Origin of the sequence: Enterocloster citroniae (assembly GCF_040545455.1) — a bacterium.
Taxonomy (GTDB): Bacteria; Bacillota; Clostridia; order Lachnospirales; family Lachnospiraceae; genus Enterocloster; species Enterocloster citroniae.
This window is the reverse complement of sequence record NZ_JBEPLZ010000009.1, coordinates 1-57,671: the sequence shown is the minus strand read 5'-3', so window position 1 is coordinate 57,671 and position 57,671 is coordinate 1. Positions and strand designations below refer to the sequence as shown.

The 57,671-nt window shown below is 50.9% G+C and carries 50 protein-coding genes and 1 riboswitch (1 of these 51 running past the window's edge); of the genes, 37 read left to right on the top strand and 13 right to left on the bottom strand.

The window, feature by feature from the left end:
• The 3 genes in view from ABID13_RS13905 to ABID13_RS13895 are tightly spaced (at most 4 nt apart) and all read left to right on the top strand, a layout consistent with a single transcriptional unit that may run on beyond the window.
• On the top strand, positions 1-926 hold the 3' portion of the coding sequence (locus tag ABID13_RS13905; protein WP_045093499.1) for an ABC transporter ATP-binding protein. 82 nt of this gene lie to the left of the window's left edge; only the last 926 of its 1,008 coding nucleotides appear in the window; its start codon lies beyond the left edge, outside the window; the stop codon is at positions 924-926.
• Positions 927-930: 4 nt separating this feature from the next.
• Positions 931-1,980, top strand: coding sequence for an ABC transporter ATP-binding protein (locus ABID13_RS13900; RefSeq protein WP_007866410.1), 1,050 nt, complete (start codon positions 931-933; stop codon positions 1,978-1,980).
• Positions 1,973-2,896 carry a dihydrodipicolinate synthase family protein gene (locus tag ABID13_RS13895; RefSeq protein WP_007866407.1) on the top strand — a complete coding sequence of 308 codons (924 nt, stop codon included), beginning with the start codon at positions 1,973-1,975 and terminating at the stop codon, positions 2,894-2,896. The genes ABID13_RS13900 and ABID13_RS13895 overlap by 8 nt, the downstream gene beginning before the upstream one ends.
• A gap of 86 nt (positions 2,897-2,982) precedes the next feature.
• On the opposite strand, the gene ABID13_RS13890 is transcribed toward ABID13_RS13895, so the two are convergent.
• Entirely contained in the window at positions 2,983-3,531 is a 549-nt protein-coding gene (locus ABID13_RS13890; protein ID WP_048929931.1) for a CDP-alcohol phosphatidyltransferase family protein, read from the bottom strand.
• Between the two features lie 255 nt (positions 3,532-3,786).
• On the opposite strand from ABID13_RS13890, the gene ABID13_RS13885 reads away from it, so the two are divergent.
• Positions 3,787-4,641, top strand: a complete 855-nt coding sequence (locus ABID13_RS13885) for a MurR/RpiR family transcriptional regulator (RefSeq protein WP_007866402.1) — start codon at positions 3,787-3,789, stop codon at positions 4,639-4,641.
• Here the strand turns inward: ABID13_RS13885 and ABID13_RS13880 are convergent.
• Entirely contained in the window at positions 4,622-5,548 is a 927-nt protein-coding gene (locus tag ABID13_RS13880; protein WP_007866392.1) for a LysR family transcriptional regulator, read from the bottom strand. The two genes, ABID13_RS13885 and ABID13_RS13880, sit on opposite strands and share 20 nt — an antisense overlap.
• A gap of 284 nt (positions 5,549-5,832) precedes the next feature.
• Between ABID13_RS13880 and ilvD the strand changes: the two genes are divergently transcribed.
• Complete coding sequence (gene ilvD / locus ABID13_RS13875; protein WP_082173882.1) at positions 5,833-7,572, top strand: dihydroxy-acid dehydratase; 1,740 nt, start codon at positions 5,833-5,835, stop codon at positions 7,570-7,572.
• Between the two features lie 183 nt (positions 7,573-7,755).
• Here the strand turns inward: ilvD and ABID13_RS13870 are convergent, their stop codons facing one another.
• Complete coding sequence (locus tag ABID13_RS13870) at positions 7,756-8,481, bottom strand: DUF975 family protein (RefSeq protein ID WP_007866387.1); 726 nt, start codon at positions 8,479-8,481, stop codon at positions 7,756-7,758.
• 231 nt (positions 8,482-8,712) lie between these two features.
• On the opposite strand from ABID13_RS13870, the gene ABID13_RS13865 reads away from it, so the two are divergent.
• From ABID13_RS13865 to ABID13_RS13835, 7 genes are all read left to right on the top strand, one after another.
• Positions 8,713-10,431, top strand: a complete 1,719-nt coding sequence (locus tag ABID13_RS13865; RefSeq protein ID WP_007866383.1) for a DUF5722 domain-containing protein — start codon at positions 8,713-8,715, stop codon at positions 10,429-10,431.
• Between the two features lie 146 nt (positions 10,432-10,577).
• Positions 10,578-11,792, top strand: a complete 1,215-nt coding sequence (locus ABID13_RS13860; protein WP_048930112.1) for an aspartate kinase — start codon at positions 10,578-10,580, stop codon at positions 11,790-11,792.
• Between the two features lie 270 nt (positions 11,793-12,062).
• A complete protein-coding gene (locus ABID13_RS13855; RefSeq protein ID WP_045093494.1) occupies positions 12,063-13,514 on the top strand; it encodes an acyl-CoA carboxylase subunit beta in 1,452 nt (483 codons plus the stop codon).
• Between the two features lie 17 nt (positions 13,515-13,531).
• Positions 13,532-14,335, top strand: coding sequence for an OadG family transporter subunit (locus ABID13_RS13850; RefSeq protein ID WP_007866377.1), 804 nt, complete (start codon positions 13,532-13,534; stop codon positions 14,333-14,335).
• A gap of 47 nt (positions 14,336-14,382) precedes the next feature.
• A complete protein-coding gene (locus tag ABID13_RS13845) occupies positions 14,383-14,766 on the top strand; it encodes a biotin/lipoyl-containing protein (RefSeq protein WP_045093493.1) in 384 nt (127 codons plus the stop codon).
• 50 nt (positions 14,767-14,816) lie between these two features.
• Entirely contained in the window at positions 14,817-15,962 is a 1,146-nt protein-coding gene (locus tag ABID13_RS13840; RefSeq protein ID WP_007866374.1) for a sodium ion-translocating decarboxylase subunit beta, read from the top strand.
• A gap of 133 nt (positions 15,963-16,095) precedes the next feature.
• The gene (locus ABID13_RS13835; RefSeq protein ID WP_045093491.1) at positions 16,096-17,508 is read left to right on the top strand and encodes an oxaloacetate decarboxylase subunit alpha; all 1,413 of its coding nucleotides are present in this window, start codon (positions 16,096-16,098) and stop codon (positions 17,506-17,508) included.
• 221 nt (positions 17,509-17,729) lie between these two features.
• On the opposite strand, the gene ABID13_RS13830 is transcribed toward ABID13_RS13835, so the two are convergent.
• Positions 17,730-19,022: a S8 family peptidase gene (locus ABID13_RS13830; protein ID WP_048929930.1), complete on the bottom strand. Its 1,293-nt coding sequence runs from the start codon at positions 19,020-19,022 to the stop codon at positions 17,730-17,732.
• Between the two features lie 154 nt (positions 19,023-19,176).
• Positions 19,177-21,456: a glycogen/starch/alpha-glucan phosphorylase gene (locus ABID13_RS13825; RefSeq protein ID WP_045093489.1), complete on the bottom strand. Its 2,280-nt coding sequence runs from the start codon at positions 21,454-21,456 to the stop codon at positions 19,177-19,179.
• A 172-nt stretch (positions 21,457-21,628) separates the two neighbouring features.
• On the opposite strand from ABID13_RS13825, the gene ABID13_RS13820 reads away from it, so the two are divergent.
• The 3 genes from ABID13_RS13820 to malQ all read left to right on the top strand — a co-directional run bounded on the left by ABID13_RS13820 (position 21,629) and on the right by malQ (position 24,979).
• Positions 21,629-22,513 (top strand): AraC family transcriptional regulator, encoded by an 885-nt coding sequence (locus ABID13_RS13820; protein WP_048929929.1) that lies wholly within the window; start codon positions 21,629-21,631, stop codon positions 22,511-22,513.
• Between the two features lie 94 nt (positions 22,514-22,607).
• Positions 22,608-23,375 carry an EFR1 family ferrodoxin gene (locus ABID13_RS13815; RefSeq protein ID WP_048929928.1) on the top strand — a complete coding sequence of 256 codons (768 nt, stop codon included), beginning with the start codon at positions 22,608-22,610 and terminating at the stop codon, positions 23,373-23,375.
• Between the two features lie 107 nt (positions 23,376-23,482).
• Positions 23,483-24,979: a 4-alpha-glucanotransferase gene (malQ, locus tag ABID13_RS13810; RefSeq protein WP_007866344.1), complete on the top strand. Its 1,497-nt coding sequence runs from the start codon at positions 23,483-23,485 to the stop codon at positions 24,977-24,979.
• 46 nt (positions 24,980-25,025) lie between these two features.
• On the opposite strand, the gene ABID13_RS13805 is transcribed toward malQ, so the two are convergent.
• Entirely contained in the window at positions 25,026-25,571 is a 546-nt protein-coding gene (locus ABID13_RS13805) for a GNAT family N-acetyltransferase (protein ID WP_048929927.1), read from the bottom strand.
• Between the two features lie 219 nt (positions 25,572-25,790).
• Positions 25,791-25,864, top strand: a riboswitch (Fluoride riboswitch).
• 46 nt (positions 25,865-25,910) lie between these two features.
• On the opposite strand from ABID13_RS13805, the gene ABID13_RS13800 reads away from it, so the two are divergent.
• From ABID13_RS13800 to ABID13_RS13780, 5 genes are all read left to right on the top strand, one after another.
• Positions 25,911-27,092 carry a cation:proton antiporter gene (locus ABID13_RS13800; RefSeq protein WP_048929926.1) on the top strand — a complete coding sequence of 394 codons (1,182 nt, stop codon included), beginning with the start codon at positions 25,911-25,913 and terminating at the stop codon, positions 27,090-27,092.
• Between the two features lie 129 nt (positions 27,093-27,221).
• Positions 27,222-28,802, top strand: a complete 1,581-nt coding sequence (locus ABID13_RS13795; RefSeq protein ID WP_007866330.1) for an N-acetylmuramoyl-L-alanine amidase family protein — start codon at positions 27,222-27,224, stop codon at positions 28,800-28,802.
• A gap of 502 nt (positions 28,803-29,304) precedes the next feature.
• The gene (locus ABID13_RS13790; protein ID WP_007866329.1) at positions 29,305-30,975 is read left to right on the top strand and encodes a putative manganese-dependent inorganic diphosphatase; all 1,671 of its coding nucleotides are present in this window, start codon (positions 29,305-29,307) and stop codon (positions 30,973-30,975) included.
• A 10-nt stretch (positions 30,976-30,985) separates the two neighbouring features.
• Positions 30,986-31,612, top strand: coding sequence for a flavin reductase family protein (locus ABID13_RS13785; protein ID WP_007866326.1), 627 nt, complete (start codon positions 30,986-30,988; stop codon positions 31,610-31,612).
• A gap of 17 nt (positions 31,613-31,629) precedes the next feature.
• Positions 31,630-32,262 carry a shikimate kinase gene (locus ABID13_RS13780; protein ID WP_007866324.1) on the top strand — a complete coding sequence of 211 codons (633 nt, stop codon included), beginning with the start codon at positions 31,630-31,632 and terminating at the stop codon, positions 32,260-32,262.
• Positions 32,263-32,364: 102 nt separating this feature from the next.
• Here the strand turns inward: ABID13_RS13780 and ABID13_RS13775 are convergent, their stop codons facing one another.
• From ABID13_RS13775 to ABID13_RS13765, 3 genes are all read right to left on the bottom strand, one after another.
• Positions 32,365-32,685, bottom strand: a complete 321-nt coding sequence (locus ABID13_RS13775; RefSeq protein WP_082173881.1) for a hypothetical protein — start codon at positions 32,683-32,685, stop codon at positions 32,365-32,367.
• Positions 32,675-35,494 (bottom strand): transglycosylase domain-containing protein, encoded by a 2,820-nt coding sequence (locus ABID13_RS13770; protein ID WP_007866318.1) that lies wholly within the window; start codon positions 35,492-35,494, stop codon positions 32,675-32,677. The genes ABID13_RS13775 and ABID13_RS13770 overlap by 11 nt, the downstream gene beginning before the upstream one ends.
• 183 nt (positions 35,495-35,677) lie before the next feature.
• Positions 35,678-36,295 (bottom strand): TetR/AcrR family transcriptional regulator, encoded by a 618-nt coding sequence (locus tag ABID13_RS13765; protein ID WP_007866316.1) that lies wholly within the window; start codon positions 36,293-36,295, stop codon positions 35,678-35,680.
• A 161-nt stretch (positions 36,296-36,456) separates the two neighbouring features.
• Between ABID13_RS13765 and ABID13_RS13760 the strand changes: the two genes are divergently transcribed.
• The 11 genes from ABID13_RS13760 (at position 36,457) to ABID13_RS13710 (ending at position 46,852) form a co-directional block, all read left to right on the top strand.
• Positions 36,457-36,774: an SCP2 sterol-binding domain-containing protein gene (locus ABID13_RS13760; RefSeq protein WP_007866314.1), complete on the top strand. Its 318-nt coding sequence runs from the start codon at positions 36,457-36,459 to the stop codon at positions 36,772-36,774.
• A 19-nt stretch (positions 36,775-36,793) separates the two neighbouring features.
• Positions 36,794-37,738, top strand: a complete 945-nt coding sequence (locus ABID13_RS13755; RefSeq protein WP_007866313.1) for an alpha/beta hydrolase — start codon at positions 36,794-36,796, stop codon at positions 37,736-37,738.
• 20 nt (positions 37,739-37,758) lie between these two features.
• Entirely contained in the window at positions 37,759-39,165 is a 1,407-nt protein-coding gene (locus ABID13_RS13750; RefSeq protein WP_048929925.1) for a condensation domain-containing protein, read from the top strand.
• Positions 39,166-39,193: 28 nt separating this feature from the next.
• Positions 39,194-39,421, top strand: coding sequence for an acyl carrier protein (locus ABID13_RS13745; protein WP_048929924.1), 228 nt, complete (start codon positions 39,194-39,196; stop codon positions 39,419-39,421).
• A gap of 25 nt (positions 39,422-39,446) precedes the next feature.
• The gene (locus tag ABID13_RS13740) at positions 39,447-40,955 is read left to right on the top strand and encodes an AMP-binding protein (RefSeq protein ID WP_048929923.1); all 1,509 of its coding nucleotides are present in this window, start codon (positions 39,447-39,449) and stop codon (positions 40,953-40,955) included.
• A 273-nt stretch (positions 40,956-41,228) separates the two neighbouring features.
• Complete coding sequence (locus ABID13_RS13735; protein WP_045093479.1) at positions 41,229-41,924, top strand: N-acetylmannosamine-6-phosphate 2-epimerase; 696 nt, start codon at positions 41,229-41,231, stop codon at positions 41,922-41,924.
• Between the two features lie 42 nt (positions 41,925-41,966).
• Entirely contained in the window at positions 41,967-42,884 is a 918-nt protein-coding gene (locus tag ABID13_RS13730) for a dihydrodipicolinate synthase family protein (RefSeq protein ID WP_048929922.1), read from the top strand.
• A gap of 95 nt (positions 42,885-42,979) precedes the next feature.
• On the top strand, positions 42,980-44,482 hold the full coding sequence (locus ABID13_RS13725) for a sodium:solute symporter family protein (RefSeq protein WP_048929921.1): 1,503 nt from the start codon (positions 42,980-42,982) through the stop codon (positions 44,480-44,482).
• A gap of 42 nt (positions 44,483-44,524) precedes the next feature.
• On the top strand, positions 44,525-44,980 hold the full coding sequence (locus ABID13_RS13720; protein ID WP_007866294.1) for a NanQ anomerase/TabA/YiaL family protein: 456 nt from the start codon (positions 44,525-44,527) through the stop codon (positions 44,978-44,980).
• Between the two features lie 149 nt (positions 44,981-45,129).
• On the top strand, positions 45,130-46,014 hold the full coding sequence (locus ABID13_RS13715; protein WP_048929920.1) for an ROK family protein: 885 nt from the start codon (positions 45,130-45,132) through the stop codon (positions 46,012-46,014).
• Between the two features lie 4 nt (positions 46,015-46,018).
• A complete protein-coding gene (locus ABID13_RS13710; RefSeq protein ID WP_007866284.1) occupies positions 46,019-46,852 on the top strand; it encodes a MurR/RpiR family transcriptional regulator in 834 nt (277 codons plus the stop codon).
• Positions 46,853-46,908: 56 nt separating this feature from the next.
• On the opposite strand, the gene ABID13_RS13705 is transcribed toward ABID13_RS13710, so the two are convergent.
• The 4 genes from ABID13_RS13705 to ABID13_RS13690 all read right to left on the bottom strand — a co-directional run bounded on the left by ABID13_RS13705 (position 46,909) and on the right by ABID13_RS13690 (position 50,022).
• A complete protein-coding gene (locus ABID13_RS13705; protein WP_048929919.1) occupies positions 46,909-47,736 on the bottom strand; it encodes a M28 family peptidase in 828 nt (275 codons plus the stop codon).
• Positions 47,737-47,746: 10 nt separating this feature from the next.
• Positions 47,747-48,262 carry a NanQ anomerase/TabA/YiaL family protein gene (locus ABID13_RS13700; RefSeq protein ID WP_045093474.1) on the bottom strand — a complete coding sequence of 172 codons (516 nt, stop codon included), beginning with the start codon at positions 48,260-48,262 and terminating at the stop codon, positions 47,747-47,749.
• Between the two features lie 50 nt (positions 48,263-48,312).
• Positions 48,313-49,092 (bottom strand): SDR family NAD(P)-dependent oxidoreductase, encoded by a 780-nt coding sequence (locus ABID13_RS13695; protein WP_045093473.1) that lies wholly within the window; start codon positions 49,090-49,092, stop codon positions 48,313-48,315.
• Positions 49,093-49,284: 192 nt separating this feature from the next.
• Positions 49,285-50,022, bottom strand: a complete 738-nt coding sequence (locus ABID13_RS13690) for a GntR family transcriptional regulator (RefSeq protein WP_048929918.1) — start codon at positions 50,020-50,022, stop codon at positions 49,285-49,287.
• Between the two features lie 466 nt (positions 50,023-50,488).
• Between ABID13_RS13690 and ABID13_RS13685 the strand changes: the two genes are divergently transcribed.
• From ABID13_RS13685 to ABID13_RS13660, 6 genes are all read left to right on the top strand, one after another.
• The gene (locus tag ABID13_RS13685; RefSeq protein WP_048929917.1) at positions 50,489-51,223 is read left to right on the top strand and encodes a GntR family transcriptional regulator; all 735 of its coding nucleotides are present in this window, start codon (positions 50,489-50,491) and stop codon (positions 51,221-51,223) included.
• Between the two features lie 163 nt (positions 51,224-51,386).
• A complete protein-coding gene (locus ABID13_RS13680; RefSeq protein ID WP_007866271.1) occupies positions 51,387-52,781 on the top strand; it encodes a hypothetical protein in 1,395 nt (464 codons plus the stop codon).
• A gap of 218 nt (positions 52,782-52,999) precedes the next feature.
• Positions 53,000-55,138 carry a hydantoinase/oxoprolinase family protein gene (locus ABID13_RS13675; protein ID WP_007866270.1) on the top strand — a complete coding sequence of 713 codons (2,139 nt, stop codon included), beginning with the start codon at positions 53,000-53,002 and terminating at the stop codon, positions 55,136-55,138.
• Positions 55,139-55,144: 6 nt separating this feature from the next.
• Positions 55,145-55,942, top strand: coding sequence for a hypothetical protein (locus ABID13_RS13670; RefSeq protein ID WP_007866269.1), 798 nt, complete (start codon positions 55,145-55,147; stop codon positions 55,940-55,942).
• A 64-nt stretch (positions 55,943-56,006) separates the two neighbouring features.
• Positions 56,007-57,056, top strand: coding sequence for a 3-dehydro-L-gulonate 2-dehydrogenase (yiaK, locus tag ABID13_RS13665; protein ID WP_007866268.1), 1,050 nt, complete (start codon positions 56,007-56,009; stop codon positions 57,054-57,056).
• 32 nt (positions 57,057-57,088) lie between these two features.
• Complete coding sequence (locus ABID13_RS13660; RefSeq protein WP_007866267.1) at positions 57,089-57,541, top strand: NanQ anomerase/TabA/YiaL family protein; 453 nt, start codon at positions 57,089-57,091, stop codon at positions 57,539-57,541.
• Positions 57,542-57,671: the final 130 nt, after the last annotated feature.

Here is a 57,671-nt window from a genome sequence, read left to right as displayed (position 1 = left end):
GCGTGTCCTTCCAGCTGGAGAAGGGGAAGATCATGTGTATCGTGGGAGAGAGCGGGTGCGGCAAATCCGTGACCGCCAATTCCATTATGGGCCTGCTGCCTGATCTTTCCAGGATTGAGAAGGGGGAGATACATTTTTACGACAAGGGTAAGGATATAAGGATCGACCGGTTAAAGCGAAAGGGAAAAGAGATGCGTGAGATCCGCGGAGATGGGATCGCCATGATATTCCAGGACCCTATGACGGCCCTGAATCCGGTCTTTACAGTGGGATACCAGATCAACGAATCCCTTCTCTATCATAACAGGGCAAAGAGCAAGAGCGATGCAAAGGAGAAGGCGGTCAGCCTGTTAAAGGACATGGGGATCCCCCTTCCTGAGAAGCGGGTGGATGAATACCCTTACCAGTTTTCAGGGGGCATGTGCCAGAGAGCCATGATCGCCATGGCCATGAGCTGCCAGCCCAGGGTGCTCATAGCGGATGAGCCCACCACGGCCCTGGATGTGACGATCCAGGCGCAGATATTTGAGCTGATGCTGGCCCTTAAGAATAATCATGATGCGGCTATCCTGCTCATCACCCATGATATGGGTGTGGTTGCCGAGCTGGCCGACAATGTGGCTGTAATGTACATGGGCAATATTGTGGAGAGCGGGGATGCCAGAGCTGTGCTGACCCATTCGGCCCATCCCTATACAAGAGCCCTTCTTAAGTCCATACCTGTGCTGGGACGGGGCAAGAAGCAGGAGCTGGAACCCATCAAAGGCTCTACACCCGATCCATATAACCGTCCCAAAGGCTGCCAGTTTGCGCCAAGGTGTGAATTCGCCGCCGACCGGTGTATGGAGGAAATGCCCCCCGAGGTCCAGTTGGAGCCGGGCCATTACTGCAGATGCTTTCATGACCTGATGGGAAAGGAGGGGTGAGATAATGGCAGACAAAAAGGATGTGCTCATTAAGGTAAACGGCCTGAAGACGTATTACCCTGTGAAACAGGGGGTATTTAAGCGGACCGTGGGGTATGTGAAGGCAGTGGATGATGTGAACCTTGACATATACAAGGGGGAAATACTGGGTGTGGTAGGAGAAAGCGGCTGCGGCAAGACCACCCTGGGGAAAAGTATCCTTCAGCTGATCAAACCCACGGAGGGCAGTATCCGATATTCCTTTGAGACAGGGGAGAGGGAGCTGATCGGTATGAATAAGAGGGAGCTGGATGAAGCTCGGTGCAAGATGCAGATCGTGTTCCAGGATCCATATTCCTCCCTGAATCCGTCCTTTACCATATTCGGTTCCATGCAGGAACCCCTGATCCGGTTTGGGGAGAGGAGCAAAAAGGTCAGGAAGGAAAAGATAGCAAAGCTTCTGGAAGCAGTTAACCTGCCTCCGGAGTACATGGAGCGGTATCCCAATGAGTTTTCAGGCGGCCAGAGGCAGAGGATCGGTATAGCCAGAGCCTTGTCCGTATCCCCTGAATTTATTGTGTGCGATGAGGCTGTGTCGGCCCTGGACGTATCCATTCAGGCCCAGGTGCTGCAGCTTCTGAAAAAGCTCCAGGTGGAGCGCGGCCTCACTTACATGTTTATCACCCATGACCTGTCCGTGGTGGAATACATCAGTGACCGGATCGTGGTCATGTACCTGGGGCGGGTGGTGGAGATGGCGGATACGGAAGAGCTATTTGAACATACGCTCCATCCTTACACAAAGGCGCTGCTCAGCGCGATTCCCATTGCGGATATAGATAAGAGGCGCAAGAGGATCCCGCTTCAGGGCGATGTACCCAGCCCGGTGAACCCGCCGTCCGGCTGCACCTTCCACCCAAGGTGCCCGGAGTGTATGGAAAAATGCAGGACCGAGATACCCCATCCCACCATTATCATGCAGGAAGGGAGGGAACATATGGTATGCTGCCACCGCGTCAGCGAGCAGGCAGCTGCAAAGAAAGAGGTTCAAACAACAGGAGGCAATCATGAGTAAATTTAAAATGACACAGATCAAGGGAGTCATCCCGGCAATGATGACATTTTTTGACAAAGAGGAAAATGTTGATATCCAGTGCACCAGACGTATGGTGGATTTTATGCTGGACCATGGAGCAGACGGATTTTATCTCACCGGCAGTACGGGAGAATGCTTTACCATGACCGCCGAGGAGCGGAACCTGGTGGTGGACACTGTGATCGATCAGGTTAAAGGGCGGGTTCCGGTAATCGTACATGTGGGGGATATTGGCACAAAGAAATCCATTGAACTGGCAAAGCACGCCTATGAGGCAGGGGCGGACGCCATTTCGTCCGTGCCTCCTTTCTATTGGAAGTTCAGGGCGGATGATATTTACAGCTATTACAAAGATATCTCTGAGGCAACGCCCCTTCCCATGGTGGTCTATAACATCCAGCTGGCAGGGCTTATGGACATGGGCCTGTTGCTGAAGCTGGCGGACCTTCCCAATGTGCACGGCCTCAAATACACGGCAAGATCCCATGATGAGATGGGATACCTGAAGGAAAAGCTGGGCAGTGATTTCATGATCTATTCAGGCTGTGATGAGATGGCATTTTCCGGCATGTGCGCAGGGGCGGACGGTATCATCGGTTCCTTCTACAACCTGTTCCCGGATCTGTACAAGAAGATTCTGGCCAAGGTGGAGGCGAGCGATATCAAGGGAGGAATGAGGCTTCAGAAGATTGCGGATGAGGTGATCTTCGCGGCCCTGAAATATGATTTCCCATCCGTGCTCCACGGTATGATGAACTGGAGAGGGCTGGAATCCGGGTACTCCAGAAAGCCGTTCTACAACTATGAGGATTCAGAACTCACGGGCCTTAAGGAAGAGATTCTCAGAATTAAGGAAAAGTATCAGGCAGAGGAACTGGATATGTTCCATTTTTAGAAAGGGGAGGAGTGCGATGAGCCAGGAGATATTACAAGGAGGTTTGTAGCGGCGATCAAGGAGGGGATACCGGTTTAAGGCCGGCCCTACATCCGTCTAAACACCCGTACATACATCACAAGAGTCACCGCCATCACTACCCCGCACAGCAGGATCAGCCCATTGACCAGAGGGATAGGCATATGGGGGAACAGGAGGAAAAGGAAGAGGACTACAAAAAGCAGGGCGGTGCAGCATTTCCCAAACCACATGGCGCCGTCTAGCTTTTTGCCCTGGCGCAGCTTGATGGCGCCCATAACGAGCATGAACCCTTCCTTTGCCGCAAAAAGGACGACTAACAGGAGGATCAGAGGATAGCGGCTTAAAAGGCAGAGAAGGATGGCGCCGTGGGTCAGTTTGTCGGCCAGAGGGTCCAGGAACTTGCCGAATTCCGTGATCATGTTGAATTTCCTGGCAACCATACCGTCAAACATATCGGTGATGGAGGAAATGCCCATGACCAGGGCAGCCCTGTAATAGTCTGCGTCCGTCACAGCGTGGAGATACAGCCATACAAATACCGGAATCATGACAAGGCGGAAATATCCCATCAGGTTAGGAATTGAGAAAAGTTCTTTTTTAGACAAATGCTTCATAAGAAGTACACCCCTCTCTTGCTAAAAGAAATATTTTTTTTTATAATATAGATAAATTGTAACTGTTCAGTACGGCTCATCTTCTTGACCGGAAAAGCCGGTCAAGAAGCATCGGATGTCCATCCAATGTGAAAGTGGGTGCAAAAACGGACTTATGAGCAAGCTTAACGCCCGCTTTTGTACCCATTTTCACGCCGTTCTGAACTGTTAATAAATTTATTTTTCAGGCTTCGGGCAGCCAAAGGAGGAAGGCAAATGACAGCGGATTTTTTAGTGAGGATCAGAGGAGAGTACAACCAGTTTACAAAAGCGGAAAAAAAGGTGGCGGACTATATCCTCAATTATCCTAAAAAAGTTCTGTTCATGTCCATCACGGAACTGGCCGAGGTCTGCAACGTGGGTGATACCAGTGTGTTCCGGTTTTGCAAGACCATGAACTGCAAAGGGTATCAGGAATTTAAAATGCTTCTGTCCCTGAGCCTTAATGAGGGCAGGCAGGGCATGGGACAGATGGAAGGGGATATCGACCTGGATGACACCTTTGACGAGGTGGTCCAGAAGGTGCTGGCTTCCAATATAAACGCACTTAAGGAGACCCAATCACTTCTTAAGAGAGACCATTTTGAACAGGTTATCCAGTGTTTCCACAACGCCACGCGCATCTGTTTTTACGGCGTGGGCACCAGCATGACCACGGCCATGAAGGCGGCCGACAAATTCCTTAAAATAGAGTCCAAGGTGTACTGCGCATCAGACTCCCATATCCAGGCCATGATGGCCTCCACCATGACCAAGGGTGAGGTGGCTGTGGTGTTCTCCTATTCGGGAGCCACCAAGGATACCATCCATGTGGCGCAGCTGGCCAAGCAGGCAGGGGCGGAAATTGTATGTATCACCCGTTTCGTCAAGTCCCCTCTGACTGCTTACGGCGACATGGTACTGCTGTGCGGCGCCAATGAAAGTCCGCTGCAGGCTGGTTCTTCATCGGCGGAGATCAGCCAGCTGTTCCTCATTGACCTTTTGTACACCGAGTATTACAGAAGATACTATGATACCTGCAGTGTGAACAATGAAAAGACATCGGCCTCAGTTATGGAGAAACTCTGCTAGGATCCTGCCAATACTGCGATGCCAGCTGGACCAGGTACATGGCAGGACTGCTCAGGTAACTGTTTTTGCGGTAGCTGGCCACAATCTTCCATGAAGGGTGGTCCGGCAGGCAAAAATAGGATACATCCTCCCGCAGAGCCAGTGTATCTGACTCAGGCACCAGGCCGCAGCACATCCTCGCTCCCACCATATGGAGAATGGTCCGGGCCCTGGCTGTCTCAAACAGTACATTGGGAACAAAGCCTGCCTGCCGGAAGATGGTGTCAACCCATTGGCGGATGGTGGATTCCCTGTACATCAGGGCAAAGGGTTCGTACTTAAGGCCTTCCAGATCCAGTTCCGGATAAGGACCCTTGCCGCCGGGCTTTGCCTGGCTGCACAGGGGATGGACGGACGGGACGGCCAGCACCAGCTCCTCGGTGCTGATAGGCAGATACTCATCATCTGTGCGCTGATTATCCTGCAGGGTCATGAACCCTATGTCCAGGCTGCCCTGGATGATCATCTGCTGCTGCCTTCGGACGCTTACCTCCGATACATTGATCACAATACCTGGATACTCTTTATGAAAAACAGGATAGATACTGGTGAACATGTGGGCGCCTCTTTCCGGCGGGAAACCGATGGAGAGAGAGCCTTTTTTTGCGTCAGTGATATCCTGGAGGCGATGATAGGTCTCACGCTTTAGACGCAGCATTTCCCTGGCAGCGCTGAGGTAGACCTCCCCGGCTTCCGTGGGAGACCATCCGGTGCGCGAACGGAAAAAGAGGGGCGTGCCGATCTCGCGTTCCAGATGGAGCAGCTGCTGGTTCAGGGCAGAGGGGGTGAGGAACAGTTTTTTTGCCGCCCTTGTCACATTGCGCTCCTCCGCGATTTTTACAATATACTCTATCTCCTTTAGATTCATGAAAACCTCCTTGTGCTCCACTACCTTAATTATAAATGGAAATGTGGGGAAATACAACAGGGCAGGAAAGATACTGTTAAAAAAATTAACAGTAAGAGTAAAACTATTAATTTTACTTATTAAAGGTAACGAATTATAATATACACGTAACAGTTAAGGACGGCGGGAAAATGGGTGAAATAGAGGGAACATCCGATGCTTCTTGACCGGCTTTTCCGGTCAAGAAAATGAACCGTCCTGAACCGTTACCTATACAGTAAGCAACTGCATATAAGGAGGGTGTTATGAAGTACGATATGGAGTACAAAGAGGACTACAAAAAGAACTACGAAGATGCGTTTGAGATGAAAGACAGGAAATACCGCAGCAGCACTCTGACCAATGGCCTTGGGCGGTCGGGGCAGAGGGCGCTTTTGTATGCCGCGGGTATGGATGAGGAGGATATGAAAAAGCCTTTTGTGGCGGTCATCGGTTCCTTCAGCGAAATGGTGCCTGGGCATGTGCATCTGCGTGAACTGGCAGAGTATGTGAAACAGGGGATCATAGAGGCGGGAGGCGTACCAAGGCAGTCGGAGACGATCGCTATCTGCGATGGCCTGTGCCAGGGGCATAAGGGGATGTGTTATCCGCTGGCCAGCAGGGACCTGATCGCCGATTCCGTGGAAATGGTGGCGGAGGCCCATCATTTTGACGCCATGGTGCTGCTGCCGGGATGTGACAAGATCATACCGGGCATGCTGATGGCGGCCGCCAGGCTGGATATCCCGGCCGTCATTGTGCCGGGCGGCCCCATGCTTCCCGGAAATGTGGGGGGCAATCCGCTGTTTTGTTCCTCTGAACTCAGGGAATATCCCGGACGTGTGGAAATGGGGACTGTGACTGTGGAGGAGATGAAGGAGGCTGAGAAAGCAGCCCTTCCAACGGTTGGAAGCTGTGCCCACCTGGGAACCGCCAATTCCATGTGTATGCTCACGGAGGTGCTGGGCATGGCCCTGCCCGGAGCAGGGACAGCACCAGCGGTATCCAACAAGAGAAAGCGGATTGCCAAGGCATCAGGCAGATGTGTGCTGGAACTTCTGAGAAAGGGGATCACACCCAGGAAGATCCTCACCCGGGAGTCCATGCTGAACGGTGTTGCCGGAGCCATGGCCACTGGTTCCTCCACCAACCTGGTCCTGCACCTGATGGCAATTGCCCATGAGGCAGGAGTAAAGCTGGACCTGGAGGATTTTGACCGGATCAGCCGGCAGGTTCCCTTTGTGTGTAACCTGCAGCCCTCCGGAAAATACCCCATTGTATCACTGGATGCAAGCGGCGGGATCTCAGCCGTGTTAAAGACCATAGAGAGCAGGATCCACGGGGATGTACTTACGGTAACAGGCAGCACCTTAAGGGAACTGCTTCAACAGGTCAAAGCCGCTCCTGATGATGTGTTAAAGAGCATGGAATCCCCCCAGAAGCCTGAGGGCGGCATCGCGGTGCTCCGCGGAAATCTGGCGCCAAGGGGCGCCGTGGTCAAGCAGTCGGGGGTTAAATCTTCCATGTATCATTTTAAGGGGAAAGCCCGTGTATTCAACTCCATGGAGGAGGCGGACGAAGCCATCAGCAACAATACGGTTGAAAAGGGAACCGTGATTGTGATCCGATATGAAGGACCCAAGGGAGGGCCGGGGATGAGGGAAATGCTCTCCACCACGGCTCTGATTATGGGACGGGGAATGGATGAGGATTGCGCCCTGGTAACGGACGGCCGCTTTTCCGGGGCCACCCACGGTCCCTGCGTGGGCCATGTGTCCCCGGAAGCCGCCTCGGGAGGTCCCATCGGACTGGTGGAAGATGGGGACGTGATCGAAATCGATATTGCAGGCCGCGGCCTTCACCTTGAAGTGTCCCAGGAGGAACTGGAGAAAAGAAAAATGGCCTTTGTTCCTGTGAGAAAGCCCAGAAAACCTGCATTGGCCAAATACGCTGCCCTGGTCAGTTCGGCGGATACAGGAGCTGTAATCAATGTGACCGGACTGTGATGGATGTAACTGCACTGTGACGGGAACCATCCCGGGATAGACCGATCCGCCGCTGTCCCAAAACTAAAAAACAGGATTTACAGGGATTTACCTCCCTGAAATCCTGCTTTTTCCGTCTTCTGGACCGTACCGGCAATTTCCGTCTTCTGGACCGTACCGGTAAGCCCTGTCTTCTGGACTGTATCAGTAAGTTCCGTTATATTCCTGTCTGTACCCCATCTGTTTTAATTCCTCATAATATTCCGCATAGGTTGCATTTTCATAAGGAAGCACAAAGATGATACCGATACAGCATGCCAGGATACCTAGAATTTCCCAGCCGATAAAGGACAGCTGCAATACAAAGAACTGGAATTTGTGCCCATCCATCATGTTCCTGCTCTGGTCCAGGGCGCTGCGGTAATCCATATCCGGGTATTCGGCCAGGATATATGGAACCATTGCGTACTGGTATGTCTTGATAATGCCGGGAATGATGAGAAGCAGGGTCCAGCCGAATATGATCAGGTCCTTCATAAACATTGCCTTTACGATCTTAAGATATCTGCCGCCGCCAAATCCGTAAAACAGGCGTTCAAAGCCCGCGTCCGCCTGTCTCTGCCTGCTTTCAATAAAGTAGGAGCACAGTCCCACCCGCACCACGTTGCTCAGAAAGGTCTGTATCAGGACACATACAATAAAAATGATGACAGACATGATGATAACGATGAACATAACAGCGATCAGGGCCGCCAGATCAAAGTCTTCCGTCAGATAACGGGAGCCGGAACGGCCCGGTATACTGAAATTAACGGAGGTATTGCCGCCTCCGCCCAATATGGTTGCCACAAGGCTCACCAAAAGAGCCATCCAATAGTATTTTTTTAAACATGCTTTTGCCCGCGCTTTTAATTCTGCTCTGCTAGCCAAGTTAGTTACCTCCTTATGTGTTGGAAGGATCCAGACATTCAATTCACACTTCCATTATATACCTATCCATATTATCATGCCATAAATTGGATAAAAAATCCACTTAAAAATCGGGAATCCATCATACAAATAATTAAGATACATGTAATAAAAAGTTCACGGAAAAAGTAAACTTCTTTTTGTATGATGTACCTTGTATCCTATTCTGGAGAAAGTTGGGAGGAAATGAAAATGAAGAGAAATATGTTAATGGGAGGTAAGGCGCTGGCTCTGGCAGCGCTCCTGGTCTGCGGGACAGCCGCTTTTGGAACCGGTATGGCCCTGGCGGATACGGCCCAGGCTGAAACCACGGCCGGGACAGAGCCGGCAGCTCCCGCAGTGTCAGGACAGATTACTTCCTGTAAGATTACAGGAGATAAACAAAACATAGAGATTGCCTTTAACAGCAGCGGAGACGCAGCTGGTACGGACGGCAATGTCTACGTGTTTGAGATGCAGCCTTATGAGGAGGAGCTGGGAGGCAGAAGGGACTTTGCAGCATCGGCGGCAGCCCTGGGCAGCACTTCGGTGACCATACCGTTAAACCTGGGAACGGCTCAGGACCGCCTGTACAGCAAATTCCAGCTGGCCGTATATGACGGGACCCAATTTATATCCGTCAGCAAACCTCACTATATCACCAATCCTGAGATCGTGGCTAAGAATACCGCGGCATTTAAGGATCCCCTTTCCAAAAAAGGACTGAATATTGAGATTGACATGCTGGAGGACGCCTTTGATCTGGGTGTAAAGCATGTGACCACCAATATTGCGTTTTCCCAGATTATGGGAACAGGAATCACATATCAGTATGACGGAAAGACCTATCATTTTAACAAGGCTGTGGTGGATGCCTATGACAAGACCATCAGCGCGCTGTCCAATAAGGGTATGACCGTAACGGTTATTTTGTTAAATGACTGGAACCCCAATACGCCGGACTTGATCTATCCGGGGACCCAGAAAAGCTCCAATGCATTTTATTACATGTTCAATGCTGAGACGGAGAGCGGATTTGAGCAGACAAAGGCCATTGCCTCCTTCCTGGCAGACCATTACAGCGGGTCCAACTCCAGCTACGGCAAGGTGTCTAACTGGATCATCGGCAACGAGATCAACAACCAGCAGTGGAACTACATGGGTGCCACGGATCTGACCAGCTATGTAAAGGCATATCAGAAGGCGTTCCGGGTTATCTATACTGCGATCAAGAGCACCAATGCCAATGACAGGGTATATTTTTCCCTGGATTACAACTGGATGAACGAGATCGATGGAAAGCTGAAGTACGGCGGCAAGCAGATTGTGGACAGTTTTAACTCCATTGCAAACACCGAGGGACAGATGGACTGGGGTCTTGCATACCATCCTTATCCCTGTCCCATGACAGAACCGGAATTTTGGGATGATCCCCAGACCACGGGCCTGTTCACCAATGATTTTAATTCACCGGTGATCAACTTTGCCAATCTGAACGTGCTCACGGATTATTTTGTCCAGGAAACACTGCGCACGCCATCCGGTCATGTGCGCCACATTATTCTGACTGAGCAGGGCTTTACCTCCTACAGTCCCACCAGGGGCAACATACCTGAGATCCAGGCAGCCGCCTATGCATACTCCTATTATCTGGTGGACAGCAATCCCTATATTGACGCCTACACAGTAAGCCGCCAGGTGGATGCTCCGTCCGAGGCAAAGGACGGGCTGAAGTTCGGACTCTGGGAGTGTGATATGAACCAGCCCAATCTGATCGTGGCAACCAAACGCAAGAAGATCTGGCAGGTATTCCGGGATATTGATAAGAAGAACTCCACCCTGGAAGCCACGGAGTTTGCAAAATCCATTATCGGCATCAGCAAGTGGTCCGATGTGATTCCCAACTTTAAGTGGAGAAACCTGGAGAATTGAGTGGTTGACAAATAAAGGTCTGCGTGTAAAATATTTAGTAGAACGCTGGTGCCGCCAGGCGGCACAGGAGCGGTGGCCCTGGGGGGACACCGCTTTTTTGCAAGGAGTACCGGGTGACAGAGGCCGGTACCTGGAAAGGAATAACTATGGGTTTAATTGTACAGAAATTCGGAGGCACTTCTGTGGCTGACGCAGAAAGGCTCCGCAATGTGGCGAGGATCATCACTGACACTTACAAGGCCGGGAACCAGGTGGTCGCCGTGCTCTCCGCACAGGGGGATACCACCGATGACCTGATTGAAAAAGCAAAGGAGATCAATCCCAATGCATCCAACCGGGAGATGGACATGCTGCTGTCCACAGGGGAGCAGATATCCGTATCCCTGTGCGCCATGGCCATTGAGGCCCTGGGCTGCCCGGTCATTTCCCTTACCGGATGGCAGGCCGGAATGATGACCAATACGGTCTCCATGAATGCCCGGATCAAAAAGGTGGACACGGAGCGCATCGAGGCGGAGCTGAACCAGCGCAGGATCGTTATCGTGACCGGGTTTCAGGGCGTGAACAGGAACGAGGACATTACCACCCTGGGGCGGGGCGGATCCGACACCTCCGCGGTGGCCCTGGCAGCATCCCTGGACGCTGACCTGTGCCAGATCTATACGGATGTGGACGGCGTGTACACCGCTGATCCCAGGACGGTAAAGGGCGCAAGGAAGCTGGAGGAAGTTACCTACAACGAGATGCTGGAGCTGGCTACCCTGGGAGCACAGGTATTACATAACAGATCCGTGGAAATGGCAAAGAAATACAATATAAAGCTGGAGGTCCTGTCAAGCTTCACAGGCCATCCGGGTACAAAAATCAAGGGGGTAGCAAAACGCATGGAAAAATCATATATCAGCAGCGTTGCCAAGGACAAGGATATTTCAAGGATTGCACTGATCGGGGTGCCCAATGAGATCGGAACCTCCTTTAAGGTATTTTCGCTGCTGGCACAGCACTATATCAATGTGGATATCATCCTTCAGGGCATTGGCCATGAGGAGGGAAAGGATATTTGCTTTACCGTGGCCGGGCCGGACCTGGAGCGGGCGGCAGCCCTTCTTAAGGAGCACAGGGAGGAGATCCGTTACGGCCGTCTGGAGACCAATTCAGAGATCGCCAAGGTTTCCGTGGTGGGAGCGGGCATGATCAACAATCCCGGTGTTGCAGCCAAATTATTTGAAGCGCTCTATGACGCCAACATCAATATCAATATGATCTCCACCAGTGAGATCAAGATATCCGTTCTGGTGGACAAAAAGGATGCGGAGAAAGCAGTGCAGGTCATTCACGACAAGTTTTTTTCAATGACATAAATACCCCTGTTTGCAGGCGGTGATCACTATGTAACAAAAATGGAGTTGCAGCCTTTCCTTTTCTTTTGGAAATGCTACAACTCCTTTCTGTTACCCTGATCCGGGATTTCGTTAATATTTTCACTTTTTTATGCCGAAAGAACTTGATATTTGACAAATTTATTATTATAATTGTATGTGGCAATATTTCTGCTTTTTTTGACGTCAGGGTTAAATTCAGGTTCTGATGTTTAGGTATTGTTAAACTTATGAATGATGGAGGACTGGAAAATGAGTAATTCAGCACAAACTTCAGCAAGCAGCCGCATTGCAGCCCTGCTTGATGAGAACAGTTTTGTTGAAGTCGGCGCGTACATCACTGCCAGAAGTACGGACTTTAACATGACTGAGCAGGAGACCCCGGCTGATGGTGTGGTTACCGGTTATGGTACCATCGGTGGATGCCTGGTGTATGTATACAGCCAGGATGCGTCTGTATTAGGCGGATCCATGGGTGAAATGCATGCAAAGAAAATCTGCAACATCTATTCCATGGCAATGAAGATGGGAGCACCTGTCATTGGCCTGGTAGACTGCGCAGGGCTTCGTCTCCAGGAGGCAACTGATGCACTGGACGGCTTTGGAAAGCTGTATTTAAGCCAGACAATGGCTTCCGGCGTGATTCCACAGATAACAGCGATCTTTGGAACCTGCGGCGGGGGTATGGCGGTATCAGCAGGCATCACAGACTTCACTTTCATGGAAGAGAAGTCCGGAAAGCTGTTTGTTAATGCACCGAACGCAATTGACGGCAATTACATTGAAAAATGTGACACCTCCTCGGCTGACTTCCAGGCTAAAGAGTCTGGACTGGTTGATTTTGCAGGTGATGAGGCATCTATTATGGCTCAGATCCGCAGCCTGGTATCTATTTTACCGTCCAACAATGAGGATGATATGTCTTACGGCGAGTGTCAGGATGACTTAAACCGCATGTGCGGGAATCTGGAAGCTTGTACCGGGGATACAGGTCTGGCCCTGACCATGATTTCTGATAATAATTTTTTCATGGAAGTGAAGAAAGCATATGAACCTTCCATGGTTACCGGCTTCATCCGGCTGAATGGGACAACCGTTGGCTGTGTCGCCAACCGTACCGAAGTTTATGACAACGGAGAGAAGAAGGAAGAGTTTGAGGCTGTATTGTCCGGCAAGGGCTGTGACAAGGCAACTGATTTTATTAATTTCTGCGATGCGTTCAATATCCCTGTGCTCACCCTGGTGAACGTAAAGGGCTACAAGGCAAAGATCTGCAGCGAGAGAAGAATGGCAAAGGCAGCGGCACGCCTTACCTATGCATACGCCAATGCAAGCGTGCCCAAGGTAACTGTTGTTGTTAAGGATGCATTTGGCAGCGCATACCTGTCCATGGGCAGCAAGTCCATTGGGGCGGATGTGGTTTACGCATGGCCGGGCGCAGTTATTGGAATGATGAATCCTTCCGAGGCTGTTAAGATCATGTATGCAAAGGAGATCGCTGCATCAGATCAGGCAGCAGCCCTGATCGCAGAGAAGACAGCAGAGTACACATCCCTGCAGTCCAGCGCTGTTTCCGCAGCTAAGAGAGGATATGTAGACGATATTATCAAGGCAGAGGAGACCCGTCAGCGGGTGATCGCAGCCTTTGAAATGCTGTTCACAAAGAGAGAGGACCGTCCGTCTAAGAAGCATGGCACGGTTTAAAGAGAGGTGACAGGTATATGAGACGATTAATGAAACGAGTGGCAGCAGCGGTTCTCATGGCTGCCTGCCTGGTGAGCCTGTCAGCCTGTACTGCAAAACAGGAAGATGCTGCGGCAAAGGTTCCCGAGATCAGTACGGAGGGAACTCTTGTAGATGACGCCATGGCCCAGTCCCTGAAGCTTTCAGCGGCCCAGACCCTGGGAACATCCATGGAGCAGATGATCATCCAGAAGGCACTGACCGAGGCCCAGGGGGATCAGGAAAGCGCAAACCTGTACAATACCCAGATCGAGATCAGACATGAGCTGGGAGATGTTAAGGGAATTGACCTGGACAGCGCAAGCGTAGTGCTTTTGGCAGACGGCAGTTATACGGTGATGATTCCTGTTACCTTTACAGAGGGTTCCATGCAGTACGTGCTGAACCTGAATATGGCCACACAGGAACTTAAGACAGAGTTCACCGACCTGGGGAACGATGATGACGCCAAGGATGTAGGCAGTTTGATGGAATCGGCAACGGTTTATTCCGCGATCGGTATCGGAACCGTGTTCGCGGTACTTATCTTCATCAGCCTTTTGATCGCCTGCTTTAAGTTCATCCATCAGTGGGAGACAGGAAAGAATACAAAGAAAGACACTCCGGCACCAGTACCGGCGGTACCGGTTAATACAGCGGCACCGGCAGTAAGTGCGGATCTGTCTGATGACGCAGAACTTGTGGCAGTTATAACAGCGGCCATTGCCGCTTATGAGGGAACTTCTTCTAACGGACTGGTGGTTCGTTCCATCCGCCGGGTACAGGGTTCCAGGCGGAGATAAGGAACAGGGATTCCGTAATTATTCTTAATTTCAGGAGGAATTATATAATGAAGACATATACAATTACAGTAAATGGAAAAGCATATGCAGTAACCGTTGAAGAGGGCGCAGCAGCCGGTGCTGCACCAGTGGCCGCAGCACCGGTGGCAGCTCCTGCACCGGCCGCAGCCCCTGCAGCAGCTCCTGCACCAGCGGCAGCTCCCGCAGGCGCAGCAGGCTCCGTACAGGTGGCAGCTCCCATGCCCGGCAAGGTAGTTGCAGTAAAGAGCGCTGTTGGACAGGCTGTTAAGAAGGGTGATGTTATTCTGGTTCTGGAAGCCATGAAGATGGAAAACGATATTGTGGCTCCTCAGGATGGAACCATTGCCAGCATTAATGTATCCACTGGCGATTCCGTTGAATCCGGCGCGGTTTTGGCTACTCTGAACTAATAGAAAAGATGGACCCATAGCAATATGGGATTCATTATGGAGGGAACATTATGGATTTTGGCAATTTGATAAACAACCTGCTGAACCAGATGGCGTTTTTCCATCTGGGAGTGGGGAATTATGTGATGATCTTAGTAGCCCTGGTGTTCTTATACCTTGCGATCAGAAAAGGATTTGAACCCCTGCTGCTGATTCCGATTGCTTTCGGTATGCTGCTGGTTAATATTTATCCGGAGATCATGTACTCTCCGGAGGAGACCTCCAATGGCACCGGAGGACTTCTGTGGTACTTCTTCCAGCTGGATGAGTGGAGCATCTTGCCTTCCCTTATCTTCCTGGGCGTGGGAGCCATGACAGACTTTGGTCCGCTGATCGCAAACCCCATCAGCTTCTTGATGGGTGCTGCCGCACAGCTGGGTATTTATTCCGCCTATTTCCTGGCTATCCTGTTGGGATTCTCAGGCAAGGAATCAGCTGCCATCTCCATCATTGGAGGCGCGGACGGACCTACTTCCCTGTTCCTGTGCAGTAAGCTGGGACAGACCCAGATCATGGGGCCCATTGCAGTGGCAGCATATTCCTATATGGCGCTGGTACCCATTATCCAGCCGCCGTTTATGAAGCTGCTTACAACTGAGAAAGAGCGCAAGATCAAGATGGAACAGCTTCGTCCGGTTTCCAGACTGGAGAAGATCTTATTCCCCATCATTGTAACCATTGTGGTGTGTCTGATCCTGCCATCCACAGCTCCTCTTGTAGGCATGCTGATGCTGGGCAACCTGTTCCGTGAGAGCGGCGTTGTGAAGCAGCTGGCTGATACGGCAAGCAATGCGCTGATGTACATTGTTGTTATCCTGCTGGGAACTTCCGTAGGCGCAACCACAAGTGCTGAGGCATTTTTGAATGTTACAACCATTAAGATCGTAGCCCTGGGCCTTACCGCATTTATCTTCGGCACCATCGGCGGCGTGCTCTTAGGAAAGCTTCTGTGCAAGCTGACCGGAGGCAAGATCAACCCGCTGATCGGATCCGCAGGCGTGTCCGCGGTTCCCATGGCAGCACGTGTATCCCAGAAGGTGGGAGCTGAGGCTGATCCTACCAACTTCCTGCTGATGCACGCTATGGGACCCAACGTTGCAGGCGTTATCGGTACAGCAGTTGCGGCCGGTACGTTCATGGCAATATTTGGTGTATAGTGGCAACACATTTTGACAATGACAGCCGCTGCGCGAGGCAGGTGTGAAACCTGTCGGAGCGGCGGTGGTCTGTATCGCACGTAAGCGCCTTAAGGACAGGCGCTAATGCTCATAACGAGGAGGAATTATTACTATGGCAGAGATAGAGAAGAGGCCAGTAAAGATTGTGGAGACCGTCCTTCGTGACGCTCATCAGTCTTTGCTTGCAACCAGAATGTCTACTGAGCAGATGCTGCCCATTATTGATAAGATGGACAAGGTAGGCTACCACGCAGTTGAGTGCTGGGGCGGTGCGACATTTGACTCCTGCCTTCGTTTCCTGAAGGAAGATCCATGGGATAGACTTAGGAAACTGAGGGACGGATTTAAGAACACCAAACTGCAGATGCTGTTCCGTGGACAGAACATCCTGGGATACAATCACTATGCAGATGATGTGGTGGAATATTTTGTACAGAAGTCCATTTCCAATGGTATTGATATCATCCGTATTTTCGACTGTCTGAATGATATCCGTAACCTGGAGACAGCCGTCAGGGCAACCAATAAAGAAAAGGGACATGCACAGATCGCCCTGTGCTACACGCTGGGTGATGCATATACACTGGATTACTGGAAGGACATTGCCAAACGAATTGAGGATATGGGAGCTGACTCCCTGTGTATCAAGGATATGGCAGGTCTGCTGACACCATACGCAGCAGCAGAGTTGGTACAGGCGCTGAAGGAAGGGACAAAGCTTCCTATCGACCTGCACACCCACTACACCTCCGGCGTTGCATCCATGACCTACTTAAAGGCAGTGGAAGCAGGCTGTGAGATCATTGACTGCGCTATGTCGCCTCTGGCACTGGGAACCAGCCAGCCGGCTACCGAGGTAATGGTGGAGACCTTCCGCGGAACTCCATATGACACAGGATATGACCAGGCACTGCTGGCTGAGATCGCAGATCACTTCCAGCCCATACGTGACGAGGCGCTTAAGAGCGGCCTTCTCAATCCAAAGGTATTAGGCGTTAACATCAAGACCCTTCAGTATCAGGTTCCGGGCGGCATGCTTTCCAACCTGGTAAAGCAGCTTAAGGACGCAGGACAGGAAGACAAGTACCGCGAAGTTCTGGAGGAGATCCCCAGAGTGCGTAAGGACTTTGGCGAGCCGCCTTTGGTTACACCATCATCCCAGATCGTTGGTACACAGGCTGTTATGAACGTGATCATGGGTGAGCGCTACAAGATGGTTCCAAAGGAATCCAAGAAGATCATGTTAGGTGAGTTCGGCCAGACGGTTAAGCCGTTTAACGCCGAGGTTCAGAAGAAGATCATCGGTGACGAGACCCCTATCACCTGCAGACCTGCAGACCTGATCCCGCCGCAGCTGCCTCAGTTTGAGAAAGAATGCGCGCAGTGGAAACAGCAGGATGAGGACGTGCTCAGCTATGCACTGTTCCCGGCTGTTGCAAAGGACTTCTTCGAGTACAGAGCAGCCCAGCAGACAAAGGTGGACAGCTCCGTGGCCGACAAGGAGAGCAAGGCATATCCCGTATAATATAAGCAGATATGGCTTATGGCGTGATTGATTTATAAGTGATAATAAAAAGGCATTGTCCAAACCATGCGGTCGTGGACAATGCCTTTTTTGGGCTGTATGATGCGATGGGAAGGGGGGAGAAAAATAAAACTTGCTAAAATACTAAAACCTGTAACTCATTACCCAACGGCTGCTTGAATCCTTATCCCCGTACTCCGCCCCATCCAAACACCCGCATCTTACTGCGGCCTTCCCCACTGCAATGCCGAGTACACATCCAGCATACCTCCGCTGAGTACCCTGCCGTTTAGGGTATCCAGTTTTTTTGCTGAGGCCAGAAGGACGTTCTTGACCCCGATCAGATCCAGATCCGGTCTGGCGGAATAGACCATGGCAGCGGCTCCTGTTACCATGGGGGCTGCCATGGAGGTGCCGGTCATGAACGCGTAGGAACGGTCCGGGATCGTGCTCAGGATAAAACAGCCCGGAGCGGCAAGGTCCACATTCACAGGTCCGTAATTGGAGCTTCGGTCCAGCTTGCCGTCAAACATAAGGTTGGCCACCGTGATCACATTGTCAAAGGGAAGGCTGGCAGGATATACGGGATACTGGTCAATGCTGTATCCCTTTTCATTTTCATCCCCATTTCCGGCAGCCACCACAAAGAGCATCTTGGAATTCTGTATGACTGCCATGAATTCCTCGGTATAGTTTTCAGAGCCAAAGCTCAGATTGCATATCTGGGCGCCGTTGGCCTCCGCATAGCGGATGGCGGCTATGACACTTTCCGGGCTTCCCTTGCCGCTTTCACCGCCCAGGGCTTTTAAAGACATGATCTTTACATACTGGCCGTCATTGATCCCCGCAATACCGCCGTTGCCGCGGGACGCAGCAATGGTGCCCGCAGCGTGGGTGCCGTGATTGTCTTCCTTTCCCACATAGAGCTGATTGGTATTGTCAAGGAAATTCCATCCGTTCACGTCATCGATGTAACCATTTCCGTCATTGTCAATGCCATCGCCGGGTATCTCATCCTCGTTGACCCACATGGAATCCTTAAGGTCGGGATGAGTGGTATCGATGCCTGTATCTATGACAGCTACGACAACGGGGCGCTTTGCCTCAAGCTGGTCATAGAATTCCCAGGCCGGCTGGATGTTGATATCGATCCCCTTGACCGCATCGGTGGTCAAGGCTTTAAAGTTGCTGGGACCCAGGGGAGGCAGGGAAATGCTGTCCACCCCGTTTTCGTCCGTGTTTATAATGGGGTCCACGGTTTTAATGTCCAGCTTGCGCTCAATTCTCTGCACCTGGCCGTCATTGCGTAATGCCCATTGGTAGGAGGCATAGTCGTCTTTTACAGAGAGGTTGTTAAGGCCGGGACCCACTGCAAAGGTGGAAAATGCCTCCGGTGAATCCACGGCCCCGGTGGTGTGAAACGAGGCCGTGTTAAGAGAAGCCGTACTATAAGGGGTAGCCGCAAGCGCTGTACCCAGGGCAAGCGAAAGGGCCATTGCCGCTAATTGATTCATAATATAATTACTCCTTTTCGATATGGATCTGATTTCAGTCATACTGGAATGAAAGTTCAAACTCACTCAAGTATAACACAGAAGATACCACATGAATTTGAAGATTTTATGAAAATTATGGCAAATTTATTACAATTATCCCCCCGGCGGTATGCTATTCCTCATCCAGCTTCCATATATCCCTGTTATATTCCAAAATTGTGCGGTCGGAGGAGAAGAATCCGGCCTGGCTGATATTTACAAGCATTTTTTTTGCCCACTGGGTGCGGTTTTCATAATCGCTGTATGCCTGTTCCTTGGTTTTGCAGTAGGCATCAAAATCAGGGAAGGTCATAAACCAGTCTTTGTTCAGCAATTCATTGGAAAGGCGGGTCAGATTTTCCTTGCATCCGACAGCGAGCATGGCCGGTCCTGTGATAAAGTCAACCGCTTCCCTGATGGCGGGATTGGATTCATAGTAGTCCCTGGAGCAGTAGCTTCCGTCCTTATACCGGTCAATGACTGTCTGGCTGGAATCGCCGAAAATATAAATATTGTCATCCCCCACCAGCTGATGGATCTCCACATTGGCGCCGTCATCCGTGCCCAGGGTAACGGCTCCGTTGAGCATGAACTTCATATTGCCCGTGCCGCTGGCCTCCTTGGAAGCAAGGGAGATCTGCTCGGAAATGTCGCAGGCCGGGATCAGTTTTTCCGCCAGGGTTACATTGTAATTGCTCACCATCACCACCTGGAGGCAGGGCTTTACATCAGGATCATTGTCAATGATCTGCTGCAGACAGAGGATCATATGGATGATATCCTTTGCAATGACATAGGCAGGAGCTGCCTTGGCCCCGAAAATGGCAGTGATGGGAGTGGTTGGCTTCTTTCCCTGTTTGATCTCCAGATATTTATGGATCAGGTACAGGGCGTTCATCTGCTGGCGCTTATACTCATGAAGGCGTTTGATCTGAATGTCAAAGATGGACTGCGGATTTACATCCAACCCCTGGGTTTCCTTAAGATAAACGGCCAGATCCTCCTTTTTGCTGTCCTTAATGGACAAAAGGCGGTGTAGTGTTTTGATATTGCCTGTAAATGCAGGATCATTCAGGTTCTGAAGCTCCATGGCATCCTTTTTAAAACCTTCCCCGATCAATCCGCTGATAAAAGCGGACAGCTGCGGATTGCAGTGGAGGAGCCATCTGCGGAAGGTGATCCCATTGGTTTTATTATTGAACTTGCCGGGGTATATCTCATAAAAGTTATGGAGTTCATTTTCCTTTAAAATATCGGTGTGAAGGGCTGCCACGCCGTTGACGCTGAAGCCGTAGTGGATATCGATATGGGCCATGTGGACCCGGTCACCTCTGTCAATGATGGCCACTGACTGGTCGTCAAATTTCCTTCTCACCTTGTCGTCCAGGATTTCCATAATGGGGATGAGCTGGGGAACCGTATCCTTAAAGTATTCCATGGGCCATGTTTCCAGGGCTTCTGCCAGGATGGTGTGGTTGGTATAGGCGCAGGTCCTGCTTACCACCTGGATGGCATCGTCCATTTCCATGCCATGCTCTGAGGTGAGAAGACGGATCAGCTCGGGGATGACCATGGTAGGATGGGTGTCATTGATCTGGATCACCGCATAATCGGGCAGATCGTAGAGGGTGGAGCCTTTTTCAAGGGCTTCTGCCAGGATCAGCCGGGCGGCATTGCTGACCATAAAATACTGCTGGCAGATGCGCAGCACCTGTCCGGCCCTGTCGCTGTCATCCGGGTACAGGAACAGGGTCAGGTTCTTCTCAACATTGGTCTTGTCAAAGGAAATGCCCTCGGTTACCAGGGATTCATCCACGGTTTCCACATCAAAGAGATGAAGGGTGTTGGTCCTGTTTCCATAACCCGTAACCTGGATGTCATACATTCTGGAGGTAAGGGTAAAACCCTTGTAAGGAACCTGGTAGGTAACATTAGTTTTGGTAAGCCATGAGGTATTCTCAATCCAGGGATTAGGCTCTTCGTCCTGGAGATTGCTGCAAAACAGCTGTTTAAACAGACCGAAGTGATAGTTTAGCCCAATCCCGTCCCCGTTTAAGCCAAGGGTTGCAATGGAGTCCAGGAAACAGGCTGCCAGACGGCCCAGGCCGCCGTTGCCCAATGAAGGTTCCGGTTCCATGTCCTCCATATGGCTTAAGGACTTTCCGTGCTTTGCCAGGATGTCCTTTACATTGTCGTAAATCCCAAGGTTGATCAAATTGTTGGAAAGAAGCTTTCCAATGAGAAATTCAGCGGAAATATAATAGAGTTTCTTCTTTCCCCTGGCAGCGGCGCGCTCCTTTGCCATGCCCTTTACCAGGAGCAGCAGCCCGGTGTACAGTTCTTGGTCCGTGCACAGGGACAGGTCCTTTTTACATAAGGCGGTAAGCATTTCTTCCAATGATTTTTGATTCATGGTATTCCTTCCTTTCAAAACAATCAATCTGTTTATAGAGTGATCTCGAATCCCCAAGGGGACAGTACTTGTACGTTTGTCTGTATTATAGTTTTATAATATAAGAAAATCTTGCAGAATCATGTTAATATATAGTACAATACTATCAAAATTATGGTTTGGGGAGGAAAATATGCTGGATGGTCATGGAACCGGTCATTATTATGATTACCGTGAAGTCAAGGAACATGCGGGAAGGGAATTTCCCTTTAATATTTATCCCTGTTCCATTCCCCTTGATTTTAAGCAGGTACAGGTCCACTGGCATGAGGAACTGGAGATCATTTCCGTAAAAAAAGGCCGGGGAGTGGTGACCGTGGATATGGAGCCCCTGAGGGTACAGGCCGGGGAGGCAGTGGTGATATTCCCGGGACAGCTTCACGGGATCAGCCAGTCCGGCCAGGAGGTGATGGAATATGAGAATATTATATTCCGTTTATCCATGCTCATGACAACACAGGAGGATGTATGCACGGCGGATTTCCTTCAGCCATTGTCCCAGGGGCAGGCATACAGTCCGATTCATATCAGGGAAGGAATGGATATCTATCAGCATGTGATGGACGGTATCCATTATATGGATATTCTCTGCAAAGATAAGGCATATGGCTACCAACTGGGTGTAAAAGGCGTTCTGTTTCTGCTTCTGGGCCTGCTGGCAGAGGACAATATTCCGGCAGGAGGGGAGAGGCTGAGAAAATCAAGGGAGAAAATGAAGCTGATCCTGGAATATATTGAGAACCATTACGGTGAGAAGATTACCGTGGAAGACGGGGCTGCCCTGTGTTTTTACAGTACGTCCCACTTTATGAAATACTTTAAAAAGTATATGGGAATGCCTTTTATCCAGTATCTCAATGACTACAGGCTGGAAAAGGCGGCCGGATTTCTGCGCTCCACGGCCATGTCGGTGACGGACGTGGCCCAGCGGTGCGGATTTGACAATATTTCTTATTTTAACAGGCTGTTCAGGATAAAGTACCATCGGACTCCGGGAGAGTACAGGAGAGGGGAATAGGAAAAGGGGAATGTTGTATTAACTGTTTTTGTCCGGTATAATGGTAAATGAACAGGAACAAACTATAAAAATAATACGGCGGGAGGCAATTGGGATGATCTTATATTTTTCAGGAACAGGAAACAGCGAATATGTTGCAAAGAGGATTGGCAGGGAGACCGGCGATGACAGTTTGGACCTGTTGGGCAAGATCCGAAGCCGCGATCATTGGGAGATGCGCTCGGACCGTCCATGGGTCGTGGTGGCACCCACCTATGCCTGGAGAATACCGCGTATTGTGCAGGAATGGCTGGAGAACACGCCTCTTGCCGGAAACAGGGACATTTACTTTGTAATGACCTGCGGAGGAGACATTGGAAATGCAGGCAGATATCTGAAAAAACTGTGCGCTGTAAAAAAAATGGATTACCGGGGGTGCGCTGCAATTGTCATGCCGGAAAACTACATTGCCATGTTTTCCGTCCCCACACAGGAGGAAGCGCAAAGGATCATCCGCCAGGCGGAAGGGGTTATAGATGAAGCCGCCCGCCGGATCAAGGGCGGGGAGATATTTTCACAGCCCGGCCTGGGCTTTAAGGATAAGATGAACAGCGGGATTGTGAATGATATCTTCTATCCTCTGTTTGTCCATGCGAAGAAGTTTTATGCGGATGACTCCTGTATTTCCTGTGGAAAATGCGTTAGGGTCTGTCCGCTTAACAATATCCGCCTTGAAAAGGGAAGGCCTTTGTGGGGAAAGAACTGTACCCACTGCATGGCATGTATCTGCCGCTGCCCCAGTGAGGCCATTGAGTACGGAACGCACAGCAGGGGAAAGCGGCGGTATGTCTGTCCGGCGTCAGTTCCCCCTTTCAAGCCTTAAAAGGATTAACTTGTATCCCGCTGTCAATTGTGGTAAAATTAAGCGACATTTTCCGGGAACAGGCAGAGCAGGACAAGGTGCTGCCCGGATCAAAGGAGATAAATAAGATGCGGGAATGTGGTATGCTGCTCCCGATTGCCAGTCTGCCTTCGCGGTACGGCATTGGAGCATTTTCTAAGGAAGGGTATGAGTTCGTTAATATATTAAAAGCCGCGGGACAGAAGTACTGGCAGATACTGCCTCTGGGACCCACCGGGTTCGGGGATTCGCCTTACCAGTCTTTTTCTGCTTTTGCCGGTAACCCATATTTTATCGATCTGGAAAAGCTCACTGCAGAGGGGCTTCTCACAGAAGAAGAGTGCAGGGAAGTGGATTTTGGCGGCAATGAAAGGGATATTGACTACAAAAAGCTGTATGACGGCCGTTTCCCTTTACTGAGAAAGGCGTATGAGAGGTGGAAATCCGGTCTGGAATGGGGGAGCGCGGTCCATGATCTGGCCGCCCGTACGCTGGGGGAGGAGACAAGGGAATACTGTCTTTACATGGCCATAAAGAATCACTTTGGATCTAAAAGCTGGAATTTGTGGGATGAAGATATCCGGCTCAGAAAAGGGGAAGCGGTTGCCCGGTACAGGGAGCAGCTGTCAGATGAGATCGGATTTTATGAATTCCAGCAGATCAAGTTTGAGGAGCAGTGGACTTCCCTGAAGCAGTATGCTAATGAGCAGGGCATACGCATCATTGGAGACATCCCCATCTATGTGGCATTTGACGGGGCTGACAGCTGGTCCCATCCGGAACTGTTCCAGTTTGATGAAAAGGGGACTCCTGTGGCAGTGGCCGGCTGTCCGCCGGACGGGTTTTCCGCCACCGGACAGCTTTGGGGAAATCCCCTGTATGATTGGGGTTATCACAGGCGCACGGAGTATAATTGGTGGATGAAGCGCATGGAATACAGTTTTTATCTGTATGATGTGGTGCGGGTGGATCATTTCCGTGGATTTGACGAGTACTATTCCATACCATATGGGGATAAAACAGCGGAGTACGGACACTGGGAAAAGGGACCGGGAATCGAGATATTCCGCAAAATGCAGACCTGCTTTGGGAAAGAGGACCTTCCCATCATAGCCGAGGACCTGGGATTTCTGACCCCTACCGTATTACAGCTGGTAAGGGACAGCGGTTTTCCGGGAATGAAGGTGCTGGAGTTTGCATTTGACCAGACAGAGGACAGCGCATACCTGCCTCATAAATATGGGGAAAACTGCGTGGTCTATACAGGCACCCATGACAATGACACGCTGGTCAGCTGGTTTGCAGGCATGAATGACCATGACAGGGCGTTTGCCAGGGAATACATAGGCAATGAGCATACACCTGAGGACCAGGTGCACTGGGATTTTATACGGCTGGCCATGTCCAGCGTGGCAAAGCTGGCGGTAATCCCTGTTCAGGACTATCTGGGGCTTGGAACTGAGGCCAGAACCAATGAACCCTCCACCCTGGGCAAGAACTGGAGGTGGAGGATGCGCTCCGGTGATCTGGAGGACGGACTGATCCGAAAATGCAGGCGCATGGCAGACATATACGGCCGGCTGTGATCAGAGTTCTGAAACAGAGCTCTAAAACAGAGCTCTAAAACAGAAATCAAAGTTTGGAAAAGGGAATAAAGGGGCTGGGGGAAGCGGGATGCTCTCCCAGCATTTTTTCCATCCAGATCATGTCCCACCACTGGTCCAGCTTGTAGCCGCACCGGGTGAAATGGCCCACGGTTTTGTAACCCAGCTTTTCATGAAAGGAAATGCTGCCAGGGTTGGGGTAGGAGATGCATGCATTGACATTCAGCACATTCTGTTTTTCCAGTGCCTGCTCCAGGGCTTTATAGAGGGTGGTTCCGGCTCCGGTGCCTCTTGCGTTCTCCGAGACATAGACAGAAGTCTCCACAGCCCAGTCATAGGCGGCTCTCTCTTTAAATGCGGAGGCATAGGCGTATCCGATGATCTCCCGGTTTCTCTCTGCAACCAGATAGGGGTAGCGGTCAAGGGTGTGGGCGACCCGTGTCTGAAACTCCTCCGGACTGGGCACTGTGTACTCAAAGGTGACGGCGGTTTTCTCCACATAGGGGGCGTAGATGGAGAGCAGGGCCGGTGCATCACTGACTGATGCGGTCCTGATGGTAAGGGGGCTTGTCATGGTTTTTCTCCTTGTTTGTCCAATGTATTTTTCTCCTATTCTAGCACCTATTTGACATTTTTTCCACGTTCTGTTCATGATTTATTTGCGGTTTGTCCGCCTTTTATTTCGGCACCTTGGGTTCTGGTAAGGAAGCAGGGAACTGCGCTGGTATGCTTAGGAGAATTTAAGGTACCGTATAGTATTGACAAACATCCCGCCGCAGGTTATATTATATAACGTGAGTATGGGAATGAGGTTCTCCCTTAGTGAATACTAAAACCGCTTATCAAGCTGATGACTTCTGCGTAAATTTACGCAGAAACCATCGGCTTTTCTGCGTTTTAAGGAGGAAATAAAATGCTTTTAAGTATTGCGTATGTATTAATGGTGGGCATGGCCGCAGGGTGGCTTTGCAGAAAGCTGCACCTGCCAAGTCTGGCTGGAATGATCCTTACGGGGATTGTCCTGGGGCCCTATGTCCTGGACCTGATCGATGGGTCCATACTGGGGATTTCGGCTGAACTCAGGAAGATTGCCCTGATCATCATTCTGATGCGGGCCGGCCTGTCCCTGGATGTGGATGACCTTAAACGGGTGGGGCGCCCTGCCATATTGATGTGTTTTGTGCCCGCATGTTTTGAGATCGTTGGCATGGTGGCGCTGGCGCCGCGGCTGCTGGGAATTTCCATGCTGGAGGCAGCCATCATGGGATCGGTGGTGGCGGCGGTGTCCCCTGCCGTGGTCGTGCCAAAGATGATCAGGCTGATGGAGGAGGGACACGGCACTGAAAACAGCATTCCTCAGCTGATACTGGCAGGCGCTTCCGTGGATGATGTGTTTGTGATCGTGCTGTTTTCCGCTTTCACGGGCCTGGCCCAGGGCGCGCAGGTATCTGCAGCCAGCTTTGTGCAGATCCCCCTTTCCATCTTGGCGGGCATACTCATCGGAGCGGCTGTGGGGATCCTGCTGGCTGTTTATTTTAAGAAAATGCATATCAGGGACACGGTCAAGGTCATTATCCTGCTGTGTATTTCCTTTGTGCTGGTATCCCTTGAGGACTCATTAAAGGGCGTTTTCAGCTTTTCTTCCCTTATTTCCGTGATGTGTATGGGGATCGCCCTTCAGAAAAAACGGGAACCGGTTGCAAGGCGCCTGTCACTTAAATTTAATAAGCTGTGGGTTGGGGCGGAGATCCTGCTGTTTGTGCTGGTGGGTGCAACTGTGGATATAAGCTACGCCGCTGCTGCTGGGGGCGCGGCTGTTCTTCTGATCCTGGGCGTGCTGGTATTTCGCATGGCAGGGGTAATGTGCTGTCTTGTGGGAACAAAGCTGAATCTGAAGGAGCGGATGTTCTGCATGGCGGCGTATATGCCAAAGGCCACGGTACAGGCCGCCATCGGCGGAGTGCCTCTGTCCATGGGGCTGGCCTGCGGAAATATTGTGCTCACCGTGGCTGTGCTGGCAATCCTGATCACAGCGCCGCTGGGAGCCTTTCTTGTGGATCTCACGTACAGGAGATGGCTGACACAGGAATATTAAAGAATTCTTATGTATTTTTGCCTTTTGTATTCCTGTTATTTTTACCCGCTTTCTGGTAAAATGATTTATATAAGCCATTGCGCTCAGCAGAACATGTATTGAAGTGCTCATAACCAGGAGGTGGTGTTTATGACCGTAAAGAGATTAATATGGGGAATAACGGCAGGTCTTTGGATGGCGTCCATAGCAGCAGGAACGGCCATGGGAGAGGAAGCCGTTCCCGCGGGCAAAGGGCCGGTGTCAGGGACTGCTGCCCCAGGAGTCAGGAAAGAGGAGACAAAAGAGATAGGACCGGCGGACGGCACGGTGGCAGCAGGGGTGAAAAAGGCTGACAGCGGCTGGGTGGAAGAGAACGGAACCATGCGCTACACGGACAGCAAGGGCAATTATGTGACTAATGACTGGAAGACCAGGGACGGGGTGTCCTACTATCTGGGCAGTGAAGGAACCGTGGAGAAAAACACCTGGATTGCCAACACGTACTATGTGGACGGCGAGGGGGCCATGGTCAGAAATTCCTGGATCCATACTGACGGTAAGGATGGTCTGAAGGAGGCGGGCTGGTATTTCCTGGGCCGGGACGGCAAGGCTGAGGAGGACGGCTGGAAGAATATAGAGGATGGCAGGTACTGCTTTGACAGCGATGGGAGAATGCGCACGGGTTGGTATTACGAGGGTAACAACATCTATTATCTGGGGGATAAAGATGACGGAGCCATGCGAAGGGGCTGGCAGTGTCTGGAGTTTGACGAAGATCAGCTGCCCCGGGAAGGCGACAGCTCCAAGGAGTACAAAAAGGCCGGAGAAAATGCAAGGTGGTTCTATTTCCAGTCCAATGGAAAGGCAAAGCGCTCCACATCCAAGGAGTACAATCCTGCGACCATAGATGGGAAGAAGTATTACTTTGATGAGAATGGGGTCATGCTTACGGGATGGCATGCGGTTAAAAGCTCAGCCCAGTCAGGGGACGCTGTGGGGATCAGCCGTTTTATCTACCTGGGCGGACCGGATGAGGGATATATGACAAAAGGACAGTGGAAGCAGCTTTCTGAGCATCCCGGAAACTCCTCGGATCAAACTGTGCTGAAAGAACTGGATTCCGGCAAAGGGCCAAAGGAAGGGGATAAAGAGTGGTATTACTTTGAGAATGACGGTACACCTGCCTATCTGAAGACCACGGCCACGACCATGAACGGCGCCATTACCAAGGTCAATGGGGAAAGCTATTTCCTGGATCAGTATGGATGCCGTCAGACCGGGCTTGTGAGAGTGATCTCAGGGAATCTGGTACTGAACGGGTATTTTGGCGACAAAGATTCCGATGGTCGGATGCGCACGGGCCGGATTGATGGGGTCGAGGACGGATCAGGAGAAATGCAGACATTTTATTTTGCCACATCCGGCTCCGCAAAAGGCTCCGGATACACAGGGGAAAAGGATGGATTCCTGTACTCAGAGGGACTTCTGGTGAAAGCAGGGGATGACATGGATTACCAGGCGTTTCAGGTAGATGGGAAAATATACCTGGTGAACGCTGCCGGCAAGATACAAACCAATGAAAAGGCATATAAGGTGGATGATCAGTACACATACCGTGTGGATTCCGGAACTGTTTACAGTGCGGACAGCAGCGGGAACAAAGGAAAGAAGCTGGAAAAGGGTGAAAAACTTCCGGAATTTAAGTGTGAGAAGGAGTATAAGCTGAAGTAGGCACCAGGCCGGACCCAGGCCTGAAATATAGTCTGGAATATGTCTGGAAATATGGCTGGAAATATGGCTGGAAATATGGCTGGAAATATGGCCTGGAAATATGGCCTGGAAATATGGCCGCAACCGCTGTTAACCGCGGGCTGCGGCCTCTTTTGCTGAAAGGAAACCTATTTGTTGTCCGGATTTACGAGATGAATCTGGTTGAAAAAAGAAAACTGGTTTGATATACTGAAATGGCGGGAAGAATCGTGATATTAAAAGGGATCCGGATATCCCATAATATGAGGAGACCCCGGTCCAAATTCAACCGGGGCAATTATGAAAAATCTATGTGCAATTTTACTATTAAACCTATTTGAAATTATATAACTCTTATGAAAATAGTATAAAAAATAAATATGAACGAAATGTGAATCCCATGTAAACAGATTATGAAAGATTCCGGAATACCACAAAATTACCATAGACTTGAAGAACAGAGGGAGAGAGAAGAGGAAGAAAGATGGAACATGATTTAAAGAGAAAGACCACAGTGATCGGCCACAGGAACCCGGATACGGATTCCATCTGTTCGGCCATCTGCTATGCCAACTTAAAGAATAAGCTGACAGGAGAGGAGTATGTGCCTGCCAGGGCGGGCCATGTGAACGGGGAAACCCAGTTTGTGCTGGACTACTTTGGGGTGGAGGAGCCCAAACTGGTGGAGGATGTAAGGACCCAGGTCAAGGATATTGAGATCCGCAAGACCAGGGGGGTGGCGGACAACATTTCCCTGAAAAAGGCGTGGAAGATCATGCAGGAGAATAACGTGGTGACCATTCCCTCGGTACGTCCGGACGGAACCCTGGAGGGGCTGATCACGGTGGGCGATATTACAAAGACCTACATGAATATTTACGACAGCAGCATTTTGTCCAAAGCCAACACCCAGTATTCCAATATTATTGAGACTCTGGAGGCGGACCTGCTGGTGGGGGACGCGGATGTGTATTTTGATAAGGGTAAGGTGCTGATCGCTGCAGCGAACCCTGATCTGATGGAATTCTACATTGAACCCCACGACCTGGTGATCCTGGGAAACAGGTACGAGTCCCAGCTGTGCGCCATTGAGATGGGCGCGGCCGCAATTATCGTGTGCGAGGGCGCGGGCGTTTCCATGACCATTAAGAAGATCGCACAGGACAGGGGATGCACGGTGATCGCCACCACCTATGATACTTATACGGCAGCACGTCTGATCAATCAAAGCATGCCCATCAGTTACTTTATGACAAGGGAACATCTGATCACATTTAACAGTGATGATTATACGGATGAGATACGGGAGGTGATGGCCAGCAAGCGTCACCGCGATTTCCCCATTCTTGACAAGGAAGGCAGATACCTGGGAATGATCTCACGCCGGAACCTGCTGGGCGCAAAGGGCAAGCAGGTGATCCTGGTGGATCACAATGAGAAGAGCCAGGCAGTGGCAGGGATCGAGAGCGCGGAGATCCAGGAGATCATCGACCACCACAGGCTGGGCACGGTCCAGACCATGGCTCCTGTATTTTTCCGTAACCAGCCTCTTGGCTGTACGGCCACCATTATCTATCAGATGTACCAGGAAGCCGGTGTGGACATAGAGAAAAAGATTGCAGGGCTTTTGTGCAGCGCCATTGTGTCCGATACCCTTTTGTTCCGTTCACCCACCTGTACGCCGGTGGATGAGATGGCGGCCAGATCCCTGGCAGCCATTGCAGGACTGGACATAGAGAAATACGCAATGGAAATGTTTGGGGCGGGCAGCAACCTGAAAGATAAGTCCGATGAAGAGATTTTTTACCAGGACTTTAAGCGATTTACCGCAGGCAAGGTGATGATCGGCGTGGGCCAGATCACTTCCCTGAACGGGGGAGAGCTGGAAGGGCTGAAACACCGTATGCCGGAATTTATGGAAAAGGCCAGGGAGGGAAGCGGACTGGATATGGTATTCTTTATGCTGACCAACATATTGACAGAGTCCACGGATCTGATCTGCCAGGGCCAGGGTGCCGTACAGCTTGCGGCCAAGGCATTTCATCTGGATTTGGAGGAGGCAACACAAAAGGAGGAACCCATCCTTAACCTTCCCGGAGTGGTGTCACGTAAAAAGCAGTTGATTCCGGAGCTGATGCTGGCGGAACAGGATTAGGAGAGAATATATGGCAAAAGAGTATTGGAAGCCGGGCAACATGCTGTACCCTGTACCGGCGGTAATGGTAAGCTGCGGACGTGAGGAGGAGACGCCCAATATTGTGACAGTGGCATGGGCGGGAACCATCTGCTCCGATCCGGCCATGGTGTCCATCTCTGTGAGAAAAGAACGTTTTTCCCATGATATTATCAAGGATACCGGGGAGTTTGTCATCAACCTGGTGAATAAGAAGCTGGTGCGCGCCACGGATTACTGCGGCGTCAAATCCGGCCGGGATGTGGATAAATTCGCGGAGACCAGGCTGACGCCCCAGAAATCCCGGTATGTAAAGGCTCCGGGGATTGAGGAGAGTCCGGTGAACATTGAGTGCAAGGTAGTGGAAATAAAAGAACTGGGAAGCCATGACATGTTTATCGCCAAGGTGATGGGTGTGACCATTGATAACCAGTATATGGATGACAGGGGGAAATTCAATCTGAATGCCTCCGGGCTTGTGAGTTATTCCCACGGCGAATATTTTGAGCTGGGGAAAAAGCTGGGCAGCTTCGGGTATTCGGTGAAAAAGACCATTAAAAAACGGAAGACGTCCGCTGCTCCTGCAAAAAAGGGCAGGAATACGTCCAAGAAGAAATAGACCAGGAGGATACTGCAGTGAAACCAAATATAACCATGATAGGGATGCCCTCTTCCGGTAAGAGCACCATAGGCGTGCTGCTGGCCAAAAGGCTGGGATTTTCCTTTGTGGATGTGGATATTGTGATCCAGGAAAAGGAGGGCCGGCTGCTGAAGGAAATCATAGCAGAGGAAGGCATGGATGGATTCCTGAAGGTGGAGGAACGCATCAATGCAGGGCTGGATGTACAGCTTTCCGTCATTGCACCGGGGGGCAGCGTAATCTACGGTGAGGAAGCCATGAAGCATCTGAAGGAGATCAGCGAGGTGGTTTACCTGAAGATGAGTTATGAGGAGATGGAGAACCGTATCGGCAACGTGGTGGACCGGGGCGTGGCCCTAAAGCCGGGCTTTACCCTGAGGGACCTTTACAATGAAAGGGTGCCTTATTATGAAAAATATGCGGATATCACCATAGATGAGGAAGGCAAGACTCCCGGAGAAACCGTGGATGAGCTGAGACTTATGATCGAATCCATGATGGACCGCAATATGGTCCAGCGCATTGTGGAAGAACAGAAGAGAAAGCTGGAGGAGAAGGACAGGAAGCTTCAGGAATATGAGGCCGAGATCGCTTCCCTTAAGGAGCAGCTGGCGCAGATGCAGGCTTGAACTATAATGCGGCCCGTCCTACAGAAGAAAACTCTGTAGGCGGGCCGCATTTTGTTGATGGGGTAAAAGTTGATACAGCAAAGGTTGCCGCAGCAAAAATCGTCACAGCATTTCCATATAAGCCAGCACCTTATCTGCGAGATCCAGGCCGATCCAGACCATGATCCCGAGCAGCACCAGTGCGATCGCCAGGAATACCAGTTTATATACCAGATAGGCTTTGGCGAAATCCCGCAGCTGGTTTTCTTTTTTTCCAAAAGCCAGATGCAGCAGGTAGATCCATCCGGCAATGGGGATATTCATGCACATAAAGGTGAAGAACCAGGCGCTGCAGGGCATGGAATAAGGGTTTGTTTCCTTGGGACAGGCAGGAGCGGAGGCGGTGCGCTTATGTTTTATTTTTTCCCATATCTTATTTGTCATAGTCCGGTCTTCCTCCTGGTCCATAGTATTCCAGATTGTTCCACTTAAACTTCTCCCTGTCCAGGGCTGACTGCAGCTGGTTCTGCTGCATCTGAGCCTGATGGTCTGCCTGGATCTGGGCCTGCTCCTGGGCGGCCCGCTCCTGTTCCTGGGCCGCATTCCATTCATCCTCGGTGGGCAGTGTGGAGATCCTCTGGATCGCTGCCTGGAGCCGGTCCGCAAATGACTGCTGTTCCGGGTCGCCGGACACCAGGGGGAGCTTGGTAATGGCATCCTGTACCAGGGACTGTGCGTTGTCCTGCTGGTATTCAAGTTCCTCCACAAGACGCAGAGCCTGAAGGAATTCGTTCTTTTTTGTATCCTTTTCTGTCTGTATGCGCCGCTGCTCGGCGTCCTTCATGGCCTGTTCCTGGGCCCGGGCCTCGTCAGCCGCCTTCTGCTTTTCATACAGGGCAATGGTGTCCGACATCTGGGAAATGATCCCCTCAAAATAATCGTAACGGCTTTCGACCTGATCCAGCATACGGGCGCGCAGATCCCCGTCATCCAGAAGGGGAAGGCGGGAAGTGATGCTCTGGTAAAGACTCCTGACCGCGTAGGTATCCTCCACCGTGCTGATCTCACGGGCGGTAAAATCCTCCACGTCAGCTTCCAGCTGAGCGGTGAGCGCCCTCTGCTCCTTGTCATGAAGGCTCTGCTGGGACCGCAGCTCTGCTGTGGTGCTGAAATAATCCTCGATTCCTGTTTTGGTATCGGCCCGCCGCTCCACGGTCTCGGGCTGCTCCCAATCCCATGGCTCCAGGCCGGAGTGGATCTGATTCATAATATTTTTCCAGATTCTCCCGGCATAGGTGGCGCCGTAGATGCCCGGCATGTCCCTGGGAATGTCGTACCCCACCCAGATAGCGGTGGTGTAGTAACGGGTATAACCGCAGAACCAGGTATCCTTGCTGCTGTTGGTGGTGCCTGTCTTGCCGGCGGCAGGCATACCGTTGTCCAGGGCCAGGCCATGGCCCGTGCCGTAGCTCTCGTTCAGGGTGCCCTTCAGGATGTCCGTGAGCATAAAGGCGGAATCATCGCGGTACACCTGACTGGCGGAAGGCTTCATATCTTTGGAAAGTTCACCGTCATGTTCGTGGAGGATCTTTGTGATACAGGTCCGGTCATTGTACACGCCGTTATTGGCCAGCGTACTGTATCCCTTGGCCATGTCTACCACCCGCACGCCGTTGGTAAAGCCGCCGATGCTCAAGGAGGGCACTCCGTTATCCACATAGGTCAGTTTCTGGAATTCCATCCTGCCAAGGTAGTCCAGGCCGTAGTTTACGCCAATGTCCTCCAGTATCTGCCAGGCCACCGTGTTCAGGCTTCGGTTCAGGGCTTCCCTCACGGTCACATTTCCGTAGTAGTGTTCGCCGCTGTTGGAGGGGCCGTCTTCCCATTTGTGGTCGTCCATGATCCTGGTGGGGTAGTATTCGCCCGTGTCAAAAGCAGGGCCGTAATCAATCAGGGGTTTGATCGTGCTTCCCGGTTGCCTGGCGCTCAGGTAGGCCCGGTTAAACTGGTCCTCTGTGCCCCGGCCCCCCACAATGGCAACCACATAATTGCTGCGGTTGTCCACCACCACGCCGGCGCCCTGGAGGGCGAATTTGCCGTTTTCCTGGAGTTCGGTGTAGGAGGAAAGACCCTGGTCAATGTCAGACTGGAGCATTTCCTGAAGGCTGCTGTCAAGGGAGGTATAGATCTGAAAGCCGCCTGCCCGGATCAGGTCCGACTTTTCCGTGTACGCGCTTTTATACCGGTTTGTATATTCCGTGTAGTCTTCCTTGTCCTCAAATGTGTACCGGAAATCAAATCCATCTTTTTTCATCAGTTCCAGGGCCGCGCAGTGGATAGCATAGCTGCTCTGGTAATTCTCGTCCGTGCCCTCGGATTCCTGCTGCACCACGATCAATGGGCGGGCAGCGGCTGACTGGTAATCTTCATCCGAGAGCTCACCGATCTCGTGCATGCTCTTTAGGACATCGTTTCGCTTTTCAAGGGATGCTTCAGGATGTGCCACCGGGTCATAGGCGGAGGGACTGTTGCTGATGCCCACAAGGACAGCGGCCTCATCCACCCTCAGGTCAGCTGCATGCTTGCCGAAATAGTACCGGCTGGCAGCCTCCACCCCATAACACTGATGGCCATAGAAATTGGTATTGCAGTAGAATTCCATGATATCTGCTTTGGAGTATTCCTTTTCGATTTCCGGGGCCAGCAGTATTTCCACGATCTTGCGCGTGAATGTCTGCTCCCGGGTCAGATATGTATTCTTGATCACCTGCTGGGTGATGGTGCTGCCTCCCTGGGTCACGGTCCCGCCGTGTTTTATAAGGGCCAGCCCTGCACGGAAGGTGGCGATCCAGTCCACGCCGGTATGGCTCTTAAAACGCCTGTCCTCCTGAGCAATATACGCATTCTGGATATTCATGCTGATGTGGGAGATGTCCACATACTGGTAATGGCCTGCATTGATCAGGCCGATCTGCCTGTTGTCCTTGTCATAGATGACAGTGTCGCTGAGCATGGAGAAATCCGTTCTCTCCATCTGGGCCAGCTTGTCGTAAGCAATTACCCTGCACTGGTCCAGTTCCGGTTTCACCTTAGCATAGATAAGGATCCCTGCCAGGGCCCCGCAGATCAGCCCTGCGGTAAGTACTGCCAGGAAGGCATGAAAAAGCCATCCGAATATACCCAGTATGGCCACTGCGGTATTGCGGATGCCAAGGAGAACCTTAACAAGGACCTGCTTTTGTGAGTCTTTCATAATTCCTGTGTATCCTCTCTGCGCCTGAGAAGGGCGCTGTCGTTCATCTTTCCTGCGCTGGAAACATCTGCCAGCCCGTTAAGCCATAGATATTATAAGCCAGAATGAGGAAAAAGGGTAGGGAAAAGTGGGGAAATACCTCTTTTGGTTGGTTAAAATGTTCCTGGCGGATATGGATTGGGCTTAATTTTTCCGCAGCACAAACTCCAGGGTATGGGCCGGTATGTCCATGCTCTTTTCCTGCATCTGGGTAAAGGCGGTAAGGATACGCCCGATCTGGTCCTGATCAGCAGGGATCAGGTTGTTATCCAGGGTAATGGTCAGCACGGTCAGTACGATCTGGGCAGTCTCCTCCGGGTACTCACAGTGTATGGTACCCTCCTCCATGCCCTGGCGGATGATATCAGTCAGTATGGGCTTCAGCCTGGTGATGATAATGCGGGCAAACTTCTGGTGGATGAATGCGCTTTCCTGCTGTTCGTTAAAGGTACCGATGGCTTCCTGGCGCCTCAGCTCCGTGGAGGAGTCCAGACAGGCATGGTATATGAGTTCCATTTTCTTAAAGGCATCCATGTGGGAGGATGCAGCCAATTCCTTGCCTGCGTCCAGCACACGGGAATAGGAACGCTCGATCACCGCATCTATGATGTCATTTTTGGAGGAAAAATAGTAATAAATACTTCCCTTTCCAATCCCTGCTTTTTGGGCAATATCGCTTACGGAAATGGCCTGGGCATTGGAGGAACCCATAAGTTCCTGCATGGCATCCAGAATCTGTTCCCGTTTATTATGGTTTTGCATAAAAAATCCTCTGTATTTTCTTTAGAATACTTTCCAGTATAGCAGAATACAAAGGAAAACACCATACTTGACTGACGGTCGAAAACGTGATATGTTTAGCTTACCACAGATTCGACCGCTAGTCGAAGATGGGAATGCCAAAAGGGCAGAGGAGAGACCATATGACGTATGAAACATTATTTGAAACAGTCAGGGAAATTTTCATGAAAGCGGATGTGAGCGGGATAGGGGAGCATCTGGCCTTTCAGTTTGATATTACAGGCGAGGGCCAGGGGACTTTTTATGCCGAGGTAAAAGAGGGAAAGCTGTACGTGGAGCCATATGAGTATTATGACAGGGATGCAATTTTTATCTGCTCAGCAGATACGCTGCTAAAGCTGGCAGCCGGAAAATTGGATCCTGTTTTTGCATTTACAACAGGAAAGCTGAAGGTGGAAGGAAGCCTTGAAAAGGCGCTGATGCTTCAGAAGTTTGTCTAGGACATGGAAAGGAGTACATATGGGAAGAATGGGCATGTTCATGGGCCTGGCCGCGGCAGGCGCCGCAGGGGAATACGGGATTGCCAGATACTTTTTCCACCGGACCGTGATGCGCGGCAATGCAAAGCGTGAGCGGACCCAGAAAATGGCGGGAACCGACTGGGATGCATACATTCCCGGAATCAGGGCCAGCAAGGAATGGCTGGCCGGGCAGGAGAAGGAGGACGTGTTTATCACATCTGCTGACGGGTTGAGGCTCCACGGGACATTCTTTCCCTGTGAAGGCTCCAAGCGGGCTGTGGTATGTTTCCACGGATATACCAGTGAAGGGCTGAATGATTTTTCCAGCATTGCCAGATTCTATCTGGAAAAAGGATTCAATCTGATGGTGGCGGATGAGAGGGCCCATGGAAAAAGTGAGGGAACCTACATTGGGTTTGGCTGCCTGGACCGCCATGACGCTTTGGGGTGGATCCGGTACGTGGTATCCCGCCTGGGACAGGATTGTGGACTGATGCTTCACGGCATTTCCATGGGAGGCGCCACCGTGCTGATGACCACAGGACTAACCCTTCCTCCCCAGGTCAGGGCCGCGGTTTCAGACTGTGCCTTTACCTCTGCCTGGGAGGTGTTCAGCCATGTGCTGAGATCCATGTACCACATGCCTGCATTTCCCGTGATGCAGATCGCGGACCGCATGGCAAGGGAGGAGGCCGGATACGGCCTGAATGAGTGCAATGCCAGGGATGAGGTGAAGAGGGCAAAGATACCCATTCTTTTCATACATGGAGACAAGGACACATTTGTGCCCTGTTCCATGGTTTATGATCTTTACAATGCATGCAGGTCCCCCAAGTCACTTTTGGTGGTTTCCGGGGCCAGCCATGCGGAAGCTTATTATAAGGATACGGAGAGCTATGAAAACGCGGTGGATCAGCTGATCCGCCGGTATCTGGATCATTGAGGAATAAGAAAGGGGAAAACATGAAAACCAGAAAAGGCTATAAAGTGTACCCGCTGACATCTGCACAGAAACTGCATTTTTACTGTCTTAAGTACTGTCCTAAAAAACAGGTGCTGAATATCGGATCCAGCCTGACCATTGAGAGCGACCTGGACTGGGATGTGCTCCGGGAGTGTATCAGGGAAGCCATTGCCAGATGCGAATCCATGCGCCTTAGGTTTGCCAGGGATAAAGACGGAACTATTTACCAATATGTGGTAAAAGAGGAGACCAGGGAGATCGAACACTTCGACTTCACAGGCTGGAAGGAAGAGGATGCAGAGAATATGCTGCGCCGGTGGACGGAGGTCCCCTTTGAGCGTTATGATTCCACCATGCATTACATTGTGATGATCAAGATGCCGGACGGATATCAGGGCCTTTACATATGTGTGGACCATATGACCATGGATGCCCAGTCCCTGATCGTGTTTTTTAAGGACGTGATTGAGCTGTATTGCAGCCGTCTGTACGAGGAAATCCATTATCCCAAGGAAATGTCCTCCTATATCAGGCAGCTGGAAAAGGATCTGGCTTACGAGGCAGGCAGCCGGTCCAGCGAAAAGGACAGGGAGTTTTTTGAGAAAATGATCGCTTCCTCCGAGCCCATATTTACGGACATATGCGGTCCGGAAAAACTGCTGAAGGAGAGAAGATCCACCCGCAACAGAAATCTCCGGGCAGCCACCAACACCTCCGACAATGTGGAAGCAAATATCACCAATTTCCATCTGGAAGGGGAGCCCTCCGGGAAGCTTTTGGATTTCTGTGAGAGCAGAGGCGTTTCCATGACCTGTCTGCTGCTTATGGGCCTGCGTACCTACCTTCAGAAGGAAAATGACCAGGAGGACGTGTCCATTACCACTACCATTGCAAGGCGGGCCACGCTGCTGGAAAAGCGCTGCGGCGGTAGCCGGATCCACTGCTTTCCCTTCAGGACCATTGTGCCAAAAGAAGATACATTCATGGAAGGCCTTTTGAAAATACGGGATGCCCAGAACCAGTATTTCCGGCATGCAAACTACAGTCCATCGGAGTATTTTAATTACCGCCACGACTATTACAAGCTGAGGGACGGACAGACCTATGAGCCCTTAAGCCTGACCTACCAGCCCCTTGCCATGAAATACGATGGACCGGGACTGGATAAGCTGGGGGATATCAAGTATAAGACAGCCCGTTATTCCAACGGAGTTGCGGCCCATACCCTGTATCTCACCGTGAGCCACAGGGCTTCGGACAATGGTCTGGACTTTGGGTTTGAATACCAGACCGGGGTAGTGACGCCGGAAAAACTGGAATATATTTACTATTATCTGTGCAGGATCATATTCAGGGGAGTGGAGGATCCGGACCGCACAGTGGGCCAAGTGATCGATATGGTTTAGGATACAATACTGAAAGGAGAGAAGAACAATGTTTGAGGAATTAAAGGAATTGATCTGTGAGTATGTGGATGTGGAACCCTCGGCGATTTGCGAGGAATCCCGCTTTATTGAGGACTTAGGGTTTAACTCCTATGACTTTATGAGCATGGTGGGAGAGATCGAGGACCGGTTTGATGTGGAAGTGGAGGAGCGGGAAGTGGTGAATGTAAAAACTGTAAAAGACGCAGCGGAATACATCCGGTCGCTTCAGGACTGATGGCAGACAGAAAAGGGAGGACGCTATGCCGGTAGAAACATTGAGAGATATCATCCGCCATGGGGCAGAGGCTTATGGGGCGGAGGCTGCATTTCGGTATAAGGTAAAAAGGGAGATCGTGGACCGGTCCTACCAGGACGTGAACCGGGATTCCATGTCCGTGAGCCGCATGGTGGAGTCCATGGGCATGGGTGGAAAACACATTGCCCTGATCGGCACCACTACGTACCAGTGGATCGTGGGTTATTTTGGGATCGTGGGCAGCGGCAGCGTTGCGGTGCCCATAGATGCCCAGCTTCCCGCCGATGCAGTGTGCGGGCTTTTGGACCGGGCGGACGTGGAAATGCTGATATTTGATGAGATACGCCGGGACGTGGCGGAGGCGGTGAGGGAGAAATGCCCCCGCGTCCGTCAGATCATTTCCATGCAGGCAGCTGAGCCCGGAGACGGGATCCAGTCCCTTTCCATGCAGATGGCGATCCACACCGGGGAATATGAGACAGCCATTGACCCTGACCAGGTCTGCACCATCCTGTTTACTTCAGGAACCACGGGAAAGAGCAAGGGAGTCATGCTCAGCCACAGGAACCTGGTGGATAATGCAGTGTGCCTGGATATGAAGATTCCTGCAGGAACGGTCTCCATGACCCTGCTTCCCATCAATCATGTGTACTGCCTGACCATGGATATCATCAAGGGACTTTACATCGGACTTGTCATCTGTATCAATGATTCCATCATGCATGTACAGAAGAATATGAAGCTGTTTAAACCTGAGATCGTGCTTCTGGTTCCGCTGGTGATCGAATCCATTTACGGAAAGCTTCGGGATGCGGGTAATCTGATGCCAAAGAAAATGGTGGCCAAGGCCGCATTTGGCGGAAATCTGAAGACTATATGCAGCGGCGGCGCCTATCTGGACCCGGACTATGTGGAACGGTTTAAGGAGTACGGGATCACCATTCTCCAGGGATACGGCATGACGGAGTGTTCCCCTGTCATCAGCACAAACCTGGAATGGGATCATAAGACCGGCTCCGTGGGCAAGCTCCTTCCCAACTGCGAGGCCAAGATCGTGGATGAGGAGATCTGGGTCAGGGGAACCAGCGTGATGCAGGGCTATTATAAGATGCAGGAGGAGACGGACCAGGCACTGGAGGACGGATGGCTTAAGACCGGTGATCTGGGGTATGTGGATGAGGACAATTTCCTCTATATCACAGGCCGCAGAAAGAACCTGATCATTCTGTCAAACGGGGAAAATGTATCTCCCGAGGAACTGGAAAACCAGCTGAGCCGCTCAGACCTGGTGAAGGAAGTCCTGGTAAGGGAAAAGGACAAGGTGATCGAGGCAGAGATATTCCCTGATTATGAGTATGCCAGAAAGAGGCATGTGAAGGATATAGAAGGAGGGCTTCGGGAGCTTATAGACGAGTTTAATAAGGATATGCCGGTGTATAAAAGGATCTACAGCCTGATCGTAAGGGAGGCGGAGTTTGAGAAGACGCCGTCTAAGAAGATAAAGCGGTTTTAACAATTAAATAATCCAGCAAAATCACAGGAGGATTTCCCCATTGCCAGTTTTTTGTCCGGGAAATCCTCCTGATTTTGTATTTTTAGAGAAACAACCTCCGCATAATTGTGCATTTTATACAAAAACTATCGTTGTAAATTGTGCGAAAGGGCAGATGAATTTCAAAGTTTATGAAAGAACTTTCAGAACATGCCGATACTATTGAAAATAAAAACAAACCTGCTATACTAAAGCTACAAGAACTTAACAAAACCTTAATAGGAGGAAACAGACATGAATGGTAGGGTTGAACACCTAGAGGGAAGACTGATTGTTTCCTGCCAGGCACTGCCCGGGGAACCGCTTCATTCTTCTTTTATCATGGGCCGCATGGCTCTGGCAGCAAAGGAAGGCGGGGCGGCGGGTATTCGGGCCAACACCAAAGAGGACATCGCTGAGATCCAAAAACAGGTGGACCTGCCTGTGATCGGAATCGTAAAACGGGATTATGAGGACAGCAAAGTATACATCACCCCCACCATGAAAGAAATTGAGGAACTGATGGAGGTAAAGCCTGAGATTATTGCGCTGGATGCAACTTCGGATTTGAGGCCGGGGGCAAAAAGCCTGGATGAGTTTTACCGGGAGATCAGGGCTGCCTATCCGGACCAGCTGTTGATGGCAGACTGCTCCACGGTGGAGGAAGCACTTCATGCGGACCAACTGGGATTTGACTTTATTGGGACAACACTGGTGGGATACACGGAGCAGAGCCGGGGACTGAAGATCGAGTCGGATGATTTTTCCATCATACGTGAGATTGTGGCAAAGGTAAAGCACAGGGTCATTGCAGAGGGGAATATCAACACACCGGAAAAAGCAAGACGGGTGATCGAACTGGGAGTATTCAGCGTGGTAGTGGGGTCCATTATTACAAGGCCGCAGCTGATCACCAGGTCATTTGCCCAGGCAATTGAAGCAGAGGGTTAATAGGCGGACAGAAGACGCCTGATTGGGAAAGGAGAAAAGATTATGGCAAACTTAGAAAAGTACAGAGGTATCATTCCGGCATTTTACGCATGTTATGATGAGGAGGGCAATGTAAGCCCGGAGCGTGTAAGGGCGCTGACCGAGTATCATATTAAAAAAGGCGTAAAGGGCGTTTATGTAAATGGGTCTTCAGGGGAGTGCATTTACCAGAGCGTGGAGGACCGGAAGACCACGCTGGAAAATGTAATGGCGGTTGCCAAGGGCAAGCTTACAGTGATCGCCCATGTTGCCTGCAACAACACAAAGGACAGCGTGGAGCTGGCAAAACATGCGGAGAGCCTGGGCGTGGATGCCATTGCAGCTATTCCTCCCATCTACTTCCGCCTCCCGGAATATGCCATTGCAGCATATTGGAACACCATGAGCGAGGCTGCTCCCAACACGGATTTCATCATCTACAACATCCCCCAGCTGGCAGGGGTTGCTCTGACTCAGGGACTGTTTGCACAGATGCGCCAAAATCCCAGGGTCATTGGTGTTAAGAACTCCTCCATGCCGGTGCAGGATATCCAGATGTTCAAGGCGGCTGCAGGCAAGGATTACATCATATTCAACGGTCCGGACGAGCAGTTTATCAGCGGCCGCGTCATTGGCGCGGAAGCCGGGATCGGCGGAACCTACGGCGTAATGCCGGAGCTTTTCCTTAAGATGGATGAGCTGGTAAAGGCAGGAAAGCTGGAGGAAGCAAAGGAAGTCCAGTATGCGGCCAATGAGGTTATCTACAAAATGTGCTCCTGCCACGGCAACATGTACGGAGTCATTAAGGAAATGCTGCGGATCAACGAGAACCTGAACCTGGGCGGGGTAAGGGAACCTCTTCCACAGCTTGTGGAGGAAGATCTTCCCATTGCACGGGAAGCAGCGCGTATGGTAAGAGAGGCTGTGGGCAAATACTGTTAATGCAGCGGCATCACAAAAGGGAAAACATCACCGCCCCTTTCAGGAGGGATGAAAGGGGCCGGGAATGACATGGCAGATAGAAAAGGAGTTTAAATATGCAGGGGTTCACAACAATTGATTTGATCATTCTTATTGTATATCTTGCAGCAGTATTATTTGCCGGCCTCTTTTTCTCCAAAAAGGAGATGAAGGGAAAGGAGTTCTTTAAGGGGGACGGAACCATCCCGTGGTGGGTTACCTCCGTGTCCATTTTCGCAACATTATTAAGCCCGATTTCATTCCTGTCCCTGGCAGGAAATTCATATGCAGGAACATGGATCATGTGGTTTGCACAGCTTGGAATGCTGGTGGCCATCCCCATCACCATCCGGTTTTTCCTGCCCATATACAGCAAGCTGGATATTGATACAGCTTACCACTACCTGGAGATCCGTTTCGGAAGCAAAGGCCTGCGCGTCCTGGGCGCCGTCATGTTTATCGTGTACCAGGTAGGCCGTATGTCCATCATCATGTATCTGCCGTCCATGGTATTGTCCAACCTGACAGGCATCAATGTAAATGTATTGATCATTGCCATGGGCGTGATCGCCATCATTTACTCCTATACAGGCGGCCTTAAATCCGTGCTCTGGACCGACTTTATCCAGGGCAGCGTGCTCCTGGTGGGTGTTACCTTTGCACTCTTTTACCTGGCCCACGGGATTGACGGCGGTTTCGGCTCCATCTTTTCCACCATGGGACAGGGCAAGTTCCTGGCACCTGACCAGCCCATTTTTAATCCCAACATTTTAAAGGACAGCGTGTTCCTGCTGATCGTGGGCGCTGGATTTAACACCTGTTCCTCCTATGTATCCAGCCAGGATATTGTACAGCGTTTCACCACCACCACGGACACAAAGAAACTGAACAAAATGATGCTGACCAACGGAGCACTGTCCATTTTTATTGCAACCGTATTTTACCTGATCGGCACGGGACTGTATGTATTCTACAGCCAGAATGCCCTCCCGCCGGCAGCGCAGCAGGATCAGATCTTTGCTTCCTATATCGCATATGAGCTGCCCGTAGGCATTACAGGACTTCTGCTGGCAGCCATCTATGCGGCGTCCCAGTCCACCCTGTCTACCGGACTTAACTCCGTGGCAACCAGCTGGACACTGGATATCCAGGAGCGTCTGTCCAAAAAGGAAATGAGCTTTGCCCTTCAGACAAGGATTGCCCAGTACGTATCCCTGGGCGTGGGCGTTGTGGCCATCCTGGTATCCATGATCCTTGCCAACGGCGAGATCAAGTCGGCATATGAGTGGTTTAACGGATTTATGGGCCTTGTGCTGGGCGTTTTGGGAGGAACCTTTGTACTGGGAACCTTTACCAAAGCGGCCAATGCAAAAGGCGCTTACGTGGCGTTCTTTGTGGCAGCCATCACCATGGTCTGCATCAAATACATGGCACCGGCAGGCGCGGTATCCATCTGGTCCTACTCCATTATCTCCATTGCCATTTCCCTGGTTGTGGGTCTTCCGGTAAGTATCATCACCAGAAAGATGGACGGGGATACATCCAAACCGGCGGCGGACGCAACCATTTATCATAATTGATCTGATACATGAAATGACAAGGGCAGAACAGGAGGATAACCTATGATCTTTGGAAATATAACCCAGGAAGGAACCTATGGATTCCTGCCGCAGGCAGTAAGAGAATGCTTTGAGTACGCCTTGGCCCATGATCTCCTCGGATTTGAAAAGGGCAGCCATCCCATAGACGGAGAGCGCCTGTTTGTAAATGTAGTGGAATATGAAACCACTGTACCGGAAAAGCGTTTCTGGGAAGCTCACAGAAAATACCTGGATGTACATTTAATGCTTGACGGACAGGAGCAGATTGATTTAAACTTTATAGAGAACATGGAGCAGAAGGATTTTGTGCAAAAGGATGATTTCCTTCCTCTGGAGGGAGAACCCAACAGCCACGCAGTGCTGCGCCCCGGAGATTTCCTGATCTGCTACCCCCATGACGGACACCGCACCGCAGTGGCGGTGGATGGCCCAAAGCAGATCAAGAAGGCCATTTTTAAAGTAAGGATCGATAACTGATTCAGTACAAGGAACTAATATAGGCAAGCAGTACAGGTAAGTAATACAGGTAAGTAATATAGGGAAGATGTAAAAGGCAAACCATTGCAAAGGGCAGGTTTGCCTTTTGCGGCAGAATAAAACAAGGAAGAAAAAGGAGAAGAGTAAGGATGAAACAATACGTGTGCATTGACATTGGCGGTACAGAGATCAAGTACGGCGTTTTGGATGAAAATGAACTGTTCCTGACCAAGGATAAGATGCCTACCGAGGCATTTAAGGGCGGCCCCAGCCTGCTGGAAAAGGCGGTGGGCATTGTAAGGGAATATCTGAAGCTGTGGAGAGTGGATGGGATCTGCGTATCCACGGCCGGCATGGTGGATGTGGAAAAGGGGGAGATCTTTTACTCCGCCCCATTGATCCCTGATTATGCGGGCACAAAGATCAAAGCCAGGATGGAATCGGAGTTTGGCCTTCCCTGTGAAGTGGAAAATGACGTTAACTGCGCAGGGCTTTCAGAGGCCGTATCGGGGGCAGCGGCAGGAAGCCGGTCCGCTCTGTGTCTTACAGTGGGGACCGGGATCGGAGGCTGTATCATTATAGACGGAAACGTGTACCACGGCTTTAGCAACAGCGCCTGTGAGGTTGGATACATGCATATGGAGGGCAGCGATTTCCAGACTCTGGGAGCAGCCAGTATCCTTGCCTCAAAGGTGGCTCTTGCAAAGGGGGAACCGGTTCATATGTGGAATGGCCTTCGCATCTTTGAACTGGCCAAGGCAGGGGACAGCGTGTGTATCCAGGCCATTGACGACATGTGTGATGTGCTGGGAAAAGGAATCTCCAATATATGCTATGTGATCAATCCCCAGGTGGTGGTGCTGGGAGGAGGCGTCATGGCCCAGGAGAAGTATCTGCGGCCCAGGATCCAGGCGGCCATGGACCGGTACCTTGTATCCAGCATCCGGGAAAAGACTGCTCTGGCCTTTGCACAGCACGGAAATGATGCCGGAATGAGAGGGGCCTACTACCATTTCAAAGAGAGACAGGGATGATGGGATGGAATATCTGAAATCAGTGATACCGGTAATCGAGTCAAATTACGACAATTTCACCACGGTGGAGAGGAATATAGCGGATTTTTTTATCTACAACAGGGAGGAGACGGACTTTTCCGCCAAAGCAGTGGCGGGAAAGCTGTTTGTATCAGAGGCATCCCTGTCACGGTTTGCCAAGAAATGCGGATTTAAGGGATACAGGGAATTTATCTACCAGTATGGGGAACATTTTGTGGTCCGGCAGGAATCCATGACCGGCAACACAAGAACCGTACTCAACGCATATCAGGAACTGCTGAACAAGACCTATAACCTGGTGAACGAAAAACAGGTGGAGCGCATCTGCCGTTACATGAACAAAGCCGCACGGGTGTTTGTGTGCGGCATGGGAAGCTCCGGCCTGGCAGCCAGGGAGATGGAACTGCGTTTTATGAGGATCGGCGTGGACATCACATCCATGGATGACAGGGACATGATGCGCATGCGGGGAGTGTTCCAGGATGAGAACAGCCTGGTGCTGGGAGTCAGTATCAGCGGTGAGACGGAAGATGTGATCTTCCTGCTGCAGGAAGCCCATCAGAAAAAGGCCAGGACCGTCCTGCTCACTGCCAAGAATAAACCGGAGTACGATGGATTCTGTGACGAAGTGCTGCTGATCCCGTCCCTTCTTCACCTGAACCATGGAAATGTGATCTCGCCGCAGTTTCCCATACTCCTGATGACCGATATCTTTTATTCCTGCTATGTGTCACAGGATAAGTATGAGAGGGAGATCCTACATGACAGTACCCTTAAGGCTTTGGGAAAAACAGGCCGGCATGATCCTGTATGGTAGGGGCGGCCTGAGACCAATCTAAACCTAATCTAAATGCCGGTTGGTTCAGCCGGTTCCTAAAAAAGCCCGAAGCGCTTTTTCGCAGCAGGCGGGGCCGTTACTCCTTCCAGGAGATACCCATAGACCTGCATCATGGCATCTTCCTCCACATACTGTGGATTATCACGGTAGCCGCCGTGCATGGTGGTTATGACTTCCATCTGTTCCAGCATCATATCAAACTCAGGGGGACGGCCCAGAAAGCCGTCTCCATAGGTGGCCATGGCCTTTAAGTACTGGATGTCCCACCGGGGGACCACACACAGGCTCATGGTGGGGATCCGGCTGCCGGCAAAGGAGACCTCATCGCTTTTGGGAAGGTATTTTAGTACCTGCCCATTGTGCTTGTCCAACAGGGCTTTGTCGCAAAATGGGCGCAGCACCGGCTTGGTCTCATGGCCCTTGCCGCAGATGGCAATGGTATCGCCGAATCCGCACACATCCAGATTGATGATCCCCGTAACAGCGGACTTATCCATCTGGGCGGCGTAGAGCCTGCTGCCGGCATTGCCGTTTTCCTCCCCGTCAAAGAAAGCAAACCGGGCGGGAAGATTTCTGCTTTTTAGTTCCTTTGCAAGGGCAATGAGGATACACAGGGATGCCGCGTTGTCATTGGCCCCAAAGCTTCCGGGCACCGCGTCATAGTGGGCGCAGAAAAGCAGGCAGGGAGTTTCCTGCCAGGGGGTCAGAAGGTAATTTGCCACGCCTCTTGGATTCTTAAAGCTGGCTTCCTCCTCCTGAAGGGTATAAGAAAGCCCCTCGGCCTCAAGCACCCCTGCCAGTGCCTGGCGGCGCTGGTCAGGATCCTTTTGGGCAAGGGTTTCCAGATGAGTGATCATATCCATAATCAAAACCTCAGTTTTCTGCCGCGGGGGCGCAGGCGCTCATGGGAACCTTGATTACGATCTTGCGGATCGGCGCAGGGGAGGCTCCTGTCTGGACAGCCGGAATATGCACATCCCATGGGAAGTAAACAGCATAGGTCCCGGGAACCAGTTCAATGGTCCCTTCCGGGGCATTGGGATTATTGTGATAAAAAAGGATATCTCTTGGAGTGTCGAGAAGATCCTCATCCACCTGGTTTGTCCGGTCATCATTATAATATCCCGCCCGCTCCGGTCCGCCGGCAGCCAGGAACTGGACATCTATATTCTTTCGGTGGATCTCCGGCCTTAAAGTTTCGCGGGGAGCGGTGTTTAAGTCCAGGACCTGAAGTATCATGGGGACGCCGCCCAGTTCAATGTCGAATCTGCCGGGCTCGTGGGCTGCCAGGTCATTCTCCTTCAGAAAACGGATGGCGCTCTGAAGGGCGGCCGGAAGCACAGCGATCTGCTGATCAAAAAATTCATTACTTACATTTCCGAATATCATGGTTTTCCTCCTTGTTATAAAGTGTAATTTTGGAGTCTCACAGGCGACTATTACTGCATGGATGTAAGCCCGCCGTCCACGGCCAGCACCTGTCCGCTTACGAACTCCGCCGCGTCACTGCAAAGGTACAGGGCCGCTGCCGCTATGTCCCGTTCCTGTCCGATACGGCCCAGGGGAATGCGGTCCGTCAGCTTTTTGTAGAAAGCCGGATCGTCCAGCTGAAAGGAATTGATGGGTGTGCGGACAAAGGTGGGTGCAATGGCGTTGCAGGTGATCCTATATTTGCCCCATTCACAGGCCAGCTGTTTGGTGTACATGTTCACAGCGCCCTTGCTGGCGCAGTATGCAATATAATTTTCCGTTGTACCGATCAGGCTCTTAACAGAGGACAGGTTGAGGATCCTGCCGTAATTCCTGGGGATCATAAAGCGCTTTCCCACCGCCTTTGTCACCAGGTGAAGTCCTTTTACGTTCAGGCCCATGACCTGGTCAAAGGCATCCTCCGTGTAGTCCTCAGCCGGCAGAAGGCGGTTCATACCCGCGCTGTTAACAAGGATGTCCAGGGTATCCAGCTGTTCCTCGATTTCATTTAACATATTGTCAATGTCTGACTGTTTCTGGATATCGCAGCGGATGGAGAGGAACTTCCTGCCTGCCTGGGCCGCATAGTCAGCCAGTCCGGCCGCCTTTTCCGGATGGCCGCCGCACACGGCCACATTGGCTCCCTGCTGTAAAAAAGCCAGGGCAATGGCGCTTCCAAGTCCTCCCGTTCCTCCTGTAACCAGTGCTGTCTTGCCCTCCAGGGAGAACAGATCCCTATAATTTTCCATATCACATACCTCCTCGTTATGAGCACTTAGCGCCTGTCCTGTAGGCGCTTACGTGCGATACATGTCACTGGCACTTAGCGAGGTCTTAAACGAGCTTAGTGCAGTGATTCGTTATGAGCACTTAGCGCCTGTCCTGTAGGCGCTTACGTGCGATACATGTCACTGGCACTTACGTGCGATTATTTTTGCAGATCAGGACGCGGCATCACTGCTGCCGCATATAAAATATTCCGGGTTATGCTGCTTTAAAGGCGGGAGCAGAAGCAGCATCCTGGACATGTGATGGCTGTAGATCAGGCAGGCCTGGTCATTGTTCCTGTTGGCCAGGGCATCGGTCAGATTGGTGAGCTCGCACAGGAAACCTTCCACTACCGCGGAACTGCTGGTGGCCAGGTACAAAAGCCGCTGCAGGTCCATATCCACCTTTTGCAGGGATTCCCATACCAGGTCCATGTCCCCGGCCAGTATATAGAGCTGATGATAGTAATCAGACAGCAGCCTGGGGGCCTGGTTTAGGTTGCCCTGGTAAAGATAGTCGTCCAGCTGGCGCAGGTTGTAATACAGGGATTCCAGATCATTCTTCTTCACGTTCCTTATAAAGATGGTGTGAAGCATGGAGGTGCCAAGCTTTGTGTGAAGCCAGATGGCGTGCTCGATCCGTTCCGAGTCGATCCTGGATACAAAGGCCCCTCTCTGGGGAATGATATCTACCAGGTTCTCCCTGGACAGTTTTGTAAAGGTATCGTGTACAGGCGTACGGCTTACATTTAAAGAGGAAGCCAGGTCTATTTCATTCATCTTCTGCCCCGGAGGAAGGAACAGCTCCAGTATACAGTTTTTAATCACGCGGTATGCATACTGGCGTGCGTCCTCTGAGGGGCGGCGCGCAATCATACGGCTGTTAGGATCATTAAAAGGAAGTAGTGACATAGCAATCACCTTTCTTAATATTCTGTAAAAATCAAGTCGGTTCAGGTACGTATTCCACTGACGGTCAATGGCATAAATCAAATTATAGCATACAAGGATAGGTTTGATAAGAATGCATTTCCACTATATTAAAACATTGGAGCAGAACAGAGAAAATGTAAATAAATTCCAACCCTAACTTGTATGCAATTTTTCCCACTGCATTTTCTAATATAATTTTATCATTATTTGTGAAAAAAGCAACTACTAAATAAAAAATTAACGAAAATCATGTGTAAAATGTTAAAAAAGGTGTTGCACTCATGAGACAAATGTGTTATCTTGTATATGTCTTGAAAATAATACAATTTGATTTAACCTGTTATTTCCGCAGCTGATATGCAATTTTGAGCTAAACTGGTATGCAAAAGCGAAAATAACTTGTATGCAATCCTGGCAGCCCCCGTTACGGGCAGGGGGGCGAAGCGTGCTGAGAGGGGATGAGAGTGTGCCTGAGGTAAAAGACAAGGTTGTGAAAGCCGATTCCAGAAATGAAATTTATAATTTTCTGCGCAATCAGATATTAAGCCTGGCCATCGAGCCCGGGGAGATGCTCAGCGAGAATTCCCTTTCCTCCCAGATGAGCGTAAGCCGCGCCCTGGTAAGGGATGCGCTGGCCCGGCTGATCGAGGAAGGTTACATAGTGGTTTATCCCCAGAGAGGGACCGTGGTCACCATGATCGACCCTGAGCGGATCAAACAGTCCGTGCACACCCACATTGTTCTGGAGCAGGCGGTTATTGAGGAGATCTGCAGACAGGGGCTGACCCCGGAGCAGAGAGAGGCCCTGGAACAGACCCTTGCAAAACAGAAGGAGATCACAGGGGATAATGAGGTGCTGGAACTTCTGGCAGCGGATGAACATCTGCGCTACCTGCTGTCCACTTTTTGCGGCAAGGAGCATATATGGGATTATTTCAGGACCATGGACTGTGACCTGATGCGGGTCAACTATCTCCAGTACAGCACCTTTAATTTTAAGGTCTATATGTCCTCCCTGACCAGGTGGGAACACACCCAGGTGGAGGGACGCCTGCTGGTTGACAACATTATGCGGGGGGATGCGGAAGCTGCTTCCCTGATCTGTTCCAACCATTTCAACACAATTCTCTGGAACATGGATACACTCCAGGGAATCTATCCACAGTTCTTTTCCAGATAAGGTCAGAGTATGCCTGGTCTGGATGGAAATATATTTATTACATAATGAAGGGAGATGAAACCAGAATATCCTGATGTTTTGAGAGAGAAGGGGACCTGAAGCAACAGGAACCCAAAGCAGTTCCACGTGTAGGAAAATAAAAAAAGATATGAGGAGGAATACCATGGAATACGTTATTGGTATAATTTTGTTACTTTCTTTCTTCGGCTTGGCATACTACTGTATCAAAGGCCACAACCTGATGATCGGATTCTTGATGATTACCGTTGTCTGGACCGTTCTGCCGCTGGTAGGAACCATGTTCGCCAGCCAGGCATTCATTGAAGCAAACCCTGTTCTGCAGTTTGGCGCAGGCACAGACACAAAGCTGGTGTCTATCCTGAACAAGATTTTCCAGAGTGCTCCCGAAGGCTGGGGTACCACACTGGTTAATGTTTGCTGGGGTGCATGGTTTGGACGTGTACTGATGGATACCGGTATTGCATCTACCCTGATCCGTAAGACCGTTGAGTTGGGCGGAGATAAGCCAATGGTTACCATCGCACTGTTAAACATCGTTACAGCACTGATCTTCACCGCCATGACCGGCGCTGGCCCTGTTATCGCTATCGGCGTTATCGTACTTCCTATTTTAATGTCTCTTGGCGTACCAAAGGCAATTGCAATGTTCTCTTTCATGGGATCTGTTGCAGCAGGTATCTACCTGAACCCTGTTAACTTTGCACAGTACCGTGCATTCTACATCACTCCTGATGAGATGCCTGAATTCACACTGGGATGGTATGCGGCTCACTGGGGTTATGCAGCACTGATCATCATGCTGGTGGCAACCACTGTACTGGCTGCTGTTTACCTTAAGAAGTCAAAGACAGTTCATTCATGGGCAGCTCAGAGCCGTAATTCCTCTCCTGACCAGAAGAATGCGCCAATGTATACATTGATCCTCCCAATCGTACCGGTTGTACTGAAAATTTGGCTGGATTTCTCCGTTATCGGCGGATTCATCATTGCTGGTTTCCTGGCCCTGTTCCTTTGCGGCAGGATGAAGGGATCCTTCAAAGAGAACTGTCAGCTGGTTAACAAGCTTTACTATGATGGTGTGGTTGATACCGCTCCACTGGTAGGCTTCCTTCTTACACTGCCTATGTTCAACCAGGTTGCTACCTATGCATCTCCTTATTTCAAGGCGATCTTAGGAAATGTAATGCCTAAGAGCGAACTGGCTGTTTGTATAATATTTGCTGTACTGCTTTTCATGGGCCTGTTCCGCGGACCTATGACACTGGTTGGCTGTGGTGCTGCTACACTGGGTGTGTTATCTAATGTTGCATCCTTCTCAGTACCATTTTTATACGGCGTATTTGCCATCCCAACCATCACTGTTAATATCGGAAGCTGTATCACCCAGTCATGGGTTGCATGGGGTCTTGCTTATACCAAGGTAGAATCCAGAGACTTCCTGAAACTATCAATTCCCAACTCTTACCTTACAGGTGTGATCCAGTATATTGCCGTATTCATCCTGTTAGGCGGACTCGGAGCTGCTTGGTTCATCTAAGATTTGACGTAACAGTTCAGGTCAGGAAGATGAGCCGTCCTGAACAGTTACAATTTGACAATGAATTTCTCTTAAAAAATAAAAGCATATTCTGTTTAACCGGGCGTATATCATGTGCGCCCGGATATCTCCCGACAAATGTTTCGTTATAGCAGTAATAAAGGTCCACGATCAAAAGAATCTTGGAAAAGTATTGTAGAGTGAAAGGAATGGATAATATGGCAGAGCGTAATCATAGAGCTGTTCGTATGGGGATTGACGTTGGTGGCACTTATACCAAGTGCGTTGCAATGGATAATGAGACCCATGAAATTATTGGAAAAAATCAGGTTAAAACTACACATGACGACAAGAGCGGCGTTGCTGCCGGTGTTGTAAAGAGCTTTCAGAATTGTATGCGCGAGAACAACATCGCTCCAGAAGATGTTGTGTTCGTTGCCCACTCTACCACTCAGGCTACCAATGCTTTTATTGAAGGCGATGTGGCAAGCGTCGGCGTGGTCGGCGTTGCAGGCGGCGGCCTGGAAGGATTTCTGGCAAAGCGCCAGCTGGCCCTTAAAGACATTATTCTGGATGAAAAGGTTGGCAGGATGATCAAGGTATACAATACCTTTATCAAGAAGAAAATGCTGACCGAAGACGTGATCAACCAAAATATTGATGAATTACTGAACCAGGGCTCACAGGTAATTGTTGCCTCCATGGCCTTTGGTGTGGACAGCATGGATGAGGAAATGATGATCCATGGCTGTGCGGAAAAGAAAAATGTGCCGGTTACCATGGCTTCTGATATTACAAAGCTGTACGGACTTACGCGCCGTACACGTACTGCAGCAATCAATGCATCCATCCTGCCCAAAATGATGATGACAGCCAATGCAACCGAGTCATCCGTACGTGCGGCAGGCGTTACCGTTCCTCTGATGATCATGAGAGGCGATGGCGGCGTTATGGAAATCAGTGAGATGCGTAAGCGTCCCATCCTGACAGCACTGTCGGGACCGGCTGCTTCCGTTATGGGTTCCCTGATGTATCTGCGTGCTTCCAATGCCATCTATTTTGAGGTGGGCGGAACCACCACCAACATCGGTGTGATCAAGAACGGCCGTCCTGGTGTTGACTATGCCCAGATCGGAGGGCACGACACTTACATCAGTTCCCTGGATGTGCGTATCCTGGGCTGCGCAGGCGGTTCCATGGTGCGTATCAGTGACAAGGCAGTGGTGGACGTTGGTCCTCGTTCTGCCCATATTGCAGGCTGTGAGTATGCATGCTTTACTCCAGAGGAGGAGATCGAGGATCCGCAGATCGAAATGGTAAGCCCCAAGCCGGGGGATCCGAACGATTATGTGACCATCCGATTAAAGAATGGAAAGCGCATCTGCTTTACCAATACATGTGCGGCTAACGTGCTGGGGCTGATCGAGGAGCAGTACTTTGCCCACGGCAATGCCAATGCGGCCCGCAAGGCCATGCAGCCCGTAGCGGATAAACTGGGCATTACAGTGGAAGAACTGGCCACCCAGATCCTGGATAAGGATTTTGAAAAAGTAAATGCATGTATCAATGCATTGGCAGAGAAATATCAGCTTGACCATGAGAGCATGAAGCTGGTGGGCTGCGGGGGCGGAGCTGCATCCCTGGTTCCCTACTGTGCAGGAAAGATGGGACTTCAGTACAGCATTCCTGAGAATGCGGAGGTTATCTCCTCCATCGGAGTTGCCCTTTCCATGGTGCGTGACGTGGTTGAGCGTGTAATCCCTAATCCTTCCCAGGACGATATCAGGGAGCTTAAAAAGGAAGCGGCTGATATGGCTGTAAGCTCCGGCGCATCACCGGATACGGTTGAAGTCCATATCGAGATCGACAACCAGACCGGTAAGGTAACTGCCATTGCAACCGGTTCTACGGAGGTTAAGACCACGGACCTGTTAAAGGAATGTGATGAGGCAGAGGCATGTGAACTGGCCACCCAGGACTTTGGGCCAAAGGTAAGCCAGATCGCGCTGGCGGAAATGACTGATAAATTCTATGTGTACCAGGGTCTGCGTGATGACAGGCATCCGCTGCGTATCGTTGATAAGAAAGGATTTATCAAGGTTCAGTGTTCCAATGGTAATGTTGTGAAGTGCAAGGTCGCAGATTATAAGGAAGTGGTTGAGCAGATGTGGAAGGATGAGGCTGTGTTTAAGACCGATACGGTCATAAGACCTGACTTCTTCGTATGTGTGGGACCGCGTGTGGGCGATTACAGCGCAGTTGACCTGGATCAGATCTACCTGTTGATGGATCTGGATCTGGGTGACAGGGAACCTGATGAGGATATCCTCATTGTGGCATCAGTGACGGAGATTTAATTTATTATGAACAAGGAAGAGTTTCAGAAAGCTTTAAAGCCCATAACAGACGGGCTGTTCGGAAAACAGGGGACGAAACGCTATGAGCGTCCCCATTTTCCGCTGCGGCCTCTGGACCGGATGCTGGGGGACCTGGCCGCCATCGAACCGGTGGAGTGGTTCCGGTATGTGTTCTCAAGGGAGCCGCTGAATGGAAAATTTACAGATGAGCAGCGCCGCAGCTGGATGGAGCAGGCCCTGGCCTGCGGGCAGGAATATGCCAGGAAGGTGATGGAGGAGTACAAAAGCTCCGATCCTGAGGTGATAGCAAAGGCCATGGGCATGAAGGTGTCCTACCCCACCTATCCGGAGAAGACGGACCGGGTGCTCTTTGCCGAATACCGGGTTCCGGACACCATATGCATCTACATGGATGCGGTGAAAAAGGCAAAGAAATTCCTGGAAAAGCCGGAGATCAGGGAGATCCTGACGGAGGGGCTGAACATAAGCAGGCTTTTGCTGGCCCATGAGCTCTTCCATAATGTGGAAGAAAAATATAAGCACGAGATCTATACAAAGACAGAAAAGATCAGGTTGTGGTCCCTGGGCCCTGTACACAATGACTCCACCATCATTGCACTCAGCGAGATCGCGGCCATGGCATTTGCAAAAGAGATAACGGGCATCCCCTATGCCCCCTATGTCATGGACGTGTTTCTTGTATACGGCTATTCCCCCGAAGAAGCCAGCGGCCTTTACGAGGAAATGATGGAGTTTGCCGGGCTTGAGCCATGTGCACCTGAACAGGCGCCGGATCCGGACTGATCCGGAGCAAGGATAGAATCGGTCATAGAATCAATCATATAAATGTGTTTAAAGGAGAAGGACTATGAGTTTACGTATCCCCTATGATACTGTCAAAGACACTGTAAAGACTGCATTTTTAAACCTGGGACTGAGCGAGGAGCAGGCAGAGGTATGTTCCGCCATCCATACCCAGTCCAGCGCGGACGGAGTTGAGAGCCATGGGCTTAACCGTATTCCACGCTTTGCAGAGTATGTGCAGAAGGGTTGGATCAACCTGGAAGGCAAGCCGGAGTTAATGGGCGCAAAGGGCGCTGTGGAGAACTATGACGGCCATCTTGGAATCGGCATCACCAATGCCCTGTACTGTGCTGACCGCGCCATGGAACTGGCAAAGGTTCACGGAATAGGCTGTGTATCCCTTAAGAATACCACTCACTGGATGAGGGGCGGCACCTACGCATGGCGTATGGCGGAGGCCGGATTCATGGGGATCAGCTGGATCAATACTGAGAGCTGCATGCCTCTGTGGGGAAGCGATGAGCCGGGAGTTGGCAACAATCCGTTCTGCATCGCCATCCCAAGGGAAGACGGACCCATTGTGCTGGATATGGCCATGAGCCAGTATGCCTACGGTAAGCTGGGCGTTTACCGTCTGGCCGGCAAGGAGCTTCCTTTCCCGGGCGGATTTGATAAGGACGGCAACCTGACCAGCGATCCGGGAGCCATTGAGGAGAGCAAGCGTATCCTGCCTACCGGATACTGGAAGGGCAGCGGAATGGCTATTGCCCTGGACATGGCAGCGGCTCTTATGGCAAACGGAAACTGCGGAACAGACATGGATGAGGCGAACAACGGAAGCTGTACCGGCTGCTGCCAGATCTTTATTGCATTTGACCCATATCTGTTCGGAAACAAGGAGGATATCCAGGCAATGCTCAACAAACGTGTGGCCGCGGCGGATGCAAGCCATCCGGAGCGGGAGGGCGGCCGCGTGACCTGCCCGGGCGAGCGCACTGTTACCACCCGTGCAAAGAGCATGGCAGACGGTGTCTGCGTGGATGAGGCGATCTGGGCGCAGGTCCAGTCCCTTGCAGCGGGAAATATGGAAACAGAAGATATTGCAAGCAGATAATAACATATGGTTCGGACAAGGAGGTCATGACAATGTTTTTTTCAAATGTAAGTATTGCTGAGAAGTACAATTACCTGGAAGAAAAATTTACCTGCGCCTATAAGTGGCTGGCTGAGACTGATATCAAGTCCCTGGCAGCGGGAAGCTATCCGATCATGGGTGATACGGTGGTTGCCAATGTACAGGAATATACCACATTTCCTGCAAGCCAGGGTTCCTTTGAGACTCACGAGAAATATTTTGACATTCAGTACATGGTATCCGGCAGGGAGCAGTTCGGGGTGTGTAAGAGAGACGGACTGGTGGAAAAAGAGCGCAATGAGGCCAATGACCTGATCTTCTATGAGGAGCCTGAATTTTCAGGCAGCGTATTCCTGGAAGAAGGCGATCTGATCGTGGTTGCCCCAGAGGATGCTCATAAGCCGAGATGCCAGGCAGGCGGGCCATGTGAAGTAAAAAAGGTAGTTGTGAAAGTGGCGTTATAATTGGACAGTGCAGGCACTGGTTCAAGCGCTTGTAAGGTAGTGTCAAGTAATCTATGAAAAACGGAGTCTAAAAAATAGGCTCAACCGAACCTTGAAAATTGCAGATATTAATGGTTTTAAGACCTTGGGG

Coding starts and splice junctions, on each gene's coding strand:
- ABID13_RS13900 (WP_007866410.1), top strand. CDS start 931: ATGGCAGACAAAAAGGATGTGCTCATTAAGGTAAACGGCCTGAAGACG.
- ABID13_RS13895 (WP_007866407.1), top strand. CDS start 1,973: ATGAGTAAATTTAAAATGACACAGATCAAGGGAGTCATCCCGGCAATG.
- ABID13_RS13890 (WP_048929931.1), bottom strand. CDS start 3,531: ATGAAGCATTTGTCTAAAAAAGAACTTTTCTCAATTCCTAACCTGATG.
- ABID13_RS13885 (WP_007866402.1), top strand. CDS start 3,787: ATGACAGCGGATTTTTTAGTGAGGATCAGAGGAGAGTACAACCAGTTT.
- ABID13_RS13880 (WP_007866392.1), bottom strand. CDS start 5,548: ATGAATCTAAAGGAGATAGAGTATATTGTAAAAATCGCGGAGGAGCGC.
- ilvD (WP_082173882.1), top strand. CDS start 5,833: ATGAAGTACGATATGGAGTACAAAGAGGACTACAAAAAGAACTACGAA.
- ABID13_RS13865 (WP_007866383.1), top strand. CDS start 8,713: ATGAAGAGAAATATGTTAATGGGAGGTAAGGCGCTGGCTCTGGCAGCG.
- ABID13_RS13860 (WP_048930112.1), top strand. CDS start 10,578: ATGGGTTTAATTGTACAGAAATTCGGAGGCACTTCTGTGGCTGACGCA.
- ABID13_RS13855 (WP_045093494.1), top strand. CDS start 12,063: ATGAGTAATTCAGCACAAACTTCAGCAAGCAGCCGCATTGCAGCCCTG.
- ABID13_RS13850 (WP_007866377.1), top strand. CDS start 13,532: ATGAGACGATTAATGAAACGAGTGGCAGCAGCGGTTCTCATGGCTGCC.
- ABID13_RS13845 (WP_045093493.1), top strand. CDS start 14,383: ATGAAGACATATACAATTACAGTAAATGGAAAAGCATATGCAGTAACC.
- ABID13_RS13840 (WP_007866374.1), top strand. CDS start 14,817: ATGGATTTTGGCAATTTGATAAACAACCTGCTGAACCAGATGGCGTTT.
- ABID13_RS13835 (WP_045093491.1), top strand. CDS start 16,096: ATGGCAGAGATAGAGAAGAGGCCAGTAAAGATTGTGGAGACCGTCCTT.
- ABID13_RS13830 (WP_048929930.1), bottom strand. CDS start 19,022: ATGAATCAATTAGCGGCAATGGCCCTTTCGCTTGCCCTGGGTACAGCG.
- ABID13_RS13825 (WP_045093489.1), bottom strand. CDS start 21,456: ATGAATCAAAAATCATTGGAAGAAATGCTTACCGCCTTATGTAAAAAG.
- ABID13_RS13820 (WP_048929929.1), top strand. CDS start 21,629: ATGCTGGATGGTCATGGAACCGGTCATTATTATGATTACCGTGAAGTC.
- ABID13_RS13815 (WP_048929928.1), top strand. CDS start 22,608: ATGATCTTATATTTTTCAGGAACAGGAAACAGCGAATATGTTGCAAAG.
- malQ (WP_007866344.1), top strand. CDS start 23,483: ATGCGGGAATGTGGTATGCTGCTCCCGATTGCCAGTCTGCCTTCGCGG.
- ABID13_RS13805 (WP_048929927.1), bottom strand. CDS start 25,571: ATGACAAGCCCCCTTACCATCAGGACCGCATCAGTCAGTGATGCACCG.
- ABID13_RS13800 (WP_048929926.1), top strand. CDS start 25,911: ATGCTTTTAAGTATTGCGTATGTATTAATGGTGGGCATGGCCGCAGGG.
- ABID13_RS13795 (WP_007866330.1), top strand. CDS start 27,222: ATGACCGTAAAGAGATTAATATGGGGAATAACGGCAGGTCTTTGGATG.
- ABID13_RS13790 (WP_007866329.1), top strand. CDS start 29,305: ATGGAACATGATTTAAAGAGAAAGACCACAGTGATCGGCCACAGGAAC.
- ABID13_RS13785 (WP_007866326.1), top strand. CDS start 30,986: ATGGCAAAAGAGTATTGGAAGCCGGGCAACATGCTGTACCCTGTACCG.
- ABID13_RS13775 (WP_082173881.1), bottom strand. CDS start 32,685: ATGACAAATAAGATATGGGAAAAAATAAAACATAAGCGCACCGCCTCC.
- ABID13_RS13770 (WP_007866318.1), bottom strand. CDS start 35,494: ATGAAAGACTCACAAAAGCAGGTCCTTGTTAAGGTTCTCCTTGGCATC.
- ABID13_RS13765 (WP_007866316.1), bottom strand. CDS start 36,295: ATGCAAAACCATAATAAACGGGAACAGATTCTGGATGCCATGCAGGAA.
- ABID13_RS13760 (WP_007866314.1), top strand. CDS start 36,457: ATGACGTATGAAACATTATTTGAAACAGTCAGGGAAATTTTCATGAAA.
- ABID13_RS13755 (WP_007866313.1), top strand. CDS start 36,794: ATGGGAAGAATGGGCATGTTCATGGGCCTGGCCGCGGCAGGCGCCGCA.
- ABID13_RS13750 (WP_048929925.1), top strand. CDS start 37,759: ATGAAAACCAGAAAAGGCTATAAAGTGTACCCGCTGACATCTGCACAG.
- ABID13_RS13745 (WP_048929924.1), top strand. CDS start 39,194: ATGTTTGAGGAATTAAAGGAATTGATCTGTGAGTATGTGGATGTGGAA.
- ABID13_RS13740 (WP_048929923.1), top strand. CDS start 39,447: ATGCCGGTAGAAACATTGAGAGATATCATCCGCCATGGGGCAGAGGCT.
- ABID13_RS13735 (WP_045093479.1), top strand. CDS start 41,229: ATGAATGGTAGGGTTGAACACCTAGAGGGAAGACTGATTGTTTCCTGC.
- ABID13_RS13730 (WP_048929922.1), top strand. CDS start 41,967: ATGGCAAACTTAGAAAAGTACAGAGGTATCATTCCGGCATTTTACGCA.
- ABID13_RS13725 (WP_048929921.1), top strand. CDS start 42,980: ATGCAGGGGTTCACAACAATTGATTTGATCATTCTTATTGTATATCTT.
- ABID13_RS13720 (WP_007866294.1), top strand. CDS start 44,525: ATGATCTTTGGAAATATAACCCAGGAAGGAACCTATGGATTCCTGCCG.
- ABID13_RS13715 (WP_048929920.1), top strand. CDS start 45,130: ATGAAACAATACGTGTGCATTGACATTGGCGGTACAGAGATCAAGTAC.
- ABID13_RS13710 (WP_007866284.1), top strand. CDS start 46,019: ATGGAATATCTGAAATCAGTGATACCGGTAATCGAGTCAAATTACGAC.
- ABID13_RS13705 (WP_048929919.1), bottom strand. CDS start 47,736: ATGGATATGATCACTCATCTGGAAACCCTTGCCCAAAAGGATCCTGAC.
- ABID13_RS13700 (WP_045093474.1), bottom strand. CDS start 48,262: ATGATATTCGGAAATGTAAGTAATGAATTTTTTGATCAGCAGATCGCT.
- ABID13_RS13695 (WP_045093473.1), bottom strand. CDS start 49,092: ATGGAAAATTATAGGGATCTGTTCTCCCTGGAGGGCAAGACAGCACTG.
- ABID13_RS13690 (WP_048929918.1), bottom strand. CDS start 50,022: ATGTCACTACTTCCTTTTAATGATCCTAACAGCCGTATGATTGCGCGC.
- ABID13_RS13680 (WP_007866271.1), top strand. CDS start 51,387: ATGGAATACGTTATTGGTATAATTTTGTTACTTTCTTTCTTCGGCTTG.
- ABID13_RS13675 (WP_007866270.1), top strand. CDS start 53,000: ATGGCAGAGCGTAATCATAGAGCTGTTCGTATGGGGATTGACGTTGGT.
- ABID13_RS13670 (WP_007866269.1), top strand. CDS start 55,145: ATGAACAAGGAAGAGTTTCAGAAAGCTTTAAAGCCCATAACAGACGGG.
- yiaK (WP_007866268.1), top strand. CDS start 56,007: ATGAGTTTACGTATCCCCTATGATACTGTCAAAGACACTGTAAAGACT.
- ABID13_RS13660 (WP_007866267.1), top strand. CDS start 57,089: ATGTTTTTTTCAAATGTAAGTATTGCTGAGAAGTACAATTACCTGGAA.